The 56762-nt window shown below is 45.4% G+C and carries 59 protein-coding genes, 1 other RNA gene, 2 pseudogenes and 1 riboswitch (2 of these 63 cut by a window edge); of the genes and pseudogenes, 29 read left to right on the forward strand and 33 right to left on the reverse strand.

Annotated elements, in window-relative coordinates:
* The 4 genes from AC58PQ_RS06720 to AC58PQ_RS06735 form a co-directional block, all read left to right on the forward strand.
* On the forward strand, positions 1–99 hold the 3' end of the coding sequence (locus AC58PQ_RS06720; protein WP_497241179.1) for a polysaccharide deacetylase family protein. It extends 894 nt beyond the left edge of the window; the window shows 99 of its 993 coding nt (coding positions 895–993); its start codon lies off the left edge, out of view; it ends in the stop codon at positions 97–99.
* Positions 100–210: 111 nt separating this feature from the next.
* Positions 211–1020 carry a glutamate racemase gene (racE, locus tag AC58PQ_RS06725; RefSeq protein ID WP_497241180.1) on the forward strand — a complete coding sequence of 270 codons (810 nt, stop codon included), beginning with the start codon at positions 211–213 and terminating at the stop codon, positions 1018–1020.
* A gap of 127 nt (positions 1021–1147) precedes the next feature.
* Positions 1148–2023, forward strand: coding sequence for a M14 family metallopeptidase (locus AC58PQ_RS06730; RefSeq protein ID WP_497241181.1), 876 nt, complete (start codon positions 1148–1150; stop codon positions 2021–2023).
* Positions 2024–2184: 161 nt separating this feature from the next.
* A complete protein-coding gene (locus AC58PQ_RS06735; RefSeq protein ID WP_497241182.1) occupies positions 2185–2397 on the forward strand; it encodes a hypothetical protein in 213 nt (70 codons plus the stop codon).
* 585 nt (positions 2398–2982) lie between these two features.
* Here AC58PQ_RS06735 and AC58PQ_RS06740 read toward each other — a convergent pair.
* Positions 2983–3150 carry a hypothetical protein gene (locus tag AC58PQ_RS06740; protein WP_497241183.1) on the reverse strand — a complete coding sequence of 56 codons (168 nt, stop codon included), beginning with the start codon at positions 3148–3150 and terminating at the stop codon, positions 2983–2985.
* A gap of 263 nt (positions 3151–3413) precedes the next feature.
* Positions 3414–5657, reverse strand: a complete 2244-nt coding sequence (locus tag AC58PQ_RS06745; RefSeq protein WP_497241184.1) for an FAD-dependent oxidoreductase — start codon at positions 5655–5657, stop codon at positions 3414–3416.
* 263 nt (positions 5658–5920) lie between these two features.
* Here AC58PQ_RS06745 and AC58PQ_RS06750 point away from each other — a divergent pair, with 263 nt between their 5' ends.
* Entirely contained in the window at positions 5921–6094 is a 174-nt protein-coding gene (locus tag AC58PQ_RS06750; protein ID WP_497241185.1) for a hypothetical protein, read from the forward strand.
* Positions 6095–6226: 132 nt separating this feature from the next.
* Here the strand turns inward: AC58PQ_RS06750 and ytvI are convergent, their stop codons facing one another.
* From ytvI to AC58PQ_RS06765, 3 genes are read right to left on the reverse strand one after another with little or no spacing between them, the layout of a single operon-like run.
* Complete coding sequence (gene ytvI / locus AC58PQ_RS06755; protein WP_497241186.1) at positions 6227–7339, reverse strand: sporulation integral membrane protein YtvI; 1113 nt, start codon at positions 7337–7339, stop codon at positions 6227–6229.
* Between the two features lie 19 nt (positions 7340–7358).
* On the reverse strand, positions 7359–8105 hold the full coding sequence (gene map, locus AC58PQ_RS06760; RefSeq protein WP_497241187.1) for a type I methionyl aminopeptidase: 747 nt from the start codon (positions 8103–8105) through the stop codon (positions 7359–7361).
* Between the two features lie 37 nt (positions 8106–8142).
* Positions 8143–8502, reverse strand: a complete 360-nt coding sequence (locus AC58PQ_RS06765; protein ID WP_497241188.1) for a winged helix-turn-helix transcriptional regulator — start codon at positions 8500–8502, stop codon at positions 8143–8145.
* Positions 8503–8716: 214 nt separating this feature from the next.
* On the opposite strand from AC58PQ_RS06765, the gene AC58PQ_RS06770 reads away from it, so the two are divergent.
* Both AC58PQ_RS06770 and AC58PQ_RS06775 read left to right on the forward strand, forming a co-directional pair.
* Positions 8717–9019, forward strand: a complete 303-nt coding sequence (locus AC58PQ_RS06770) for an iron-sulfur cluster assembly accessory protein (RefSeq protein WP_497241189.1) — start codon at positions 8717–8719, stop codon at positions 9017–9019.
* A complete protein-coding gene (locus AC58PQ_RS06775; RefSeq protein WP_028556521.1) occupies positions 9019–9240 on the forward strand; it encodes a YuzB family protein in 222 nt (73 codons plus the stop codon). Before AC58PQ_RS06770 ends, AC58PQ_RS06775 begins: the two co-directional genes overlap by 1 nt.
* 56 nt (positions 9241–9296) lie before the next feature.
* Here the strand turns inward: AC58PQ_RS06775 and AC58PQ_RS06780 are convergent, their stop codons facing one another.
* Positions 9297–9791: a glutathione peroxidase gene (locus AC58PQ_RS06780; protein ID WP_497241190.1), complete on the reverse strand. Its 495-nt coding sequence runs from the start codon at positions 9789–9791 to the stop codon at positions 9297–9299.
* 70 nt (positions 9792–9861) lie between these two features.
* A complete protein-coding gene (locus AC58PQ_RS06785; protein WP_497241191.1) occupies positions 9862–10752 on the reverse strand; it encodes a TIGR01777 family oxidoreductase in 891 nt (296 codons plus the stop codon).
* Between the two features lie 192 nt (positions 10753–10944).
* Between AC58PQ_RS06785 and AC58PQ_RS06790 the strand changes: the two genes are divergently transcribed.
* From AC58PQ_RS06790 to AC58PQ_RS06805, 4 genes are all read left to right on the forward strand, one after another.
* Positions 10945–12168, forward strand: coding sequence for an MDR family MFS transporter (locus AC58PQ_RS06790; RefSeq protein ID WP_497241192.1), 1224 nt, complete (start codon positions 10945–10947; stop codon positions 12166–12168).
* A 119-nt stretch (positions 12169–12287) separates the two neighbouring features.
* Positions 12288–12381: riboswitch (cyclic di-GMP riboswitch) on the forward strand.
* A gap of 118 nt (positions 12382–12499) precedes the next feature.
* Entirely contained in the window at positions 12500–12805 is a 306-nt protein-coding gene (locus tag AC58PQ_RS06795) for a hypothetical protein (protein WP_497241193.1), read from the forward strand.
* A 39-nt stretch (positions 12806–12844) separates the two neighbouring features.
* Positions 12845–13210, forward strand: a complete 366-nt coding sequence (gene gloA2 / locus AC58PQ_RS06800) for an SMU1112c/YaeR family gloxylase I-like metalloprotein (RefSeq protein WP_497241194.1) — start codon at positions 12845–12847, stop codon at positions 13208–13210.
* The gene (locus AC58PQ_RS06805; protein WP_497241195.1) at positions 13200–13331 is read left to right on the forward strand and encodes a hypothetical protein; all 132 of its coding nucleotides are present in this window, start codon (positions 13200–13202) and stop codon (positions 13329–13331) included. Before gloA2 ends, AC58PQ_RS06805 begins: the two co-directional genes overlap by 11 nt.
* Positions 13332–13455: 124 nt before the next feature.
* On the opposite strand, the gene AC58PQ_RS06810 is transcribed toward AC58PQ_RS06805, so the two are convergent.
* The 4 genes from AC58PQ_RS06810 to AC58PQ_RS06825 all read right to left on the reverse strand — a co-directional run bounded on the left by AC58PQ_RS06810 (position 13456) and on the right by AC58PQ_RS06825 (position 18437).
* A complete protein-coding gene (locus tag AC58PQ_RS06810) occupies positions 13456–14559 on the reverse strand; it encodes a Ger(x)C family spore germination protein (protein ID WP_497241196.1) in 1104 nt (367 codons plus the stop codon).
* Complete coding sequence (locus AC58PQ_RS06815) at positions 14556–15656, reverse strand: GerAB/ArcD/ProY family transporter (protein WP_497241197.1); 1101 nt, start codon at positions 15654–15656, stop codon at positions 14556–14558. The genes AC58PQ_RS06810 and AC58PQ_RS06815 overlap by 4 nt, the downstream gene beginning before the upstream one ends.
* A complete protein-coding gene (locus AC58PQ_RS06820) occupies positions 15653–17092 on the reverse strand; it encodes a spore germination protein (RefSeq protein WP_497241198.1) in 1440 nt (479 codons plus the stop codon). Before AC58PQ_RS06820 ends, AC58PQ_RS06815 begins: the two co-directional genes overlap by 4 nt.
* 196 nt (positions 17093–17288) lie before the next feature.
* Complete coding sequence (locus AC58PQ_RS06825; protein WP_497241199.1) at positions 17289–18437, reverse strand: THUMP domain-containing class I SAM-dependent RNA methyltransferase; 1149 nt, start codon at positions 18435–18437, stop codon at positions 17289–17291.
* 136 nt (positions 18438–18573) lie between these two features.
* Here AC58PQ_RS06825 and AC58PQ_RS06830 point away from each other — a divergent pair, with 136 nt between their 5' ends.
* Positions 18574–19209, forward strand: coding sequence for an O-methyltransferase (locus AC58PQ_RS06830; RefSeq protein WP_497241200.1), 636 nt, complete (start codon positions 18574–18576; stop codon positions 19207–19209).
* 73 nt (positions 19210–19282) lie between these two features.
* Here AC58PQ_RS06830 and AC58PQ_RS06835 read toward each other — a convergent pair whose 3' ends face one another.
* Together AC58PQ_RS06835 and AC58PQ_RS06840 are read right to left on the reverse strand one after the other, a co-directional pair.
* Positions 19283–19501 (reverse strand): hypothetical protein, encoded by a 219-nt coding sequence (locus AC58PQ_RS06835; RefSeq protein WP_497241201.1) that lies wholly within the window; start codon positions 19499–19501, stop codon positions 19283–19285.
* 157 nt (positions 19502–19658) lie between these two features.
* Positions 19659–20600: a metallophosphoesterase family protein gene (locus AC58PQ_RS06840; protein ID WP_497241202.1), complete on the reverse strand. Its 942-nt coding sequence runs from the start codon at positions 20598–20600 to the stop codon at positions 19659–19661.
* A gap of 231 nt (positions 20601–20831) precedes the next feature.
* Between AC58PQ_RS06840 and AC58PQ_RS06845 the strand changes: the two genes are divergently transcribed.
* Both AC58PQ_RS06845 and AC58PQ_RS06850 read left to right on the forward strand, forming a co-directional pair.
* Positions 20832–22100 carry a CapA family protein gene (locus tag AC58PQ_RS06845; protein ID WP_497241203.1) on the forward strand — a complete coding sequence of 423 codons (1269 nt, stop codon included), beginning with the start codon at positions 20832–20834 and terminating at the stop codon, positions 22098–22100.
* 18 nt (positions 22101–22118) lie between these two features.
* Positions 22119–22745 (forward strand): fumarylacetoacetate hydrolase family protein, encoded by a 627-nt coding sequence (locus AC58PQ_RS06850; protein WP_497241204.1) that lies wholly within the window; start codon positions 22119–22121, stop codon positions 22743–22745.
* 62 nt (positions 22746–22807) lie between these two features.
* On the opposite strand, the gene AC58PQ_RS06855 is transcribed toward AC58PQ_RS06850, so the two are convergent.
* Complete coding sequence (locus tag AC58PQ_RS06855) at positions 22808–24001, reverse strand: HD domain-containing phosphohydrolase (protein ID WP_497241205.1); 1194 nt, start codon at positions 23999–24001, stop codon at positions 22808–22810.
* Between the two features lie 113 nt (positions 24002–24114).
* On the opposite strand from AC58PQ_RS06855, the gene AC58PQ_RS06860 reads away from it, so the two are divergent.
* Positions 24115–24924 (forward strand): DUF92 domain-containing protein, encoded by an 810-nt coding sequence (locus AC58PQ_RS06860; RefSeq protein ID WP_497241206.1) that lies wholly within the window; start codon positions 24115–24117, stop codon positions 24922–24924.
* 20 nt (positions 24925–24944) lie between these two features.
* On the opposite strand, the gene AC58PQ_RS06865 is transcribed toward AC58PQ_RS06860, so the two are convergent.
* From AC58PQ_RS06865 to AC58PQ_RS06885, 5 genes and pseudogenes are all read right to left on the reverse strand, one after another.
* Entirely contained in the window at positions 24945–25250 is a 306-nt protein-coding gene (locus AC58PQ_RS06865; RefSeq protein WP_497241207.1) for a LapA family protein, read from the reverse strand.
* Positions 25251–25367: 117 nt separating this feature from the next.
* Positions 25368–27158 (reverse strand): oligoendopeptidase F, encoded by a 1791-nt coding sequence (gene pepF / locus AC58PQ_RS06870; RefSeq protein ID WP_497241208.1) that lies wholly within the window; start codon positions 27156–27158, stop codon positions 25368–25370.
* Positions 27159–27442: 284 nt separating this feature from the next.
* Complete coding sequence (locus tag AC58PQ_RS06875; RefSeq protein ID WP_497241209.1) at positions 27443–27625, reverse strand: hypothetical protein; 183 nt, start codon at positions 27623–27625, stop codon at positions 27443–27445.
* A gap of 307 nt (positions 27626–27932) precedes the next feature.
* Positions 27933–28574 (reverse strand): annotated as a pseudogene (locus AC58PQ_RS06880) (TerC family protein); the annotation flags it as partial.
* Positions 28575–28833: 259 nt separating this feature from the next.
* A complete protein-coding gene (locus AC58PQ_RS06885; protein ID WP_497241210.1) occupies positions 28834–29079 on the reverse strand; it encodes a hypothetical protein in 246 nt (81 codons plus the stop codon).
* Positions 29080–29264: 185 nt separating this feature from the next.
* On the opposite strand from AC58PQ_RS06885, the gene AC58PQ_RS06890 reads away from it, so the two are divergent.
* Together AC58PQ_RS06890 and AC58PQ_RS06895 are read left to right on the forward strand one after the other, a co-directional pair.
* Complete coding sequence (locus tag AC58PQ_RS06890; protein ID WP_497241211.1) at positions 29265–29969, forward strand: class I SAM-dependent methyltransferase; 705 nt, start codon at positions 29265–29267, stop codon at positions 29967–29969.
* A 139-nt stretch (positions 29970–30108) separates the two neighbouring features.
* A complete protein-coding gene (locus AC58PQ_RS06895; RefSeq protein WP_028556542.1) occupies positions 30109–30306 on the forward strand; it encodes a cold shock domain-containing protein in 198 nt (65 codons plus the stop codon).
* A 90-nt stretch (positions 30307–30396) separates the two neighbouring features.
* On the opposite strand, the gene AC58PQ_RS06900 is transcribed toward AC58PQ_RS06895, so the two are convergent.
* On the reverse strand, positions 30397–31017 hold the full coding sequence (locus AC58PQ_RS06900) for a TetR/AcrR family transcriptional regulator (protein WP_497241212.1): 621 nt from the start codon (positions 31015–31017) through the stop codon (positions 30397–30399).
* 137 nt (positions 31018–31154) lie between these two features.
* Between AC58PQ_RS06900 and AC58PQ_RS06905 the strand changes: the two genes are divergently transcribed.
* Positions 31155–33380: an MMPL family transporter gene (locus AC58PQ_RS06905; RefSeq protein ID WP_497241213.1), complete on the forward strand. Its 2226-nt coding sequence runs from the start codon at positions 31155–31157 to the stop codon at positions 33378–33380.
* A 374-nt stretch (positions 33381–33754) separates the two neighbouring features.
* On the opposite strand, the gene AC58PQ_RS06910 is transcribed toward AC58PQ_RS06905, so the two are convergent.
* The 3 genes from AC58PQ_RS06910 to AC58PQ_RS06920 form a co-directional block, all read right to left on the reverse strand.
* A complete protein-coding gene (locus AC58PQ_RS06910) occupies positions 33755–34402 on the reverse strand; it encodes a nitroreductase family protein (protein ID WP_497241214.1) in 648 nt (215 codons plus the stop codon).
* A 261-nt stretch (positions 34403–34663) separates the two neighbouring features.
* Positions 34664–35842: an MFS transporter gene (locus tag AC58PQ_RS06915; protein ID WP_497241215.1), complete on the reverse strand. Its 1179-nt coding sequence runs from the start codon at positions 35840–35842 to the stop codon at positions 34664–34666.
* 20 nt (positions 35843–35862) lie between these two features.
* The gene (locus AC58PQ_RS06920; protein WP_497241216.1) at positions 35863–37197 is read right to left on the reverse strand and encodes a multi antimicrobial extrusion protein MatE; all 1335 of its coding nucleotides are present in this window, start codon (positions 37195–37197) and stop codon (positions 35863–35865) included.
* A 171-nt stretch (positions 37198–37368) separates the two neighbouring features.
* Between AC58PQ_RS06920 and AC58PQ_RS06925 the strand changes: the two genes are divergently transcribed.
* The 5 genes and pseudogenes from AC58PQ_RS06925 (at position 37369) to serS (ending at position 42012) form a co-directional block, all read left to right on the forward strand.
* Positions 37369–37683, forward strand: coding sequence for a hypothetical protein (locus tag AC58PQ_RS06925; protein WP_497241217.1), 315 nt, complete (start codon positions 37369–37371; stop codon positions 37681–37683).
* Positions 37684–37711: 28 nt separating this feature from the next.
* Positions 37712–38344: a hypothetical protein gene (locus tag AC58PQ_RS06930; protein WP_497241218.1), complete on the forward strand. Its 633-nt coding sequence runs from the start codon at positions 37712–37714 to the stop codon at positions 38342–38344.
* A gap of 49 nt (positions 38345–38393) precedes the next feature.
* The gene (locus AC58PQ_RS06935; RefSeq protein WP_497241304.1) at positions 38394–39419 is read left to right on the forward strand and encodes a tetraprenyl-beta-curcumene synthase family protein; all 1026 of its coding nucleotides are present in this window, start codon (positions 38394–38396) and stop codon (positions 39417–39419) included.
* Between the two features lie 36 nt (positions 39420–39455).
* Positions 39456–40424 carry a 6-phosphofructokinase gene (gene pfkA / locus AC58PQ_RS06940; RefSeq protein ID WP_497241219.1) on the forward strand — a complete coding sequence of 323 codons (969 nt, stop codon included), beginning with the start codon at positions 39456–39458 and terminating at the stop codon, positions 40422–40424.
* Between the two features lie 305 nt (positions 40425–40729).
* Positions 40730–42012: pseudogene (serS, locus tag AC58PQ_RS06945) on the forward strand (serine--tRNA ligase).
* Between the two features lie 53 nt (positions 42013–42065).
* Here the strand turns inward: serS and AC58PQ_RS06950 are convergent.
* The 7 genes from AC58PQ_RS06950 to AC58PQ_RS06980 all read right to left on the reverse strand — a co-directional run bounded on the left by AC58PQ_RS06950 (position 42066) and on the right by AC58PQ_RS06980 (position 47463).
* Positions 42066–43022: a D-2-hydroxyacid dehydrogenase gene (locus tag AC58PQ_RS06950; protein WP_497241220.1), complete on the reverse strand. Its 957-nt coding sequence runs from the start codon at positions 43020–43022 to the stop codon at positions 42066–42068.
* 122 nt (positions 43023–43144) lie between these two features.
* Entirely contained in the window at positions 43145–44338 is a 1194-nt protein-coding gene (locus AC58PQ_RS06955; protein WP_497241221.1) for a putative glycoside hydrolase, read from the reverse strand.
* Between the two features lie 186 nt (positions 44339–44524).
* Complete coding sequence (locus tag AC58PQ_RS06960) at positions 44525–44758, reverse strand: Sec-independent protein translocase subunit TatA/TatB (RefSeq protein WP_497241222.1); 234 nt, start codon at positions 44756–44758, stop codon at positions 44525–44527.
* Between the two features lie 123 nt (positions 44759–44881).
* Positions 44882–45076, reverse strand: coding sequence for a hypothetical protein (locus tag AC58PQ_RS06965; RefSeq protein ID WP_028556555.1), 195 nt, complete (start codon positions 45074–45076; stop codon positions 44882–44884).
* Positions 45077–45206: 130 nt separating this feature from the next.
* Positions 45207–46028 (reverse strand): YitT family protein, encoded by an 822-nt coding sequence (locus AC58PQ_RS06970; RefSeq protein WP_477592168.1) that lies wholly within the window; start codon positions 46026–46028, stop codon positions 45207–45209.
* Positions 46029–46174: 146 nt separating this feature from the next.
* The gene (locus AC58PQ_RS06975) at positions 46175–46864 is read right to left on the reverse strand and encodes a DUF4247 domain-containing protein (RefSeq protein ID WP_497241223.1); all 690 of its coding nucleotides are present in this window, start codon (positions 46862–46864) and stop codon (positions 46175–46177) included.
* Positions 46865–46926: 62 nt separating this feature from the next.
* Complete coding sequence (locus AC58PQ_RS06980) at positions 46927–47463, reverse strand: DUF4178 domain-containing protein (protein WP_497241224.1); 537 nt, start codon at positions 47461–47463, stop codon at positions 46927–46929.
* A 286-nt stretch (positions 47464–47749) separates the two neighbouring features.
* On the opposite strand from AC58PQ_RS06980, the gene cshA reads away from it, so the two are divergent.
* From cshA to ssrS, 3 genes are all read left to right on the forward strand, one after another.
* The gene (cshA, locus tag AC58PQ_RS06985; RefSeq protein ID WP_497241225.1) at positions 47750–49375 is read left to right on the forward strand and encodes a degradosome RNA helicase CshA; all 1626 of its coding nucleotides are present in this window, start codon (positions 47750–47752) and stop codon (positions 49373–49375) included.
* A 359-nt stretch (positions 49376–49734) separates the two neighbouring features.
* Entirely contained in the window at positions 49735–50559 is an 825-nt protein-coding gene (locus tag AC58PQ_RS06990) for a YesL family protein (protein WP_497241226.1), read from the forward strand.
* Between the two features lie 49 nt (positions 50560–50608).
* A non-coding RNA gene (gene ssrS / locus AC58PQ_RS06995) (6S RNA) lies at positions 50609–50790 on the forward strand.
* A gap of 45 nt (positions 50791–50835) precedes the next feature.
* Here the strand turns inward: ssrS and xylB are convergent.
* A complete protein-coding gene (gene xylB, locus AC58PQ_RS07000) occupies positions 50836–52407 on the reverse strand; it encodes a xylulokinase (protein ID WP_497241227.1) in 1572 nt (523 codons plus the stop codon).
* A 283-nt stretch (positions 52408–52690) separates the two neighbouring features.
* Between xylB and AC58PQ_RS07005 the strand changes: the two genes are divergently transcribed.
* Together AC58PQ_RS07005 and AC58PQ_RS07010 are read left to right on the forward strand one after the other, a co-directional pair.
* Entirely contained in the window at positions 52691–54037 is a 1347-nt protein-coding gene (locus AC58PQ_RS07005) for an Nramp family divalent metal transporter (protein WP_497241228.1), read from the forward strand.
* A 146-nt stretch (positions 54038–54183) separates the two neighbouring features.
* Entirely contained in the window at positions 54184–54573 is a 390-nt protein-coding gene (locus tag AC58PQ_RS07010; protein WP_477592161.1) for a DUF1499 domain-containing protein, read from the forward strand.
* Between the two features lie 48 nt (positions 54574–54621).
* On the opposite strand, the gene tpx is transcribed toward AC58PQ_RS07010, so the two are convergent.
* Positions 54622–55140 (reverse strand): thiol peroxidase, encoded by a 519-nt coding sequence (gene tpx, locus AC58PQ_RS07015; protein ID WP_497241229.1) that lies wholly within the window; start codon positions 55138–55140, stop codon positions 54622–54624.
* A gap of 158 nt (positions 55141–55298) precedes the next feature.
* On the opposite strand from tpx, the gene gltC reads away from it, so the two are divergent.
* Positions 55299–56183: a glutamate biosynthesis transcriptional regulator GltC gene (gltC, locus tag AC58PQ_RS07020; RefSeq protein ID WP_497241230.1), complete on the forward strand. Its 885-nt coding sequence runs from the start codon at positions 55299–55301 to the stop codon at positions 56181–56183.
* Between the two features lie 168 nt (positions 56184–56351).
* On the opposite strand, the gene AC58PQ_RS07025 is transcribed toward gltC, so the two are convergent.
* On the reverse strand, positions 56352–56762 hold the 3' portion of the coding sequence (locus AC58PQ_RS07025; RefSeq protein WP_497241231.1) for a zinc metallopeptidase. Its footprint extends 279 nt past the window's final position; the window shows 411 of its 690 coding nt (coding positions 280–690); its start codon lies beyond the right edge, outside the window; its stop codon occupies positions 56352–56354.

The raw sequence follows: 56762 nt of genomic DNA on the forward strand, positions 1-56762 counted from the left end.
TCTATTGAGAACATGCAGGCGCTTGATCGGATTTGTAAAGAAATCAAAAAGAGAGGCTATGAATTCGGCGTTATGACGGAGCTTCAGCCTACAAAGTAAAGAAGATTTGCTCTAAATCTGTGTAGTACTCTTGGTACCTTTAAGCTTGTCCTCACATATCCTAACCATGTGGTTTATGAATTCATCAACCGGCAAAGGAAGCGGATATGTGTGCAGCAAGCGATAGCCGTACTGGACTCCGGAGTCGGAGGATTAACTGTTGTAAAAGAAGTGATGAGACAGCTGCCGCATGAAAAAGTCATCTATTTTGGAGATACGGCCAGGAGTCCATACGGACCCCGACCTGCGAATGAAGTTCGTCATTTTACTCGTCAAATCGTTGATTACTTACTTCAGTTTAATCCCAAAATGATTGTGATTGCTTGTAATACGGCGACTGCTGTCGCGATTGAAGACATTCGTGCGCGTGTCTCGATTCCTGTTATAGGTGTGATTTCACCGGGGGCTAGAGCCGCAATCAAAATGACGCGAAGCGGTGTAGTCGGTGTCATAGGCACGGATGGAACGATACGCAGTCAAGCATATGAAACAGCATTAAAGCAGATTTCGCCGGACATCCGTGTCTATAGTGAGGCTTGTCCGTTACTGGCTCCATTTGTTGAAAGAGGGCTCTTTAGCAGCGATCGTGCGTATTCTGTCGTGGAAGATTCATTGAGACCCTTGAAAGGGAAGCCGATCGATTGCTTAATCTTGGGTTGTACCCATTATCCTTTTCTTATGGAATCCATTTCTCGGGTTATGGGTCCGGACGTTGCTTTGATCTCTTCGGCCGAAGAGACCGCTAGAGATATAAGCACGATCCTGTATCAGAGGGGAATGCAAACGAATTCCCAAGTAATGCCGATCCATCAGTTTTTCTGCAGTGGCACGCCTACTGTTTTCCGGCAGATTGCGGAGAACTGGCTCAAAGAATATATTGCCTTTATTCCTGTAGTGTGGCAGGTACCTACTATTAATTAAGCGATGCAAATAGACCCTTAAGGGTCTATTTTTATTTAAGGGGCTGTAACTGAGATACCGCATGATTCCTGCAACCTAGGCATAAGCATAGCCATACGAAAGTAGTAAATGGCTGTGAGGTGGTCGTGTGTTAGGTTATGGTTATGAGACATTGGGTAACGAGTTGAATCGTTTAGGCAAAATATATCCCTTTTTGCAAATCGCGTGTATCGGCGAAAGTGTGATGGGAAGGGACATACATGCGCTGCGAATCGGTCATGGTTCAAAGGAAATCCATTTCAATGCGGCGATGCATGCGAATGAATGGATAACCTCTCCGCTGCTCATGCAATTTGTTGAAGATTTAGCTTGTTCCTATGCAAGAGGGACGGCTTGGCAGGGGCGTAATGTAAGGCGTATTTTGTCAGAATACTCACTATGGGTCGTGCCCATGGTCAATCCAGATGGCGTCGAGCTTGTCTTACACGGACTGCCTGAGGAACATCCGCATCGTGAAGCGTTAGTGGCATGGAATGGCGGTTCCTTATCTTTTTTGAATTGGAAGGCGAATATTCGAGGCGTGGATCTTAATGATCAATTCCCGGCACACTGGGAAGAAGAGAAGCTGAGAAGAGAACATGAGGGACCTGGCGAGCGTGATTATGGCGGAGAAGCTCCGTTATCTGAACCAGAAGCTGCGGCGTTAGCTCATTTTACCGAGAACCATGCTTTCGAGCTCGTCGTTGCGCTACATACACAAGGCAGAGAGATCTATTGGAATTATCGAGACTATGAACCTGCAGAGTCCGAAGCACTTGCTGAGCGATTGGCCTTAGCCAGTGATTACGAGGCCGTGAAGCTTTCCGGCAGTGATGCGGGGTACAAGGATTGGTTCATTCAACAATTTCGGCGACCAGGCTTTACTGTCGAGGTTGGTTTAGGTGTAAATCCACTGCCTGTAGAAACATTTGCTTCACTTTATGAGGAAATCGTTCCTATTCTTTTGACAGCCTTGGAATTGTGAGAGTGAGGAGTAGGGAAAGCATAAGCGTATAACGAAAGGTGCATTGAAACAAGAACATGAGGGGCCGTAGACAAGTTACGTCAACTTGCGTGTGCTCGCCACGAACCGATTAGCCCAGACTTCATATACTGAAGTAAGGAAGCTGTTGGGGAGGCGTGAATATGGCACCACCTAAAGGTAAAGGCAAGGTTGTTAAGAAGAAAAAGGAACTTTCATCCCGTGCTCAATACACGATGAGGATGGTTGAATCAGCCACGTGCTCGGTGTGCAAAACGCCTTGCGCAAGGGGAATGCGCTATGTGGAAATGATGTCGCAGCCTGGGGCTGTCGGCAGAGGTGTTCCGTGTATATTGACACGGAGGAAAATCAACTAAAGATGGTCCGCCCCTTGTTGTGGGGGCGGATTTTTTGTGCTTGCGCACCTTTAAGGCACTTAAAGAGCCGCCTGAGCGTTCTCGCGCAGCTGTAACGCCACAAAAAGGCGTTACAGTCCCAAGTAGCGGCCATAGGAGGCTAAAGCGCAGCCTGTAAGGCCCGAAAAGGGCATTAAAGAGCCGCCTGAGCGTTCTCGCGCAGCTGTAACGCCCCAAAAAGGCGTTACAATCCCAGGCAGCGGCCCTGGGAGGCTAAAGCGCAGCCTGTAAGGCCCGAAAAGGGCATTAAAGAGCCGCCTGAGCGTTCTCGCGCAGCTGTAACGCCCCAAAAAGGCTACAATCCCAGGCAGCGGCCCTAGGAGGCTAAAGCGCAGCCTGTAAGGCCCGAAAAGGGCCTTACAGAGCCGGCGTCTCGACTTCGCGCAGCTGTAACGCCCCAAAAAGGCGTTACAGTCCCTCTCTAAGCCCTGACAGGAGCAACTCGCCTGCCGTACTATATCCGCATCTCACCGCGAGATCCCACCTAATCACCACAATAAATAAAAAGCCCCGCGATCTGCCTCACGGGGCCAATATCTGTATGAATTAATGGTGGGGTGTGAGCAACTTATCTGCTAAGGATTGTTTAAGCTTCTTGATTGCATCGGTTTCCAATTTTTGGTTTTGAGTGAACTTCGCGCCAGTTAGTGCAAGCGCTTCCTTGACCGTCATTTCAACACGAATAATTTCTTCGCCATGCGGAATTTGTAACATTTTCATCACTCCTATGTCAGCTTTTAAAAGCGAAAACATTGATTCTACGCACTTTTAATATAACACATCATGTCAGGTTAAGCAAGAGCAATTTGGGCCTATTTTTCAAATAATTGGGAATGCTTGTCCATGCGAATTGACATCTCCACCACCTACTAAAGCCAGTACCCAACATTGTTCACTACCTATAATCATGTGCAAAAAGAACCGATATCAACCACATTTCACGTGGCCATATCGATTCTTCTCTTTGCCGCACTATTTTAACGATAACAACGCAATTCCACGATTTCGGCATGCGGAGAGCCATTCGTAGACGCAACAACGACACGCAGACGGCTAGTTGATACGGGGCTGTCAAACACATGAACTTGATGCCGTTTATGATTGCCCAGCACCTCAGCAACCGTTGACCACGCTTCTCCAACCCACACTTGCAGCATGTAATCTCTAACTAATTCAGGAATGATTTCGAATTCGGTGCGATGGTGATGCAAATTAATTAAATCCTCGTTGACGTCATCATTGAACGTCACATGCACTTGCCCAATGCTTTGAGCCTTAGACCAGCTAGCCTCTAGCCATTCATCCGTACTAAGTCCCGCGGACGACCATAGATGCGGACTGCCATAAGGCCGCTTATATCCGTCTGCTGCTTTCTCAGCCGCATAGGCGGAAGTAGGCGAAAGGAGTCGGAAGCAGATCGGCTTCCGAATAAAGCCCCTCTGAGTCCAATCAATCACCGGCTGATGATGATGCATATCCCCGAAGTCTGCAGTATCCCCAGCAGTGGCATTATACTTGAAGAATAGCACGCCAGATTGCGGACGATCCGACACATGAACGGAGAGTGCCGGGTTGCTTTTAAGAATGATGAAAGCGTTCTGTGCATATGCGGGCTCCCATTTCAGCGAAGCCGTGACCCATTGCTCATCCCCTGCGCCTACAGGTACCACGACTTTCGTTACGAGCGTATGCGGGACGTAATTCTGAGGCTTGCCTGTGTGCCACAACTCGACAGTAAGCTCTGTCGCAGCGCTGGCATCTACTAACACCTCTATGCCGTCAATAAACGGATCTACAGGCACGAGAAGCGCTACATGCGTCTCCAACGGATAAACTCCCGCCGATTGCTCCAATGCAAGCTCTGACAGCGTGCTGGAGGCTGTCAGAGTCGCGCTGCGCACGAGGTCGGCCTCGTCGGTATTCGCCACGCCGAGAATCGACGCATCCTGCCGCAGCAGCGTCTGCTGCAGCTCGCTCAAGTGCTGGCTGTGCAGCTCACGCGGTGAAATGCCCTTCGCTGCGCAAAGCGCTGCGCCAGTACCCGCGGCTTCGCCAATGACCGCACATGTCGCCATGACACGTGTTGTACCGAAAGCAACGTGGGACGCGCTGATATTGCGTCCACCCATGAGCATATTCGACACGTTGGTCGAATAGAGAGAGCGGAACGGAATATGGTAGGAACCATCCATATGCATATGCTTGGAGCCACTGGCAGTCGAATACATGCCTTGAGGCGGATGCAAGTCAATCGACCAGCCGCCGAAAGCGACGCGGTCCTCGAACAGCTCCTGTGCAATCACATCATTTTGATTCAGCACGTAATCCCCAACGAAACGGCGATATTCCCTTTTCCCTGGTATCGATCCAATCCATTCCAGTGTTAAATTGGCGCTGTCAAATTTCCCTGAGTTTTTGATATAGTCCCAAATGCCATAGATAACCGAGGAGAGCTCATCCCGAATTCGCTCATTATCATGGACCGTGTCATGCTCACCGCCCCATTCAATCCACCAGTAAGCGCATCCATTATCGCCGCTGCGAATGACTCGCTTCATAGGAATGGAGGTTTGTGTAATATCTTTAGCAAAGCTTGGCGCTATATATTTGACCGGACGGCCAGCATCCTTGGTATAGAAGAGCAGCGTGCTTCCGAGCGTGATATCATCCGGTACGAGCGGCGCCCATTCTTCATTAAATTCGTCTTGTGCTTCGCGACCGATACGGAACTTAGCACCTGCAAGGAAGCCAACTAAGCCATCACCCGTGCAATCAAGGAAAATACGACTCTCAAAACGAATCCTCCGTTCAGAGCCCATCATCCAACCTGTGACCGCTTGAATGGTACGGTTATTTTCATCACCTGAAGCATCGACCTCATGTACATCGGTGTTCAGGAACAACGTAATATTCGGCTCGGCCTTCACCTTCTCAAGCACAACCAAATCCCAGATATAGGGGTTGCCGTCGATATTTCGATATTGATTCTCTACGAAAAGTTCACCCATGATACCGGTTTCTCGCGCATTGCGATGGACACCATGCGAGGTAGCACCGCACACCCATACACGTATTTCACTGCTTGCATTTCCGCCAAGAACAGGGCGGTTTTGGACCAGAGAGACCGTCTGACCTAATCGTGCTGCAGCAACAGCTGCACAAATGCCTGCCAAGCCTCCGCCAACGACGGTGATATCGGATGTAACGATTTCATGCCTCATTTATGAGCACCTCACTAGTAATAATATCTCTACCATGCATTTTAAATGAGTTCATATCCATTTAACATGCAGTGAGTTACAATGAGCATATACTTTATTTCATTCCATGGAGCGTGGAAGAATGACCTATCGCGATCCCGCCTTGAAGCTTTTATTCCATGTGATTGGCACCAGAAAGAAGAATGCTGAATGATCTCTTTCGAATAGTTCATATGGACAGGAATATCCAACAGAGACAGCCAGCGAACATAATGGATGAGAAAATGGACCAAGCGAGGAGCTTCCTCACCGAGCATGCTTTTGAAACTCATCTTTCGATGTTGGATTTGGCCATTTCACTAAGACTTACGCCAGTTCAGTTGACCCGCAGGTTTCGGAGAGCCTTGGCTCAAACACCAACGCCTCCCAATGCGGGTATGAAAATGGCTTTTATTTGAGCCGTGTGTTCACGCAAAAAAATCGGCATGGCGCCTTCCATTTATCGGAGCATGCACCGAGTTTAGTCCTGTCTGTACAGTAAAAAGCCCCCAGTTCTTCAATTGAAGACTGGGGGCTCTTTGCATGAAATGCTAATCGCCGGTATACGGCAGCTTTCCTTCTGAATATTCGTTCTCAGGCTTTCGAATCCAGCGTTGTAAATATCCTTGCGTATGTAAGGCTTTGATCAGAATGATCAGAACTGGCGAGAGGATGACCCCTGCCACACCAAAGAGAGATAGCGATACAATCATGAATGCTAAGGTAGTGAACGCCGATACACCCAAGGATTCACCCGTGATTTTGGGCTCCATAATTTGCCTAACAAGAATAACGACAAGGAGCAATGCGCTAAGCCAAATCGCTAATGTTGTATTGCCGACGATGAATAGGTAGATAATCCACGGAATGAATAAGGTGGAAACACCTAGCAAAGGAAGTACATCGAAGAAAGCAGACAAAAGTGCGATAGAGAATGCGTTATTCACATTAAGCACTAGCAAGGCAATAAAAACAACGATGAAGGTCAAGGTAATGAGCTTGGCTTGCGCTTTTACGTAAGACACAAGCCCCTTCACGACATTCTCTTTAAGGAAAAAGAAAGCAGATTTGAAGGTGTTTGGTGTTTGCTCACTTGCTAGACGTTTCCAAGATTCAATTTCGATGCTTAAGAAGTATGCGAGAATGATGCCGACGATGAAATTGAACATGAACGTGGAGAAGGAGGTCAGGGAAGCGACCAAACCGGATAAAAAGGCAACAAGGAAAGTAGAAGCTTTTCCAGCAAATTGACCCGCATAATCTTTGGCTTTGCCAGTCACATCGTCAGGCATGGCTTGGAAGCGATCATTTAATTCCGCAATCCGATGAATGACCTGGTCATTAAAAACCGCTGCATAGTCATCGATTTTATCGACAAGACTCATGATCTGGCTGGTAAAAATGACAACTGCCCCGGCCAATGCGCCTAGGATGATCAAGACGAAAACCAAGGTGGAAATTGCGGAAGCCAATGATTTGCTCATGCCTTTGCGATTCAAGAAGCGAGCCAGAGGCTCAATCATCATGAAAATAATCAAAGCCAGAAAGATTGGCGTGGCGATTGCGTACAAATAACTGAATAACAGCATGAATAAATAGACGGTTAATGCGATGAGCCCTATGTCAAATACCGTTCGCCAATATTTCTTGTAAAAAGAAAGCATCCCTGTTCCTCCAGATCGGTTATTGTTCAGTTAGAATAATCGGTCCATTGCTTGTAATCGCAATCGTATGCTCGTATTGTGCAGATAAGCTGCCGTCATACGTTCTAGCTGTCCAACCATCTTGGTCGACCTTGGAATGATATTTACCCACATTCAGCATCGGTTCAATCGTGAACACCATGCCTTCCTTAATGCGCGGCCCTTTGCCAGCAGGTCCATAATGAGGCACTTGCGGCTCTTCGTGCATGTCGGAGCCAATCCCATGCCCGATGAAATCTCTGACTACGGAGAAGCCTTGCGACTCGGCATACACTTGAATGGCATGAGAGACATCCCCGATGCGGTTGCCGATTACTGCTTTTTCAATGCCTTTATAAAGTGATTCCTTCGTTACTTGAAGCAGCTTTTCAGCGACAGGAGAAATGTTGCCAACTGCGTAAGACCAAGCGGAGTCAGCTAACCAGCCATCGATGCGAACGACCATGTCAATGGTTACAATATCACCATCATTCAGAGGCTCTTTTTTCGGGAAGCCGTGACAAATGACGTCATTCACCGATGCACAGGTTGCATAAGGATAGCCATGATAGCCTTTTTGCTCAGGAGTTGCACCATGTTTAGCAAGAAAGCCTTCTACGAATTGATCGATTTCCCACGAAGTAATGCCTGGGCGAATCAGCTTCGCAATTTCTTTATGACAATCGGCAAGGATGCGGCCTGCTTTCCCCATCGCTTCAATTTGTTCTTTTGTTTTGATCGTAATCATCAAGATCCTCTCCTCTACAAGTATCCTTAAATTGTCATTATGTCCATTTTGCTGACCAAAGCTTCATCTCTTTAATAATTTGATGCAGATCCTGACCTTTTGGTGTCAACGTATACTCGACCGTTACAGGAACTGTTGGGAACGCCATGCGCTCCAAAACCCCATGTTCTTCAAGATGGCGCAAAATATCCGTGAGGGATTTTGGGCTGATGCCCGTAATTTGACGCTGGAGCTCTCCGAAACGCTTCGTTCCACAGAACAATTCACGAAGGACAAGAAATGCCCATTTACCGCCAATGACTTCCAGTGTTCGTTCGATTGAACATTCGATTTCTTTGGGATTTTTGGGAACATAGTTGCTGAGTGGAGCTACTTTTTCATTTTCAAGCGTTGACATGAGATCGCTTCCTTTCATCAAAGTCATAAAGGATACTTACTTAAAGGTAAGTAAGTTAACATTTTGTAATAAGGGAGTATTAGTCACACTACTATGTATTTTAAAGTTCCTTATGGAATTTGGCAATAGAAGGGCAGAATAGGACAAGGTTGATTTCGTGCCGTAGATTCTTTACAATAGAATTAAAATTTATTGTTTCAGGAGATGTGTACATATGAAAGTCAAAATTTCTCGTAATGCAGCAAAGGTACTTCAATTGGAGCTTAATAAAGAAGAAAACAAAAATTTGTTGGTTCGTGTGCAAGTGACGCATAAGCATGGTGATCATGCTCACTATGGTTTGGGTCTTGATGATAAATCAGCCAATGATATCGTGGTCAACACGGATAAAGGAATTGATGTTTTGTTGGATCAAACGGAGCCGCTTCTAGACGGTATTCGAATTGACTACTTCTACACACCAGAAGAAGGCTTCATGATTACTAACCCAAGCAAGGGGAACCACGGAGACCACTAATGCGGAATGATATACGCATTTGTGATAAATGCAAACACATGAAGGTGAAATCGGCACTTGCCAAAATAAGTGCCATTGCACCGGACACGGAAGTCAAAGTTGCGTGCAAGTCGTATTGCGGTCCATGTTCGCGGTTCGCATTTATCTTTATTAATGGCCGATACATTACGGGCGCAACGGAAGACGAAGCTATTGAAAAAGCGAAGAAATATGTGAAATGAATAAAAAGCATCCGTCCGAATTAGTAGGACAGGATGCTTTTTCATTTACGCTGAACTTAAGAATGAACGGGTGATTTTTCCAACAGTTTTTGAATTTGTCGTTCAATTTTGCGAGGTGTCGTCGTTGGAGAGAAACGTTTGATCACATTCCCGTTGCCATCCACTAGAAATTTGGTGAAATTCCATTTGATGCCGGACCCGAATAGGCCAGATGCCTTACTCTTCAAATAACGATACAACGGATGGGCATCCGCGCCATTCACATCGACCTTGGCGAATAACGGGAAATTAACGCCGAAATTAAGTTGGCATGCTTGTTCAACCTGTTTATTATCGCCAGGTTCCTGATCTCTGAATTGATTGCAGGGAAAGCCTAGGACACTAAAACCTTGATCTTTGTAGGTGTCGTGTAGTTCTTGAAGCCCTTTGAACTGTGGAGCTAATCCGCATTGTGTCGCGGTATTTACAATGAGTAGGACCTGATTTTTGTATTCACCAAGTGATTTCTCTTCACCGCGAATGTTCTTTACTTGAAATTGATGAACGCTCATAGGGGCACAACCTTCCGTCACTAGTATTTCGCGCAATTTAATTGTACACAATTTTAATGAGGATGAAAAGCTATTTTTTCAACAGATTGTCAAGAGCGCCTGCTAGTAAAGGAAAACGCCACACAAATCCATGCTGCTGCAGGACACGAGGTATCACCTTCTGACCTTCCAGAAGCAGAACAGAAAGTTCTCCAAAAATCAGCTTCATCATGAAAGCGGGAACTGGAAATAGATTTGGTCTTCGCAGAGCTTTCGCAATCGCGCGTCCCAAATCTTGATTAGTAACGGGATTTGGAGCCGTGGCATTCACGGGACCGATTATCGCGTCATTTTGCACACAGAAATCGATCAATCTCACCATGTCATCAATATGTATCCACGAATGCCATTGCCTGCCGCTGCCAACGGTGCCGCCTACGCCAAGCTTATAGGGGAGTGCCATCTTGGGAAATGCACCTTCTTTATTATCCAACACAAGTCCAACTCGAACCTTCACGACCCGTGTACCTTGGATAAGATCAGCAGCTGCCTCCCACTGTTTGACTACGTCAGCTAAGAAGTCTGTATTTCGATAAGGACTGTTCTCGTCAAAGGTGTCCGTCTCGGAGATGCCGTAATAAGACATACCAGAAGCATTCACAACAACCTTAGGCTTAGGATCTAACTTCGCAACAAGCTTGGCTACACGCTCCGCTGCCTGCAAGCGGGATTGAACAATCCGCGTCTTGGCCGCGGCTGTCCAACGCTGACTAACGGATTCACCAGCCAAATTCACAATGGCATCAAGTCCTTCAAGGAGTTCAGCATTGTTCTCCAACTCGTCCCATGTTAATGTTCGGATACCATGAACCTGCTTCGAGGAAGAGCGTGATATATTAATGAGTTCATGACCTTGTCCCAACCAGAACGAAATTAATCGTTTTCCAATAAACCCGCTGCCGCCTGTGATCGCTATTTTCATCTCAAGCACCTCCATATCGCCATTATAAAACCTCCACCCAATAAATACCATCTGAGAGAAGGCGTATATGAAAAGGTAAAGTTCCTAGTTCGAAAATACGACACAATCCACCCATTTCATGTATAATTGGAATTCGGCGTCTATTAATTAACCGTAGGGCAATTCTGTTGTCAGCGAGAGGAGTCATCGTATATGAATCGTATCCGTCATTTTTTTCAATCCTATCATCCAATCGTACATACGCTTATCTTAGGAACAGTCATGGCTCGGGCTGCGTCTTCTATGAGTTTACCGTTTCTCGCGATCTATTTGGCTAAGCACTCAACTATGAGTCCTGGACTTATTGGTATCGTAATTGGCATGGGTGCTTTGGCAGGCACATTCGGCGGGTTTGTTGGCGGCACGTTGTCAGACCGATTCGGACGGCGCGTGATTATGCTCGCGGCTCTCTTCGGATGGGGATTCGTATTCCTTGGCTTCGGAGTTGTCAAATTACCGGTCTTATTTATGCTGCTGGGTATGCTAAATGGACTTTGTCGTTCTTTCTATGAGCCTGTGTCTCAAGCCTTAATGGCCGATTTAACAGAGCCGTCCAAACGGTTACAGGTATTTTCACTCCGGTATATGGCGATTAACGTTGGTGTGGCTGTAGGCCCTTTGCTGGGGGCGTTCTTTGCGACATTGAATGGATCCTTGCCATTCCTGCTCACAGGTATCATCTATTTAATCTACGGTGTGACGCTTTACGCACTGCTCATTAAGTTCGGCATTAAGAAAATCGAAGGTGAGAAGAAAGCACTCGTTACTTTTAGTTCGGCATTAAGCGTCATTCGTAAGGATGTCACCTTCCGATTGTACATTATCGGCGGAATTATCGGAGCCATCGGATATTCGCAGGTTATGGTCACATTATCACAGTACCTTCAAAGGGATTTTGCTGATGGGGTCAAAATGTTTGCGATTCTCATGAGCGCCAATGCCATTGTCGTCATTGCGATGCAGATACCGCTGGGGAAATGGGCTGAAAAGTATTCACCTTTAACCGCCATCGTTGTTGGAAACTTGATGTTCGCTTTAGGCGATATCGGATTTGCCTTTTCGCATTCGCTCACATGGCTCATTATATCGATGGGAATTTTCACTTTTGGTGAAATTCTGAATTATCCTGCCGCGAACATGTTGATTGATAAGCTTGCCCCGGAACAAATGCGTGGAACGTATTATGGCGCTCAAACGCTAACGAACATCGGACATTTTATGGGGCCATGGATTGGCGGATTTTTATTGGTATCTTATGGTGGTAGTACGCTGTTTCTCGTGATTGCTATGTTATCCTTGGTGGGTTCCATTTTCTATTGGAGAGGCACAATACGTCAAAAAACGGTGAAAATATCGTCGAAAATGCAAACATTTTGATGAATTTCGTAAAATTAGTTCCTATGAACTATTCGAATTCAAATCGCCATCCCTTATCCTTGAGAGTATAGGATGTATCGTTTCATTCACGGCTTCAACTAAAAAGATTCTGCACGCCATCTCGACAAAGGCAAAGCTGGCGAAAGCCAGTGACGCAAAGCTACAGGGGCCTTACTTCTCCTGCAAAGGACAAGCAGCCAGCCAGCCGCCGAACGATTGGGAATTCACATCAGAACCCCTCTAGTCGGTTCACTACGGTGGGTTTTTTTCTCTGTCATAGCGAAACAAAAAAACAAATCTCAACAATTTGCACAAAGGAGACCCTAGCGGCATGAAATCGAACAATCAATTGCAAGAGGAACAGAAAGCAACCTCGTTATGCGGTAACCATGTTGCACGTTTGGTGCCATCCACGGATGGACCTAAGCTCATGATAAACCGAGAAGAATATGCATTAAAGGAAGCCTGTTGGGATGTCGAAATGTTCCACGGAAGAAATAATAGCATTCTCATTTTCTACTGGAAAGGTGAAGTAAAGCTTTCTGTGAAAATGCCACCGATGGCTCAGATCGAAGGCTTTTTAACAAGACTATTTCAATGTTTATCATCCAAATTAAGAGCGGTTCAGCCTATCTAGGTGAATCGTTCTTTTTTGTTGTTGTTCGAGATTTTCTAATTGTCACTAGGTCGTTATGAGCGCTCGAAGCATTTTTATGTTCATTTACTTGGACTCACGGTCATTCATGAAACCTATCGCGCCGAAAGAGACTCGTATAAATTGGATTTGCGTATTGGGCATACGGAGCAAGAAATAGAATTGTTCTCGTTTCCGAATCCACCTTTACGTGTGAATCAACCAGAGGCGCGGGGCTTACGACATTTGGCCTTCGTTGTTGCTGATATGGATCAAAGTGTTCAAGAGCTGGAAAGTAAGGGAATCGCGGTTGAACCTGTGCGAGTGGATCCAATCACAGGGAATCGCTACACGTTTTTTGCTGATCCTGATGGGTTGCCGTTGGAGTTGGTGGAATATGTGGAATAATGGACGTAACCAGAAGACCGAAGAGGAACCCAAGTTAGCGATGCCCAAAGGGTGCCTCTGGAGCGTTCTACTGTCTATCCCCTTGTGGGCGCTGCTGATTGATGTCATTTGGAAACAATAAATCCCTCAAAGTGCTCGGTCTGTCTGCTGCTGAATAGCAAAGAGATGAGTGGCATTTGTGAGGGATTTTGTTTGTTTAGGTGAGCTATACGTAGCTAAATACGGTACGTAGTGGTACTTCAGTGTTAGTCCAATACGCCGGAGTTAAGAATTCGAATTTTAACGTCTGGCTTAATCGTGATCTTCGGATACTGCTCGCGCCACCAGTCCTTGCCTTTAAACTGCTTCGGATGATAGGCAGCAAACTCATGCCCAAGCTGCAAGATATCGCAATTGCTCTTTTGCAAGGTTGCAATCACGTTAGATATCCTCGCAGTTAGATCAACTGTAATTTCCTTCTCCAACTCTATAAGCATAGGTTTCGTGTGTTTTTTTAATTCAAGCCCAGCCTCGATCAATTTAAGATCTAGTTGTAACGAGATGTTAATTTGGCTAAGACCGTCGTGATTAGAGATAATCTGGAAATCTCGTTTGGCATGCTTGATCACAGTCATATAATTTTTTTCACCAATTTTACCAGAGAGCGACTCGGAATTGCCTAGAACGCCATACATTAGAACGGTCAGCTGGGTATCTTCAGGATTCAGGTTGACGCCTGTATACGTCCCGTCTTTAAACAAACCGGTACCTGCAAGACGAGCACCGTTCCCATAAGGTTCGAATCGGTTAAGTGCGAAGTCGTTCATGAATCGTTCTCCCCCGAGTATATATTCGAGTAATTGGTTTGAAGGGATTTTTCCTCTTTTTATCTCACCATCCAATAAGCCAACTAAAAAATCCGCTGGAGTCAGATCTTCTTTAAGTTTTTTCGTAGCCAGCAGCTTGGAAAGATCGCCGTCATACATCGCTAGATAGCCATATAACGGATTGGCTCTAAATTGACCAGTAATATTCAGATAGTTCAGCGGCTGATCTTTGGCAAATCGGGTGCTGATTAGAAACAACCTGGTCTCCAATACATGAAGAGCTCCAGGCATTTCCTTGTTTGTATTATTTACGGCGTCATAGAGGTTTTCGCCTTTTGACGCAAGGTATAAATTATTCGAGGTGCCTCCGCCTTGAGAAACATTCTTAAGCGAGGAAATAACAAAGCTTACCTTGAGCTGTTTGCCGTCACCATCGTAATCGAGCCCGATAATGTCGGCAAATAGCATCTCCTTTAGTTGAAGCTGATCCCAGCATCCTGTTAGCAGCAGGCAAATGATTAGTGCTGTAATTACTCTCTTCATATCTCGCTCCTCCCAGTGCCTCGTAGTCCAGAAATCAAGAGCAGAACGACTGGTAGAACGACGATCAATATGATAGAAATGACGTCCTGAATCGAGCCATACCGCAAAATGGATAAACGCTCCTCTACAAAGAAACTTCCAATGAAACAAACACATACAATTGCCCATACCCAAACATGCTGCTTGCCCAGACCTTGACTGCGTATATGCAGCAATGCTTTAACAGCCATAAAGAAATAGACATAGATCGTTGCCGATACTATGCATGCGTAGAAGATTAGGAACAAGGTATCAATACTCTGTAAGATGTCAATCTTATAGTTCTTTAGAATAAAAATGATTGGCTCTGGAATAACGGAGAGCTGTTCCAAGCTGAACTTCATAGAGCAGATCAGGCAGACCACAACATAGAATATGGTCGTGCTGCCGTTCGCCAGCAACATTGTAAAAAGCAGCTTCTTTTTGCTTGAGGTCTGCACGTACGGGTAGGCATAAAGGAGCAGATCATAGCCTACATAAGCGCTAAATGCAAAATATACTCCCTTCAAAACCGGTAACCAGCCGTCAGGCAAAACTGGCAACAAATTTTTGATGTCAAGTCCATAGACTCCGCTTATAACGATAAGCAAAAAACTAATGTAGGCGAATAACATAAAGGTTTGCGATACATGAGCTAGCTGCTTTAGTGATGACGTTGCCGCATAGCCGCACACGACAAGAAGCATAAGAGTGATTATCGATTTAGGCGTGTCCACAAACAGCCATCTTCTTAATAGGTCGGCATAAAGCAATGTCAACAGGAGCCCTGAAAGGCCGTAATAGCATGCATATACCATATTGATGCAAGATCCAATCGGTTTGCCGAGAATAAGCGGGATATAGGCAAAGAAGTTACGCGCCGGATATCGGCTGCCTAGCCACCAAATCAGCACGATGCCTACTTCTGCGACCAGTCCGCTTAGCAATACCGCGATCCAAGTATCATGACCGGCTTTTCCAACCAATGCATGGGGGAGGGATATGACTTCGGTTCCGAGTTGGGCCATGATCACGAGCGAGATCAGCTGTCTTCCAGTGATAGTTTCTTCCTTCCTCAACGCTTCCAACTCCTTGGATTCCGTATCCTTGTTCGATTGCTTGGCGCCGTATCTCCCGGCCGCTTGGTCAGGCACCAAAGCGGAGCACGAAACAGCGTATCCTTCATATCACTTAAGGAGAAGGGCGGTGTATAGTATGGGAGTCCCATCGTAGTCATTTGGCATAAGTGTATACAAAGCATCATGAAGAAGAAGGTAAGGCCAAACAAGCCGAATAACGCGGAAAGTAGGAGCGCAGGATAGCTTAACAGGCGAACCGCGGTGCTCATCTCGTACGATGGCAGGACGAAGGAGGCCAATCCCGTTAAAGCGGCTACGATAACCATGGTATTGGACACCAAATTGGCTTGGACGACCACCGTCCCGATGACAATACCGCCAACTACGCCAATTGTTTGGGCGACGGGACTAGACAGCCGAATCGTAGCTTCTCTTAAAACTTCAAGCATGAGCATCATCGCAAGCGCCTCTAAGACCGGAGGAAAAGTAACGTATTTTAGTGAGCTCTGCAACGTATTAACGAAATTAATCGGCAGCAGGTTTGGATTAAAGGAACTGACCCCCACATACAGGGCAGGCGCGGCAAGCGTTATTAAAAAGCTGCAGATTCGTAATAGCCGAAAGAAAGTGCCTATCAGCCAACTGACTTGGTAATCATCAGGACTTTGGAAAAAAGACCAGAATGTTACTGGCAGGATGAGCATGTCTGGTGAACCTGCTGTTCCAATGACGACTTTCCCTTCCATTAGATAGGCACGAGCGCGGTCAGGTCGTTCTGAAATGAGCAATTGTGGAAACAGGCTGAATTTCTTCTCCTGAATCAGCTCAGTGATAAATCCCGGTGCCTCGACGTAATCAATGTCAATGCTCGTGAGTCTTCTTTCCACCTCCGAAATTATTGCCGTATTCGCAATCGACTTGATGTACATGACAGCCACCTTCGTCCGCGAGAGCCGCCCAATCGTATACGTTTTTATAACGAACTCCGTTGAGTTGATTATCTTTCGCATCAGATTAAGATTGGTATCCAAATTTTCAATGAACGCGTCGTGCGAACCGCGTAAAACCCGCTCATTGGTCGGAATATTGATGGAGCGTTCTTTCTTTAAATCCACCCCGAGTAGGTAAAGCCTGCTATTCCCGTCTTGATACAGAACGATTTTCCCGTACAAAATGGCCTGAACCGCGTCCTCCAGTTGCTCGGTTTCCGCATAGTCTAGAATCGTCACAGCATCGCGGATTGCGTCCTGCGGACGGAGTAGCATCGGCTTTAGAATAAAATCTTGAACGAGAGAGGGATCGATCAATGTGTCGAAATAAAACAGTCTATATGCCGTTCCCCCAATGAGCAACTGTTTGGATTGAAAGTCGCTTTGTTCGGAGAAAAGCTGGTTGAAATATTGTTCTATCTCTTCAATGGATTGACTTGTTTTCACATGAGTTCCCTCCTTACGTAACCTATTCCTTACTTTTACCCAAGAATTCCAAAAATATGTAAAGGTAATGGGGGAGGGAGAACGAAGTTCCAGATAAAGAGTCTTAAGACTGGGTTAATTAAATGACTTCGTGAAATAAAAAAATCCCCTCAGCAGATTTGTGATCTGCTAGGGGGATTTTTAGTTATAATGACCATTATCTATCTTGTCTTCGCGGCGGCAACGGACCAAGGTATTGGAACAAATTACATTCGATCCGTCCGTTGAACAGCTTACGCTTCTTGTCGGCACGACGGTTCATATAATGCTCGAGCTGGGTGCTCGGGCTTAGGATGAACAGACTCCACGACGGCATCGGCCGTGTTAATGCACCGAGCTCGCGCAGCGCCAGCTCGACATCCGGTGCTTCACCAAGTCGCTCGCCGTACGGCGGGTTGGTGATCAAGCAGCCATAGTCGCCGCGCGGCCGCGCTTTGGCGATCGGCTCGACCTTCAGCTGGAACTGCTTCGTCAGTCCAGCTGCCTTAGCGGCCGCCTCTGCCACTTCGATGGCAGCAGGGTCGATATCGCTGCCGACGATGTGCAGCGGCACGTTGTCTTTCACCGCGTCGAAGGCTTCGTCGCGGGCCTTGTCCCACAGCTTGCGGGGAATGTTCCCCCAAGCTTCACTAGGGAAGCTGCGCCGCAGGCCTGGCGCGATGTTCCAGCCGATCATCGCAGCTTCGATCGGGATGGTCCCCGACCCGCAGAACGGGTCGTAGAGCGGTCGATCTACGTTCCATCGGCTCAGTAGGATCAGTGCTGCCGCCATAGTTTCCTTTAGCGGCGCTTCGGTCACGAGCTTACGGTAGCCGCGTTTGTGCAGGCTGGGACCGGTTGTGTCGATCGTAAGTGTCGCGATATCGTTCAGGAGCGCGACTTCGATCACGTAGCGTGCCCCGTTTTCGGGGAACCACTCGGTGCCGTATCGTTGCTTCAGCTTCTCAACGACAGCTTTCTTGGCGATCCCTTGGCAAGCGGGAACGCTGGATAACTGTGACTTATGGGAACGCCCCTCAACAGGGAATTCGGCATCGTTCGGGATCCAGTCTGGCCAAGCGAGAGCTTTGGTGCCTTCGAATAGTTCATCGAAGGTTGTTGCTTTGAATTGCCCCATCAGCACGAGGACGCGATCTGCCGTACGCAACCAAAGATTGGTGCGACAGATGGCCAATTCGTCACCAAAGAAACGGACACGTCCATTCTCGACGGTCAATTCCTCATAGCCGAGATCACGGATTTCACGGGCAACGATAGCCTCAAGTCCCATTGGGCAAGTGGCGATTAGTTCAATTTTTTGTGGCATAGGTATAGTCCTTCCATCCGGGTTGTACAACGCTCAGAAAACTCATACAATTAACAAGTATAGGACAAATAGGTTACACTTACAAACAGGGATTACAAAGTACATACGATTTTTAAGAATTTAGGAGGACAAATACATGGAAACGATCACAGCGGAAAACTATATGGAAGGTTTATATGAAGAAGATGCCGTACTCACACGGGTGAAGGAAGTCATTGTGGCCAAGAATATGCCCGAGATCTCCATCGCGCCAGGTTATGGCAGATTGTTAACCATGATGGTCACCATGATTGGCGCGAAGCGGGTTTTGGAGATTGGCGCGTTAGGCGGATACAGCGGAATTTGCTTGGCGAGAGGGTTAAAAGAGGGCGGCAAGCTCATTTCTCTGGAGCTGAAACAAGATTTCGCAGATGTGGCGAAGCAGAACGTGACCGACGCCGGTCTTGGTGAATTCGTTGAGTATCGTATTGGCGAAGCGATAGATCACTTGAACGAACTGTTGGAGCAGGGAGAGCGCTTCGATTTCTTCTTCATTGATGCGGATAAGGTGAATTATCCGAACTATTTGGAGCTGGCGATCAAGCTGGCGAATCCGGGTGCGATCATAGCTGGTGACAATACGTTGATGCGTGGTAAAGTCGTCGATGAGCAGCAAACTAAGGCTTCAGTTCAAGCTATGCGATTATTTAATCAGCGGATCGCAACGGATGCAAGGTTGGAAAGCACGATTCTCCCAGCGTATGATGGGTTGGCATTGGCACGTGTGAAATAGTGCATGTGATAGAAAGCGCGATTGACACAAAAGAGCGATGGGCTGATAGGCAGCACATCGCTCTTTGTTCATATTAGGATGCTTTTTCCTTCGTATGTAAATCTGAATCGATCTTTTTCGTTTCTTGAATTTGTGGTGAAATCTGTGTGATTGGAACCTGCGGCTGTTTGCTGGGGGCAAGGTGGGTCGTTTGTTGTTTCTTGAAGCTCATTGTATTAAGGCCAGTCCAATAGATAAACAAACACTCAGAACAAACGATGATCAGTATGATTTTACGCCAGTTTAGCTTCATCCAGATAATCCTCACTTTCCATCTTACACCTATATTAGCATGAAGTGGAATTAATTCCCATAAGTTTTTTTATCCAATGGTAAAATCATTCCAAATTCACTTCGCCTAGCGTATATGTGGAAAACCTAGAGAAAGCCTCCTGATGTCTAGCAACAGCTCAATCACTCAAATCCCCCAAATGCACCAACCCTGTCGTAATCTCCAATTCATACCGTCGACTATCCGGCATCTGAACCTCATACGCCATCTGAACAGCTCGCTTGATATCATAGGGTACGCGCACGAATTGGAGCCCAAACCCTGCTTGAACCATGGGATCAGTCTCACCCTCGATTATGCAGTAACACGCCTGAGGTATCCCGTCATAGGGAATGCCGACACTTCCCACATTAAACAGCAACAACCCGCTGCGGCCACCATCACTTGCACTCAGCACAGAATCGTCGTTGTGCGACAATCCGTTCCGCTTCCCATCACTTGTACTTATCACAGAATCCTCGTCTAGCAGCAGCGCTTCCAGCCCCTCGTCATTTGCACGCTTCTCAGAATTGCTGCTCTCCAACCGCCCGCCAACACTTGCACCCTTCTCGGAAGGATCGCTCAGCGTCAACATATAGGGGATATGAATATCCCCATATCCGACAATATCCGGCTCATTCCTATCTGCGGGGAAACCGGTTATCTCCGTATTTTCAAACATTGCTAGCCGCTCTTTCTTGGCAGCTTCCCGCTTCAAGCGATGAAAGACGCTCTGAGCTGACGCGTGGAACAATCGAATATGCTTCCCGCTGAGCACAACATCGATCGAGAAGGGAAGCTGCTTCAAATAGGCTAGACGCTCATCACCGAGCGCTTGCTGCTGCCACAAGCCAGCTGGCAGCACCTGAGGAAGCGTAATGCCTAAATCCCAGTTGCCTTGCACGACGGCTTCACAGGTCATCTTAATGAGGTCAACTACTTCGGCCGAACTAGGGCCTTTACCCACAAGATCGCCTAAACAGAAAATACGAGTGATGCTTCTGCATGTAATATCCTTAAGTACTGCTTCTAATGCAGGTAAGTTTCCATGAATATCAGAAATAATAGCGATTCTTTCCACGGCGATGATTCCTTTCTTTTTAAATATAGAACTTATATGTTTCACGCAGTAAGTCTGCTACTATTTCTAGATAAACGCTTCCGTCCAAGAAGGACGGTGTAGTCGTTTATTTCGCCAACCAATGCTTCAGTTATACCATACAGCACACAATCTGAAAATGTGAGACGCTTCCTATTACCCAACGATGTCGACATCTGTTATAATTTGTAGGGGGAAAGGGGAATGTTTTAATTGGAATCCAGACAAGATCGTCACGGTAAATCGAAAAAAGATTCAAACCCGAGCAAAAAGTCTTCACTTAAAGTGTTAGGTGTCTTCACAGTTGCAGCGGTTGCTTGTTTTGCCATTGGAATCGGGGCTTCCATTTGGACATCCAATTCTAATAATGGGGAAGAAGATGGAGTTGCTTCAACGCCAATGGCGATTATTTCGCCTAAACCAACGACAGCCATTCCGAATGGCAATTCGACTGCGCAGGTTAGCCCCAAAGCTTCTGCCGTCGTTACCACGACACCCAAGCCAACAGCAAATGCAACAGTGGTTAAGCCAGAGGGAACAGGCGCACAAGTGAAATTAACTTTTGTGGGTGATGTGATTATGGCCTCCAAGGTGGAAGATATTTTAAAGCAAAAAGGCTTTGACTACCCGTATACAAATGTGAAAGATTTCTTAACCAAAGCTGATTTTACAATTGCAAATTTGGAATCTCCGATAACGACTAGAGGAAGCGTTCAGAGAAAAGAATATGTGTATCGTTCTTCGCCTGAGGCGTTACCGCCACTTAAGCAAGCAGGCGTTGACATTGTTAACTTAGCCAATAACCATGTGATGGATTATGGGACAGAAGGCTTGTTAGATACGATGAAGGCGCTGGACCAAGAAGGCATTAAGCGAGTGGGAGCCGGCAAGGATAACGTAGAAGCCTATCAACCTGTGTTGGTGGAAAAAGATGGCGTGAAAATTGCTGTTTTTGGTTTCAGCCGTGTCGTGCCACAATCTTCTTGGAAAGCTGCACCTGGGCATCCTGGGGTTGCAGAAACGTACAGTTACAAGCTGCCAGTTGAGGCGATTGAGAAAGCCAAAGCATCCGCTGATCTCGTCGTTGTTGTGGCTCACTGGGGCGTAGAACGCGATGACAATCCGGATAAAAATCAAAAAGAGCTCGCGCACCGTTACATTGATGCAGGTGCTGATCTAGTTATCGGAGGACATCCGCATGTCCTGCAAGGCTTTGAACAGTACAAAGGTAAATGGATTGCGTACAGCTTAGGCAACTTTATCTTTACGACGAATGAAACCCCGAAAACGTGGGAAACTGTTATTTTGGAAGCAGCCTGTACAAAGGACAAGTCCTGCAATATTCACCTTGTACCGATACTGACCAAAGCAGCCCTGCCGACTCCGATGAATGAGGTAGATGGGGCCAAGCTCTTTCAACGATTAAGCCAGATTTCCATTGGGGCTGGGGTGGATGCTCAAGGAAATGTGAGTAAGAAATAATAGAGGAGTTCATCTAACATGACAGCTACGATCCGAAATATATATTGCGTTGGACGCAACTACCGCGCACATGCCGCAGAACTAGGGAACGACGTTCCTGATCAGCCGATGATTTTTACCAAACCTACACATGCGTTAGCACATATAGATGGTGGCGCTCTGTCTCTTCCTAGTGATCAAGGCGAGATTCACTATGAAACCGAACTTGTCTTACATATCGCGAAGCCTTATACGGAAGGTATTCAAGTCGATGAGATCGTGGATCAATACGCATTGGGGATTGATTTTACACTCCGCGATGTACAGAATGTGATTAAGAAAAAGGGGCAACCTTGGCTGCCTGCCAAAGGTTTCCTGAAGTCGGCGCCGATCACGGCTTTCCGTCCATTCCCAGGGGCGTCGGAATTAAAGAAGTCGAATTTCCAGCTTCGTAAGAACGGACAGGTTGTTCAAGATGGCAACATCTCCCTTATGATCTTCGATCTTCAAACCATTATCGATTTTATTGCGAAGCACTATGGTTTAGGACCTGGCGATATCATCTACACAGGGACGCCTGAAGGCGTTGGTCCCGTCAAAGACGGCGATCGTTTAGAGCTTATCTGGGGCGAAGAGCAATTCGGAGCTTTTGCTATTAGCTTATAAAAAAAAAGGGCAGTCTCCAAGGTCACATCGACCTGAGAGAACTGCCCTTTTTCCTAGAGACACTATGTAAGATCTTCATTGGGATTGGCTAAGGCTGCATCCGAGTATTGCTCTCTTACACGAAGAATGGCAGGTAATTGTTTGAAAAAGGCATCAACCACATCAGGGTCGAAATGCTCTCCGCGTTCTTCTTGAAATAATTGAAGGATCCGATCGAGCTCCCAGGCCTTTTTGTAGACGCGTTCACTGCCAAGCGCATCGAAGACATCGGCAATGGCCGTTATGCGCCCATAAATATGGATGTCATCCCCCTTAATACCGCGGGGGTAACCACGACCGTTCCATTTTTCATGATGTTCATAAGCAACGACTGCAGCTGTTTTGAGAATGTGCCGTGTTGAATTCCGGAGCAGGTTGTACCCGATCAGCGTATGATTTTGCATGAGCTTGAACTCTTCATCCGTCAGCTTCCCAGGCTTGTTGAGAATAGCATCGGGGATAGCTACCTTGCCGATATCATGCATCGGCGACGCGATTTTTAATAACTCAGCTTCGTCGTTACTCATGCCTAGCTCGAGCGCAAGCAAATACGAATACTCGGCAACACGCTTCACATGATTTCCAGTTTCTTTGGAGCGACTTTCGCCAATTTCGCCCATCCGGAAAATAATTTCCTTCTGCGTTTCTTCAATCTCGATGGTAAGGAGAGCAGATTCCAGTGATTTACCTGCATAGGAGGAAGCCAAGGTTAAATATTCCATGTCCTTATCGGAAAATTGCTCGCTATCTGTTAACTTATTAATCGCTTGATAAGCCCCCATGATCTCGCCTTGACTATTTTTGAAGGGAATCACCATTAAGGCTTTCGTCCGATAACCGGTTTGTTGATCCGTCCGGATGGCGCCATTCTGCAGATAAGATTTGTATTCCTCATTGGTATAAGCATCATGAATGAAAACAGCTTGATCATTGGTCACCGCATAGCCGACAAGGCCAGCAGAGCTTGGAATTCGAATTTCATCGAGACCATGAGCTACTTTGGACCAAAGCTCATTCTTTTGTGTATCGAGCAGCCAGACGGTACAACGGTCGGAGACAATCATCTCACGGCCCATATCCGCCATCAGCATAAGTACATGATTAAGATGACGTTCGTTCGCAATCTTGGAAGCATAGTCGAAAATGACACGCAGCATTTCCTCGGGCTCCAGATCACTTTTGAAACGGGAATTGGTAGTGAATTGATCTTGCTCCATGTCAGCCTCCTATCGCTTATCACATTCATAGTATCATAGAATTGGTTGTTTATGGGTAAGAATCCTGCAGAAATGCCCGAATATTGTCGAATAGAAAGGGGAGAATCCTGTTTATGCCGTGGATTTATGGATTCGCAGGAAGCGTGGTTATAGCAGGCGCAGCCTATTGGAAGAGATCCTTATCTTTATCTGGGATGATTGCAGCAGTTCTGCTAGGAACGACGATGTATGCACTGGGGAGCATAGCATGGTTCGGCACACTTATTGCCTTCTTCATCTCATCTAGCCTGCTATCAAAGTTCAAGCAACAGCGTAAAGCTGCAGCAGAAAGTGATTATGCAAAGGGGGGGAGACGTGATGCAGGTCAAGTCGCTGCTAATGGGGGCCTTGGTTTACTTCTATGTATCGGAAATGCCATCTGGCCAAATCCTATCTGGTGGTTGCTCTATTTGGGCGTTATGGCAACAGTCAATGCGGATACGTGGGCAACGGAAATTGGTGGGTTGAGCAAGTCAAATCCGAGGTCTATCGTGAGTGGGAAGCGGGTTGCGGCAGGAACTTCAGGTGGAATTACGGGCCTGGGATTGATAGCTTCTTTGCTTGGTGGGGCGTTTATTGGTCTTGTTGGAGGTATTTACCAGCTTGGGGAGTCACATGAGGCGAACAGCTCTATTGTTATTCTGGTCTTGCTAGGTGCAATTGCTGGATTAGGAGGATCTCTCGTCGATTCCTGGCTAGGGGCGACGCTTCAAGTTATGTTTCGTTGTGAGATTTGCGGTAAAACGATCGAGAAGCAGGAACATTGTAATCAGAAAGCTAGGCAAATCCGAGGTCTCCGAGGGATGAGTAATGATGTAGTGAACGCAGGTTCGTCATTCATCGGAGGGGTAATTTGCCTCACTTTAAGCACCTTACTTCTCTGAGCTTGTTTTTTTCAATTCGTCTATACACTTGGCTCGCTATGTACTTGGTTGGATTCAGATGATGATGCGGCTGACGGATGTAGCGCTTCATGAAGCTGCTTCTCTAGTTGTTTCACTTTACGTTGCAGCTTGTACTGACGAACTATGCCGAAGAGACCAACAATCAGTCCGCCTAATAAGGTTGATGTTAAAATGACAAGAATGAGAGGCGTGGATGTCGTCGTGAACATGAAGTTCACTTGTACCGGCTCCACATTGACGACAGCAAAAACCGCGGTAATTAGAGCAAATACTAAAGCGCTGATGAGAATCCATTGCATCTTCATAATAGCCATCATCCTTTCTTTTTTAAGAAAAAGGTTGAAAGCCTCTGCTTTCAACCTTTTTTGCTTGCTATCCGCCCTCAGTAAGCAGCCGAGCGGCGGTCTAAATCACTGAATCGCTTACTTCGTGAGCTCTTCCATTTGATCCAGCAACGAACTGAATACGCTCATTGCTTGCTTAATTGGCTCAGGCGTTGACATATCTACGCCGGCTTTCTTAAGAATGTTCAGCGAGTAGTCGCTGCCGCCGCTTTTGAGGAAGCCGAGGTAACGGTCAACCGCTGGCTGACCTTCATCCAAAATCTGCTTCGCAAAGGAAGTAGCCGCAGAGAAGCCTGTCGCATATTTATAGACATAGAAGCTGTTATAGAAGTGAGGAATACGTGCCCATTCCATCTCGATATCTTGATCTACAACCATGTCATTGCCATGGTAGAGCTTATTCAAGCCATAGTAGATTTCGCTGAACTCTTGAGGTGTCAGAGATTCGCCTTCTTCTGCTTTATCATGCGTGATCATTTCGAATTCCGCGAACATCGTTTGACGGAATACCGTTGTCCGGAACTGATCAGCGTAATACGTAAGCAGGTACATTTTTTCCTTCGGATCCGTTACACGTTTCAGAAGGTAATCCATGAGAAGGGCTTCGTTCAGCGTAGAAGCAACTTCGGCTAAGAAAATCGTGTATTGCGCATAACGATACTCTTGGTTCTCATCTGACAAATAGGAATGAATCGCGTGACCCATCTCATGCGTCAACGTAAACATGCTATTCAAATTGTCTTTATGGTTCAATAATACGTACGGATGCGTGCCGTAAGCACCCCAGCTGTAAGCGCCGTTACGTTTGTTTTTGTTCTCATACACATCGATCCAGTGGTTGTCGAAGCCGTCTTGAAGAATTTTCAAGTAATTTTCGCCTAGCGGAGCCAAGCTTTTCTTGATTTCTTCTTTTGCTTGCTGGTAGGTAATATCCATTTTGAACTCTTCAACGAGCGGTGCAAATAGGTCATACATATGTAACTCATCGACCTTGAGCAGCTTTTTACGGAGTTTAAGATACCGCTGTAGCTGTGGCAAGGATTCGTGAATGGTGGAAATTAAGTTCGTATACACTTCTTTCTTGATATTGTCACCGAACAGCGATGATTCAAGAACAGAAGGGTAATGACGTGCTTTTGCATAGAAAATGTTTTTGTTGATGTTCGCGCTTAGTGTAGCGCCAATCGTGTTGCGATTGTTGCGATACGTTTCATAAACGGCTTTGAACGCATTTTTTCGAACTTCAGGATCCCGGCTTTCTAAGAACTGAATGTAGCTGCCGTGAGTAAGCTCGACTTCCTCACCTTTTTCGTTCTTCACCTTCGGGAACTTCAAATCGGCATTGTTCAGCATGCCGAAAATGGTGCTAGGCGCTCCAGCCATCGTACCCGCTTGAGCAAGAAGTGCTTCTTGTTCTTTAGATAACGTATGTGGCTTCTGACGAATCATTTCTTCGAGTGTATCTTTATAAAATGATAAGGAAGGATCACTCACAAGCTGCTGAAGCTTCTCGTCCGATAGGCTTAGAATTTCAGGAGAAATAAAGGAAGCCGCTTCGCCGACCTCGACACTAAGCTTTTTGGCTTTTTCGGATAAGGCCTGATAAATAGGTTCTGCTGTATCTTCATGATGCTTCATGTTGGAATAGACATATAATCTTTCCATTTTCACAGAGAGTTCATCTTCCAACTGGAAAATTTGCTTTACGGAAGCTGCATCGTTAAGTTTTCCTTGGAAGGCACTGACTTTGCTAAGCGAGCTTTTCACAAATTGATATTCCTGATCCCAAGCCTTCTGATCCGCGAATAAATCCTCCAACTGCCAACGGTGCTCGGCTGGTACTTGCTTGCGATCCAATAATTGAGTCATCGGAGCCCTCCTGTCCTTGTTTTGAAATTGGGGTAAGCTGGTATCCTTTGCGTGTAAATCAGCTATAGGGAACGAGCTTAGAAGAATTCCCATTGCAGCCGTTACATATAGAAGGCGCATTGCGGTCACGCTCCCGGCATATTCCCATGAGGAATGTTCTAGTTGAAATCCCATAACATGGTTTTCACCTAGTATGACCGATTGCGTGGGCAATTATGATTTGATTATACAAAACAAACGACTCTGTCGTCCATGATGGACGAGCGCGCTAGCCTTAACGAAATTTAAGTACCTGCTTGGAAGAAGCTAAGCAAGATCAGGACGAAGGATATGGAGACCATAACAATCGCCAATAGAGCAAGATAGCGTTTCATTTGTGCCGGAAGGCTGTCTTTTTTCATAATCAATATGATCGCCAGGCAAAAGGATACAATTACAAATGTGAGTATAGATCCAGAATCGGTCATGAGAAATCATCCTTTTTCCTATAGAATATGTCACTTGTTTCAATGTACATGATACTAATTTTCGCTGTCTCGCGTCAAAATTCCTTTTTTACTGGCTTCGAAAGAGGTTTTCTCACCCTGCATGCTGCATCGTTTCATTGGTTGTATCATCATCTTCCTCTTTGACGAGAATGAACTTGCCGCGCGAATCCATTTTGACCGTAAAGCGATCTTCAGGCGATATCTGTGCTTCTTCACTAAGCTCCTTAGGAAGTGTTAATTGTCCGCTATCCCCGACACTAACCTGATAGCCAATCATTTTCGACCATTTGCCTGCACCAAGCACAAGGACGATGAGTAGTCCAATGAATAACCATTTCCCTAGAAGATTGGATTCGAAGAAGGGGGCAAGGAACTTTTCACCCGTAATCATTTTACCTGCGGTAAGTGCAAGTACACCTGCACCGATATAAATAATCGAAGGATACTTCTCGATCCACTTAATGAATAATGTGCTACCCCAGACTACAATAGGAACACTGACTAACAGACCGATGATCACGAGCAGGAAATTCCCATGTGCCGCGCCAGCGACTGCGATGACATTATCTAAACCCATGACCGCATCAGCGATAATGATGGTTCGAATTGCGGCCCACATGCTGTCCTTCACTTGCATATTCTCATGATTTTTCTTCTCGCTCAGTAGCTTATACGAAATCCATAACAGTAAGATACCGCCGATAAGCAGCAGTCCAGGAATTTTGAGCAACGTAACAACTATGAGCGTGGCCAGTGCACGTATAATAATCGCACCAACCGTGCCCCAGAGAATAACTTTCTTCTGTGTTTCTTTTTTTAAGTTGCGTGCAGCCATCCCAATGACGATGGCGTTATCACCAGCAAGCACCAAATCAATCAGAATAATGCTAAGCAGAGAGACGAAAAAGCCCGTTGATAACCAATCCATACGCGAACACACTCCTTCAAGGTTTTTTGAATGTAAAAAGAGCCCAGCACCGATGACCGGTGAAGGCTCTAATTCATCAAAAAAGACCTTCACCAATATACATGGCAAAGGTCTTGCTAACAACGTTGTCGTTGCCAATAAAGCCGGGATCTGATGAGGATCCGAATTGACGACTTTACTGTATCAGCTACTCCCCTTTGGAGTGTTACTATGAGATTATACGTTATTATATGCGATGCGTTTCAAAATAGTCCTAATTTTATACGTTTCTAAAAGCATCCATAATGGCTTGTAATTCTTCTTCCGTGCCATCGAACTTATCTTTGGCAAATCGCTCACTAGCCCAGTGAAGCATAGCAGGTCGTCCAATAAATGTGTGGCATTCTTCGCCCCATTGATCAGATATTTCGGTTAGGACGATTTTGGTACCTTGAACCTCAACATTGAGCATGTTCCATTTATCTTTTTTATAAATCGTATGTCTTTTAAAAGGTTGGTGCGACATGTCTTTTCCTCGTTTCTGTAATAAGCTTATAGATGAAAACAATCGTATCATAAAATGCGATTTTTTCCAAACAAGCTGATCTTTTTTCGTTATTTTCTTGTTGCACCGGTGAAGCGCTCGTGATAGAATTCTCCTAATCCTTTCCAGAGGGAAGGGGTTGCGAGCTGAGTTGAGGAGAGATGAGAATGGAAAAGAAGCGTGTTTATGAGCAAGTAGGGGTTGCAATGACCTCGAGATCGTATGTCGAGTACGAGAAAATGTTTATGTTGCAGACTACGAATTTGATTGGACAGCGAGTTTTGGATGTTGCCGGTGGTGCATCTTCGTTTACGACTGAAGCACGGCAGCTTGGTATTGATGTAGAAGCGGTTGATCCTTTGTATGAGAAGTCACCAAGTGCAATCGAGGAACACGGTCTGCAAGAGATTGAGCTTGTTGCAGCGAAGATGGCGAAATTAACGGATGTCTACGACTGGACGTTTTATGGTTCCGTAGAGAAGCATAAGGCAGGGCGCATTCATGCGCTTCAGAGGTTTATCGAAGATTTCTCTAGCGCAGAGGGAGCAGCGAGGTATCATACAGCTTCTTTACCTTCGCTTCCGTTCGAATCGGAGTGCTTTGACCTCGTGATGTGCAGTCATTTTCTTTTTCTGTATGAAGAACAGTTCGACTATGCGTTTCACTTGGCTGCGATCAGAGAATTGCTTCGTGTTTGCAAGCTTGGCGGCGAGGTGCGATTGTACCCGCTGATGAGTTTCCGCACTGTAGAATATTCACGTCTCACTGAACTAACCAGCGAATTGGAGAAGGACGGATTTACGGTTCAAAAGAGAGAAGCTAGTCTACCTTTTTTACCAAATTCTCACCAATTTTTAAGCATAAAAAAGTAGCTCTCTGCATAGTGGAAAACCTTGGTACATCAACAAATTTCAGCATGTCCGCCTCGTAATTTCCGTTGATTTTTGACCTCGCAAATGGTATAATTTCCTTATTCGTCATAGATGGCGATATTTTTAGGAGGTTGTTCATTTGAAGGGTACAGTGAAATGGTTTAATGCAGAAAAAGGGTACGGTTTTATTTCTGTTGATGGAGGCGACGATGTATTCGTTCACTTCTCCGCAATTCAGGGCGAAGGATTCAAAACATTAGAAGAAGGCCAATCCGTTGAGTTTGATATTACTCAAGGTAACCGTGGTCCTCAAGCAGCTAACGTCACCAAATTATAAGAAAACGGGACTCCCTACTTATAAATAGTGTCATAGCACAAGCAATAAAGACAGTTCTCGGGTTAACCGGGGCTGTCTTTTTTGTTGTATTCATTTCGGCGGGTATAAGCCGTGCCACAAAATGTCGATAATTTGAGTTGCGGCTGCACCCTCATTAGGAAACATCTTATCCCCGTTTCCGTCTCGCGCATGGCCCATCATGAGGAGTGAGGTGTAGGCACGGGCGATCACACGAGGATCAACGGGACCGATTTCACCGGAGTCAATCGATTTGCAGAATTCATTTTCCAATACATCCAAGATGCCCTGCTCGGATTTACGCATGGCCTTCATTTGCTCCTCGGAAAGCGTGGCTTCCATCTTTCGCATGAAGGAATGAAGGTCGAAATCGATCGCTTTCAGATGTCCTTCTGTAATACCGAGCAACCTTTGACGAAGCGGCGCGGGCTCGCTTAATCGCTTGATGGTTACTTGTCTTACGTTATCCATCAATTGAACCATGGAGGCTGTAAGCAGGTCGGATTTGGATGGGAAATAATAATAGACCGATGCCTTCGTTACTTGGCATTCTTTGGCGATATCGTCCATGGAGACAGACTCGAAGCCGCGAGTTAAGAATAAGGGAATGGCAGTCGTTAAAATTTTCTGATTAAGTGGCATTTCACCCTGTGAGACCCGGGGTCTGCCAAGTGGTTTTGATTTTTTTTTCATAAGTGTCACTCCTGAGACGAATCTAAATGAGAATAATCGAAATAAAACTTGATTAATTAACTATGTAGTATATATAATTAATTCCATTGCAAGGATAATTATATCACGATTTCATTTTTTGGGAGAGAGGCTACGTTATGCATGAAAATCCGTTTTTCAGTAAAATTGGCAGCATTGTTGCAGGTCGCCGCAGCAAATGGGTGACATTGGCCATTTGGATTTTACTTACAGGCATTTTATCTGTCTTTCTACCTAACGTCAATTCACAAGAAAATAATGCTGCACAGCAGCTGCCAACCGATGTTTGGTCGCTTGAAGCAGCAGCGTTGATGAAGGAGCAGTTTCCAAGCAATGAAGGCGTTCCTGCACTCGTCGTTTGGTATCGCGGGACAGGATTGACGGATCTAGATTTAGCAGCTATTCAAAAGGTCGCCAAGCAGCTAACTGATACGCCGTTAGCCGCACAGAAGGGATTGCCTCCGCTGCATCAAATGCCAGTGCCAGCGCTTAAAGGCATGGTATCCAAAGACGGTCAACTTCTAGTAATGCCAATTTCATTCAACGAAGGTACAGAAACGGAAGTCCTTCAGGAAGACATGAAGAAGCTGGAAGAGGTAACGGTTCATACAATGGGTAGTGACCCTTTTGAGGCTAAAGTAGAAGATGATGGTCTGCATGCGCGAATTACGGGGCCTGTGGGCATTCAAACAGATGCAACAGCCCTGTTCAAAGGAGCGGACTTTACACTTTTGTTGGCAACAGTGCTTATCGTACTACTTCTTCTCATTTTACTGTATCGCTCGCCAATTCTGGCTCTAATTCCACTTGTAGGCGTTGGATTTGCTTATGGGATCATTTCGCCTATTCTTGGCTTCCTGGCCAAACATGGTTGGATCACAGTAGACGCACAGTCGATTTCGATTATGACAGTACTGCTGTTCGGTGCAGGAACGGATTATTGTCTCTTCTTCGTTGCCCGTTTCCGTCAAGCCCTATTGGTTGATAGAGACAAATATAAAGCACTTCGCGTGTCATTCGGTGGCTCAACCGGTGCGATCGGGATGAGTGGACTCACGGTTATTGTTTCCTTACTGGGCTTGTTATTCGCCCACTATGGCTCGAATCATCGGTTTGCAATTCCGTTTAGTGTAGCGATCTTCATTATGGCAATTGCCAGCTTGACGCTTGTTCCAGCACTGCTTGCCATCATTGGACGCGTATCATTCTTCCCGTTCATTCCTTTGACGGCAGAGATGCGAGCGGAGAAAGAGGCGCGCAAAGGGAAACGCATTCGTGATCAAAAGCCTGTTGGGGCCATGAATGCTGCTCTTGGACGTGTGGTAACTGAAAAACCAAAAAGTGTGCTTATCATCTCTTTAATCGTTCTTATCACGCTTGCTGCATTTGCTCCACAGATCAAGTTTACGTATAACATCTTGGAATCGTTCCCTTCCACAATGCCGTCACGAGAAGGCTTTACCTTGTTATCCGAGCATGTTTCACCGGGCTCACTGGCTCCTGTTAAGGTGGTTGTCAATACGGAAGGTAAGAACGTAGATGTCCAAGGCGCGCTTGCCAAGTTATCTTTTGTAGAATCAGTGAGTAAACCAGAAGATAGCAAGAAAGATGCTAATTATAAGGCATTTGAATTGATTTTTAAGCAAGATCCCTACGATTTAGAGGTAATCAATCAGATTCCTGAAATTCGGAGCACCTCAGAGCAGAAGCTGGTAGAGGCGGGTATAGCTGCACCGCAGGTGTGGGTTGGTGGTGAAACCGCCACGCAATATGATACCAAAACCATCGTTGAGCGCGATACCAAGATTGTCATTCCCGTTGTTATCACCGTGATAGCGATACTCTTACTTGTATATCTCCGTTCTATTGTGGCAACCGTCTATCTGATTGCAACAGTGTTGCTCTCGTATTACTCTGCGTTAGGGGCAGGTTGGCTCATATTGCACTACTTCATGGATACTGCGGCGATTCAAGGCTTAATTCCGCTGTATGCATTCGTCTTCCTCGTTGCGTTAGGAGAGGATTATAATATTTTCATGATTTCTAGCATTTGGCAGGCAAGGGATCGGTTGAAACTGAAGGATGCCATTCGATTGGGCGTAAGTTCAACGAGCAGCGTTATCACCTCAGCAGGATTAATTTTAGCAGGCACCTTTGCTGTTCTTGCCTCACTGCCTATTCAAGTGCTTGTGCAGTTCGGTGTCATCTGTGCCGTAGGTGTGATCTTAGATACGTTCATTGTAAGGCCGTTCCTCGTACCATCGATTACCATGCTGCTTGGGGATGCCGTGTTCTGGCCAAGTAAAGTGAAACGAGGGCCAACAGAAGCTTTATCCGACAATTAATTCTAGGTAAAACATAAAAGAGGACTCCTACAAGCCATGTGTTTGGCTAAGGCCCTCTTTTTTGCAATTTTTTCTCTTGATGGTGTGAATACACGCTGAGGTTTGAAAAATGCAGAAAGTGCATCCTTTTTTATCGAAGTAACCTCTCAATCTGGAATTGATGCGAAAGTGCAACTATTTTTGACGGGACTCCCCATTTTGGCACATCGCCGGTCCTAAAGGATGCACTTTCGCACTAATTTATGTATGTTTAGCCGATTTCGCTGAAAATAAGTGTTCTTTCGCATTTTTGACCATTTACGCGTTACACATGGCGTATTTACTTGCAACAAATAAAGGAGCTAAGCGCAACACACCACCTAGCTCCTTACTTTTTAGTCGATGATCTGAAGAATCTCATCCACTTCTTTGCGTGCCATTTTACCAGGTCGATCCTTCGGATAGCCAAGGGAGATCACCATGTTAATTTGATATTCAGCTGGAATTTCAAGGTAAGCCCGGATTTGATCCTGTGCAAGCAGCACAGGGCCCGTCATAGGGCACGTCGCTAGACCTCTTGCATGTGCGGCAAGCATCAGGTTCTGTGAAGCAAGACATGAGCTCTTGATGCCTTCTTCCGCCCATACATGATCATCGACTAATTGAATCGGGTCGAAAATGCGATCACGAAACTTGGATTCATACGGTGTCGCTAAGCAAATGATGAGTACGGGCGCATCCGAGAAAGCCGTCGCATAAGGGCCGAAGGATCTCACGAGCATGCGTGCTTCTCTGGATAACCCCTTCTCCTCTGCAGCAGCGGCACGCAGGTGCAGCTGATCCCATGTCAATTGCTCAATATGCTTGATCTTATCTGTATTTCGAATGGCGATAAATTTCCACGTTTGTGAATTCGTATCACTCGGAGCATAGCGAGCACAGTCAATTATTTCACGAATATCTTCAATTGCGACTGCTTGTTCGGTAAAGTTACGAATGCTGCGTCGTTCAAGGACGATCGCTTTGAAATCTTCATAATTCATAGTAAATGGGTACCTACCTTTGCTGCTCATATTATTCTGTGTTCTTTACCACAATAGAAAGACGTTTTCGGTTCCCGAAAACGTCTTTTCTATTTGGCGATAAAACCATCCTCTGAACGCGGTCGCTCATCATTGAATTGCCTCGATAGAGGTTTTCTCATTACTTGGTACTAAGACTATATCCGTATTATAGGGGAGATGGGCTAGGAGTACAACTGCCGCGACAACTAATCTGCTCAAGTGGGAAGACCTTCCCATGTATCATCGACTAGGAAGGGCGTCCTCATTCTTCTGAAAAAGATAAGTGCATAGAAATCCGATGGCTGACGTTGTCGATAAGCACGCGGCAATGAGATAGACGGTACTGCCGCCAGCTTCATTATAAATCCAGCCGCCTGCCGTACCACTAATCAACCCAGCAATACTAGACCAAGCTACCGCAAATATCGCTTGACCTGAGGAACGATACTCATCCGGAATAATCTGGCTTAAATAGCGATTCGCTGTAAATAAGAATACACCGAAAGTTAGACTGTGCAGTAGCTGAATACCAATCACCCAAGTTGGATCTTGGATAAAGCTCATCATGATGAAGCGGAATGCATAGATAACACCGGCAAAGGCAAGTAACGGCAGCTCTTTAAAGCGATGGCCATGCTTACTTAAATAGAAAAATACGGGAATCTCGCTTAAAGCCGATGTCATCCAAGCATAACCAATCAATGAATCTGAAGCGCCTAGCTGACGCATATAGAGAGCTAAGAAACCGTCATTGAACCGATGTGAAACTGACATGATAATCACGAGTATAAGAAACCAGATGAATTTCTTAGAGCGGATAATATTGACCATGCCACCGAAGGCCATCTTCTTGCCGCCTTGACGCGTATCTTTCAGCAGCAGGAGAATGATTAACGTACAGCCTATCGTGATAAAAAGCAGGACAGGTGTTAGCCCTGTACCATATGCTCGTAATAACAAGCCGAAGCCGCCAGCAGCTAAAGCAAAGCCGATAGAGCCATAAACACGGAAGGATGCGTAGCTTTTTCCGCTGGATCGAATATGCAGCATGACTTGGCTGTCATTCAAGGAGTTAACAGGCTGCTGGAAGAAGAAAAACGCCGCCAAGCAGACGTAGAGCAGGGAGAACCAGCCTGCCGTGAAAACCAAGATGGCTGTTACAAGCTGACCAAGGATCAGAATGATCATGATCTTCTTTACTGTTTGATAGCGATCGCTTAGGAAACCCCACAGCAGGTTGGTTGCAATACCGATCAACGGCCCAATGGCATATAGCAAGCCGATTTGGATTTTGGAGTATCCTTTATAATCGAAATAAAGTGGGAAAAAGGTAACAACAATCCCCATCGTCATAAAAAAGGAAAGAGTAAACATTTTAAGCAATCGATCGTTCGTATCAACCGGATTTGATTTGGACAAGCGTAATCATCACCATTTCATTACATATTTTCTTGAGGTTGGCTAGGTTGCTGAACATCGGCTGTTCGGTTGAGCACGTAAATGACGACAAGCAGCTCTGCCAGCATGCCCACCGATTGTGCAAGCGCGCCAATCATCCCATTCCAGCCTGGAACAGTTGCAATGGCAACGAATAAAGTTAATATCGTAATAGTAGCATTCGCAGATTGGGAGAAAACCATGATTTTTGTTTGGCCGCGCAGCATAATAATGCCATTCATATAATCAAGCCATGGGAATACAATCGTCATAATCATGAAAATACGCATGGCACTCAAACTGGCTTGTCTCAATTCGGCATTTACACCCATTACGTGTGTCATAAACCAGGGTCCAATCGGTGTATAGGCCAGTATGGCAATGAGTGCTCCTGGAATGAAGCTAAGCAGGAGAATGAATTTTTTAACACGCACAGCATCTTTGCGATAAAAGTTAAGGACAATTTGATGTATGTACGAGAAAAAACTCATCACTAGCTGCGTTAAGGATCCAGCAATCGCAAAGGATGCGATGGCTAGATGGATATGTGTTGTTTTGCCTAATATCGCATTAATGGACGGTCCGATAATTACAGCAATAACAGACGAATATAATAGCGGTTTATAAAAGCTGAAAATTTGCTGCTTTGTCTCAATCGGATGATTGGGCGCTTTCTCTGGAATGACTCGCTTTAGCAAGCTTGTACCTTCCCAAATGGCAACTGTGGCTTCGATGATCATCCCGACAAGGAAGATAATGGCACCTACTTTTCCGCTAGAGACATTATCCGTTGTAATGAAATATAAAGATAAGAGGTACATCGCGATAATCCGGATACACATACCAATGGTTAACCATTTGGTCCGCAGATTGAATATGATAATCCCATGAAATAAACAACGCAGGCCAGAGAAGATGCTAACGTACATGAGAATGCGATATACACTTAGTGTTGCAGCTAGCATTTCGCGCTCTACGCCGAAAAAATAAAGAAACACCCATTCGCCAACCGGTGTGTAGCAAAGTATAAGGCCAAGCAGAATAATACAGGCAAATACATAAGAGCTCACAACGCCCATGGCACGGAACGAAACCCGATCCCTGACGAGTGCAGAGCAGGCTTGTCGTAGCAATACAACGGGTCTTTCAGTCAGTCCTAGAAGACTTAGGGGGATGGCATAGCTGGCAATGACGAGCTCGGGATTATCAGCTCTAGCCAAAGTGCTATTAATAATAACATGTGAGAGGGTTACAAGCGTTGCAGAAAGTCCGAGGGGGAGGAAAAAGGAGATGAGCTGTTTCCATGTGATGTTTTCTTTTAATGTCTTAGCTTTCATCCAAATCGCACTCCTTCGCGTTTTGCAAAACATTTCTTAAGTATATCAGAAAATGAAATCAGGATGACATACAATTTTAACTGGAAACCCAAGGTTTGAAGTGATACATTTAAAGGTAGAATGTTTCTTGAACATGACAGATTGTTTTGCCTGCAAGGAGGTATATAGGAAATGAATAGTTATTTTCAGTATGATGAGAGGCTAGGTATCGAGATCCCCGTTTTGGAATTGGAATGGGACATGTATGAGGCTTCTGTTCGCATAAATCTGTTATTACAGTGGGAGCAAATACGAGGCGTTATCCCGGATCGCATTATGAAACTGGAAGCACAAATCATTGAAAAGCAAAATAAGCTCGATAAGGAAGACGATTTTGTAACCTCCTGCCGTTTGAACTCTGATATTGCTGACTTGGCTTCAATCATAAATGATCTTCATCTCTGGTTCCGTACTAATCAGGATTTAGAATCAAAAACCCACCATTAATGGTTGTCAATGAAGGGAGAATGACTGCATGCATAGCAATAAGGATGGGAATAACTGGGTTGAAACGATTGCAAAACCACTTCTGGAGCATCTCCCTGCGCTTTATCCGATTGAAGAGTGGGATGCCGCAATGGATACACGCATTGAAGCACTTTCTGCTACATGGATTACCGAAGGAAGCCCTGAGCAGCTGCCCTATGGTCTAGCCATTAAAGCAGGTCTCTTTCTCCTCAATGAAAGTCTAGATAAATCGCACGATATTTCGCAAGAAATTACGAATGCAACGGGAAGCTACTGGCATGCTCTCATGCATCGAATGGAAGGCGACTATAGTAATGCGAAATATTGGTTTAACGATGTTGGCCATCATCCTATTTTTTCTAATTTGATCCAAAGTGTAAGAGATAATTTATCGGTTAAGGACTTCATGGAATTGGAAAATGAAGCCCTTCGTCATAAGCTTGAAGTACTTGTAACATCGCCCGTTTGGAATCCATACGTATTTATTGATGTAATTGAAATACAGGTTTCGCTTGTACAGAACCCCACAGTTGATAGTTGGTTACGTCACATACAGCGATCTGAAATGCAATTATTACTTCAATTCTGCTATGAACAAAGTTGTGGAGGAAGTTTACTTGAAGCAATTGGACAGAAGTAGGATAAGGATTAGGAGCCATGCAAAGGTTCCGCAAGGACCCATTCGGTTGATGATCAGTGTGTATCGCTATATTTTGCCAGATGTCAATGAACAACTGACCCGCTGGAAGAGTAAAGCAGCGAATATTCCCGATGAAGAGCTTCGTATTCAAGCGTTAGCAAGCATTGCTACGAAGCAATTCCATTGTCAAGGAGGAGCTGTATATGCAGCTGCTCATTTATCGATGCGTCATGTGCTCATCCCACTTATCGTTGCTTTCCAATCCATAAGCGACTATTTAGATAATTTATGTGATCGCAGTACGTCGCTAGATCCTTTGGATTTTCGGCAATTGCATCAGTCGATGCTAGATGCCGTTGATCCTGTGACGCCACAGCATGATTACTATGCGTACAGAAATGAGAAAGAAGATGGCGGCTATTTAACAGATCTTGTTGGGCAATGTCAGACTTCGATTAGCCAGATGCCATCGTATTTGAAAGTGGCTGATCAGGTAAAAGAATTCGTTGGTTTATACTGTGATTTGCAGGTGTACAAGCATATTCGTAAGGATCTGCGCGAGCCTCAGCTGCATCAATGGTGGGATAACCATCATCATAAGTATCGACAGATTGATTGGAATGAGTTTGCTGCCGCGACGGGTTCAACTTTAGGCATGTTTATGTTGTTCTTGGCTGCGTGTGATCCAGTTCTGACGGACAAGCAGGTGGATTCCATTCGGGAAGCTTATTTCCCTTATGTTTGTGGACTCCATATCTTGCTTGATTATTTAATTGATCAGGAAGAAGATATTGAAGGCGGAGACCTGAACTTCTGTACCTACTATGATTCAATGGATACAACGGTAGAGCGTATTGCTTTCATTGTCCAAGAGGCGCGAAGTAAAATTTTGTTCTTGGAACATCCGCGATTTCATCGTATGATAATCGAAGGTTTGCTTGCTCTCTATTTATCTGACCCCAAGGTCAACAGTCAACACCAGGTGAAGAAAATTTCAAAGCGTCTGATGAAAAATAGTCCGTTAACCAGGCTCTTTTTCTGGATAAATAGCATGTATATCCGTACGACATCATGAATGTCATTCACAAGAATTATGAAGGAGGAAATTAAAATGTCAGCAGTAAAGTCAATTGCCGTTTTAACTAGTGGAGGAGATTCTCAGGGCATGAATGCAGCCGTTCGAGCAGTTGTTCGAAGTGCATTATTCCATGGGCTTGAAGTGTATGCTGTTCAACGTGGATATCAAGGTCTCATCAACGATGATATCCGTAAAATGGACTTGCGTAGTGTAGGTGACATCATTCAACGCGGAGGAACGATTCTTCAAACGGCTCGTTGTAAAGAATTTATGACGCCTGAAGGACAACAAATCGGCGCTGATAACTTGCGCAGACGTGGAATTGACGGCCTTGTTGTCATTGGTGGGGATGGTTCCTATCAAGGGGCGAACAAGCTTAGTAAGTTGGGTATCAAAACGATGGGTCTGCCAGGCACGATTGACAATGACATCCCGTTCACTGACTTTACCATTGGATTTGATACAGCGGTTAGCATCGTAGTGGATGCGATTAACAAACTGCGTGATACGATGACATCACATGAGCGTTCATCTGTTGTCGAGGTTATGGGTCGTCATTGTGGTGAAATCGCCCTGTATGCTGGACTAGCTAGCGGTGCTGAAACGATTATTGTTCCAGAAGTAGATGTGGATGTCACTGAGGTGGCTAATCGGATGAAGGAGAACTTCAACCATGGCAAGCGTCACAGTATTATCCTAGTGGCAGAAGGTGCAGGAACTGGCGAAGGTATTGCCAAGAAGATCACGGAAACGAACGGTATAGAGCCTCGTGTTACAGTTCTTGGTCATATTCAACGCGGTGGTGCACCTACGCACAATGACCGTATTTTGGCAAGCCGTCTAGGTGATTTCGCTGTTCGTAAACTTATGGAAGGCGATTCTTCCAAAGCTTGCGGTATCATCAAAGGTGAACTCGTGGCAACGGATATCGATCTAGTTGTGAACACGAAACGTACCTTTAACATGGAGCTTTACGAATTGGCAAGTCGTTTGTCGCAATAAGCCTATTTTCGTGAATGTGTCTTGATCTTCATTGTGATTTCGGCTATAATTGCCAACAATATATACATCGACATCATGTCTATGAAGAGCATCCAACTCGGAGACACTGATGACGATCGGAAGGCATGGAAAGGTCTTCCTTAAATAAACCGGCACCGCCCGTTATCGGTGAACCAAGCGGATGAATGACAGATCATGTCATCATCAAGTTGGGTGGCACCGCGAGCAGAACGCTCCTCGTCCCAATCGGACAGAGGGCGTTCTTTGTCTTTTTCACACATTCGAAGAGGAAGCGGTGACGGGAAATGCTGGATATCAAATGGATTCGAGGCAACCAAGAGCAAGTGAAAGCAGCAACAGTTCAAAAAGGGGTAAAATGCCACGTAGATGAATTGCTCGTAGTCGATGAGAAGAAGAGAGAGCTCCAGGGGCACGTTGATGAGCTCCGTGCAGATCGCAATCGTGCTTCGGAGCAGATTGCACTGCTGATGAAGCAACAGATGGCTGCGGAAGCTGAAAGCTTGAAGGAGAAAGTGCGAGGTTGGAATCAGAGACTAGCTGTTCTAGAAGCAGAATTAACAGAATACGAACTACGATTTGATACGTTAATTCGGGAAATACCAAATTTACTTTCGCCCGACACGCCTTTCGCGGTAAGAGTGATGCAGAGAATGTTGAGCTGAGAGTTGTAGGTGAAAAGACAACTTTTGACTTCGAGATGCGAGATCACCTGCAGCTTGGGGAAGCATTAGATATGATCGATGTTGCTCGGGGTGTCAAGGTTGCTGGCAGCCGGAACTATTATCTCAAGGGGATGGGGCTTTATCTGCACAGAGCTGTTCAACAGCTTGCAATCGACCTCCTAACAGATCGTGGGTTTACCGTGATGGATGTGCCGCTCATGGTGAGGGAGGAAACACTGCTGAATGCGGCATTCTTTCCAGCTGGCAAAGATCAGACCTACGAGCTTCCTGATGATAACACTTGGTTAGTTGGAACTTCGGAAGGGCCCTTGATTTCGTACTACGCTGGGGAGATCGTTGATCTATCGGAGGGTCCCATTCAGCTAGCGGCAGTGTCGAATTGCTTCCGCAAGGAAGCGGGTTCGGCGGGGCGGGATGTTAGAGGCTTATATCGCGTCCATCAATTCGCGAAAGTTGAGCAAGTGATCCTTTGCGAGAATAATGCGGATGAAGCAGATCGCATGCTCATGCAGATCACACAAAATGCCGAAGATTTACTTGCACACCTAGAGCTGCCCTATCGCGTTGTAGCGGTGTGTTCGGGGGACATGGGAGCCAAAAACTACAAACAATTCGATATAGAAACATGGATGCCTAGCCGCGGAGCATACGGCGAAACGCATTCGTCGTCGAGCTTACTGGACTTTCAAGCAAGACGGAGCAATTTGCGCTATCGGGATAAAGAGGGTGTGTTGCGCTATTGCTACACCTTGAACAATACGGCTGTTGCATCGCCACGGATCCTTATTCCATTACTCGAAAATCATCAACAGGCGGATGGTTCGATTTATATACCTCCTGCGCTAAGACCGTATATGCGAGGGGTGGAAGCAATTAGTGTTTAAAAAAGCACCTTATCCTAAGTATTGTAGTAGGATAAGGTGCTTTTTTGTGAGGTTTAATAACCTTCCGCTAAGTCCACAACATTGATCATCTCGCCGCCGTCCAGCATCACGCGTAAATTGTGATAGAAGATGGTGGATATGCGATCTGTATAATGTTCGGAAGACCCTGCGATATGCGGAGTAAGAATGACATTGCTCATGCCCCAAAGTGGAGACGATGAGGGTAGTGGCTCTTGGGCGAAAACGTCCAGGGCTGCACCAGCAAGCTTACCTTCCTGCAAGACTTGAATCAATCCTTCTTCATCGAGGACATCACCGCGAGCTAAATTAATGAAAAAAGCACTCGGCTTCATATGCGCTAAATGCTCCCTACGTAAGAATCCTCGAGTTTTCATCGTGCTCGGAAGCAGGACGATGATGAAATCGCTATGTGACAGCAGATGCTGGAGGCCATCCTCCCCATGAACGGTTTCGTCGAAAGCGGCTTGCGGCGTCCCTGATCGATTCAGTCCAATTACTGTCATATCAAATGCCTTTGCTTTACGCGCGACGGCTTCGCCGATTGCACCAGCTCCGATTATGCCAACCGTCTTGCCGTGGAGCTCTCCAAAACGGATTTGATTGTCCCAGACATGTTGTAGCTGGTTACCATGAAGCAGGTTTGCTTTACGCACCCATTGCAGCATGAGACTTAGGGCGAATTCACTCATTTGAATGGTGTGAACACCACGGGCATTCGTTACGATGACTTGGCGCTGTGAAAGCTCATCTAAAGGCAGCTTATCAACGCCTGCTGATATCGTTTGTACCCATTTCAGATTCGTTGCCCGTGAGAGAAGATCAGGGTGCAAGCGACCTGCGGTAAGTAGAACATCGGCACTCGGTATCAGCTCAGCCGCTTCTTTCGAGGAGGTAAACCAATGGAAATGACAGCGTTCCTTTAAGTCATGGGGCATTTGCTCATGCATCGAAGTTAAATCCATGCCCGTCATAGCGACAATATTTAACATGTCATCACATCCTTTTGATTATCGAAATGAATACCTACAATGATAAATGAAAAGGAAACCGAATGTAAACTCGGGCCCTACATGAAAATACCCCGAGAGCGTAATTCGCTCTCAGGGTAATGTTAATAGTTTACATTGGCCGTATAGTTATTGTTGGCATTCCATAATAGATACTCGTTCACGCCGTTGTCTTTCAGAGCGCGAATTTGCTCATCTAATTCATGCTTGCCGTATTTAATATATCCAGGCACCCAAGATGCTGTGAAATCCTGTATCCAAGGACGAATAACCGGCTTCCAGCCCTTCTTATCAATGGCTTCCAACTTCTTATTCGTATCCTTGGAAGCTCCATTGATTGTAGCGTACGGTGCAGCATCAGGCACCTTGGAACCAAACCAGCCTGTGCTGTAATGGCTTGGATAAATCATCGGAGCAATAACATCGACATTCTGTGAGATTTTCTCGAAATCTTGACCAATCCCTTCGGCAGCAGGGACAGAAGCCGCATAGCCGAATATATCCACAGAAACGCGCACGCCCAGAGGTGATAATTGTTCTCTGGCATATTTCACGAATGAAGAGACCGCATCAATCCGTGAACGCTCATCTTTGGTATATTTGAGAATATCTGCTCTTTTCTCGAAGCCTTCAGGGAAACGGACATAATCAAATTGAATTTCTTTAAAGCCTGCTTTGACAGCTTCCTTGGCAACGGCAATATTGTAGTCCCAAACTTCTTTGCTATATGGATTGACGAAGCTATCTGGTGGGTTCTTACCGTTCCCCCACACGGTGCCATCTGGATTGATGAAAGATAATTCCGGTTTCTTCTTGGCAAGAATGGTGTCTTTGAAGACGACAATACGTGCAATTGGATAAATGTTATGCTCTTGCAGCGTTGTCATCAGGCCGGGCATATTGCCAATGATTTTCTGAGTGGTTTCCATCGCATCAAGCTCGGCATTCCCGGTTTCCCAAGTGATGTAGCCCCAGTCATCTTTCACATCAATAACCATCGCGTTCAAATCGGTATCATCAAGCAGCTTTACAAGCGTATTAAGTCGTGAGCCACCTGCACTATGAGCAGTTGCGTAGATCCCTTTCACAACAGGGGCATCCTTCTGTGGATCTATCTTGTTGACAGGTGCGAGTGGATCCGTCTCTTCCGTAGGCGTAGCAGGTGTTACAGGTTGAACGATTGCTACAGCGTTCTTCGCATCGAGCGAAGCCTGTACAAGCTGTTCAAAGCTTGCCTCGGGGTTTGCGGCTGTAACATTACCCCAAATGAGGGCAAGTGAAGCGAGTAATATTTCCATGATGAATAAGTCCACTCCAATCCTTGTTTCTAGCTTTCATTATAAGGCAAGTGGGAAACTACGCACAGAGGAAATTTGTAGGCTTTTGTTGAACCTTGTATGAACATTTTGACGCATGTGGAGTAAGCCATTGGTATGGTGGAAAATCAAAAACACCCAGAAGCTTGGGCCTCCGGGTGTTTAGACTTACTTATTAACTTGTCCTGAGTCACTTTTCGATACTTCAGGGTTAACTTCTTTCCGTGCGATAGCGGGTTGATCATCGGTAGATGAGTTGTTGCCGTTCCCATTTGTTGCATCTTTGAACTCACGGAACATTTTGCCAAAACCTCGACCAAGCTCAGGTAGTTTATTAGGCCCAAACAAAAGCAGGGCAACGATCGCAATTAGAATGATGTGCCAAGGAGATAAAGCTCCCATTCCAGACACCTCCAGTAAAATTTAAGTTATCTTTAGTATATCATGGACTTATCATAACCCATATAGCCTATTTATTACAATTTTAATAAAATTGTCACGGATGTGATGCAAAAAAAGACACCCTCAATGGTACAGGGTGTCTTTATGATGTTCCGAAATGCTGAATTGAATAATTTCCATGACATCTTCCGCTGCGAGTGCCTCTATACCGAACCGTAGGACGATCTCGGATTCCAACTCATAGCTGGTTAAAGAGGGATACAACTCGGGCGTTAATTTCATTACAATCCTGGATAATTTGACTGTCTCCACAAGCATCACCCTTCCAATCAGAAGATTAGAATAAGAACTACGCCTGAACCTACCATCGATGAAAACCAGAACTATATGAAATTACATTCATTATAACACAATTCAAACTGGAATAAAGGGGCAAATGGCTGATTTCTCATTTGGGCTTTCGAAATTCCCCTACAACACCAACTGTTTCCACAATATTCACGAACGCTTTCGGGTCAATCTCTTTAATAATTCGCTTTAATTCTACGAGCTCATAGCGCGTCGTAACCGTCATAAGCATATCATGCTGCTGTTTCGTATATGCACCCTCCGTTTTAATTAAGGTGACACCGCGGGGGATCATAAGCAGTTTATTAATGATGGCGTCCTTTTGTTTGGTTACAATGAACGCGGTTACTTTAATATGGCGGATATGTATCATGTCTACAGTTTTCCCGCTAATGAAAATAGCTAACATTGAAAATAACGCGAGGTCCCAATTATCTTTAAAATAGCCTAGTGCGACGATAACGATGCCGTTCATCGAAGAAAGGATAGTTCCAAGAGGGAAGTCGTATTTCCGGGTTAAGATCAGGCCGACAATGTCAAATCCGCCGCTGGAGCCGCCGATGCGAAGCGTGATACCGCTGCCGATACCGATAAGAACGCCGCCAAAAACAGCACCTAACATGGGATCTTGGGCAACGAAGTTCGTGGGAATAATTTGCATCATCCAAGTTGTTAAGACAACAGATACAACACTAATCATGATGAAACGTTTACCAATCGAAACGAGTCCCCAAATCATTAATGGCATGTTAAACAATAAGTAAAGAAATCCGATATTGTAATCTGTAAAATAACCAATAATCATTGCAATTCCGGAAACTCCGCCGCTAAGCAGCTGATGGGGAATGAGAAACATATTGAAGCCGACTGCGACAAGCAGTGCGCCAACTAGAATGATTAGAACATCTAGCGCCTTTTTCAAAACAAATCACCTCTAAAATAGTATGCAGCATATTGCAAGTATAATTCATTCTTATTAAACTGCAATCATTATTTAACCATTGGGCAAATAAAAAACGCGAATAAAAAAACTGTGTCCAAGATAGGACAACAGCTTTAGGAAAGGTATTATCGGCGCTTGAAGGAGCCCGTTTTTTTGGTCGTGCTTGGCTTGCTTGTTGTTGGCTTTGTTACTTTATTTGGTGTGGAACCATCATTCTTACGAGCAGTGGAAGAACTTCCGGAGCTCGGATTTGCTGCGCCACTCGTAAATCCGCCCGTTCGATCAGACGTAGTTGGCTTCGTCTCCTTGGAGGAACCTGCAGCGGGTTTAGTCGTTGTTCCTGTTCCGGCTTTGTAAGTCGGTGTTTTCGTGTAGCCGCGATAATCATAGGAACCTTTTTTGCTATACCAGCCTCCACCAAATAAGGATTGAAGCAAGGTGGCTGTCAAGTAGCCTTGTAAGAACGAGGAATCATAATGGCTCTTGGCATACTCGATACTATCTAGTTGAACTAATGTATTGTTATTATCGGCTGGATCCTTCTGGATATTGATAACCTTGTCCTTATAAACAAGGAACATTTGATCCTCAGATTCCTTACTCTTCTCTTTGGGGGTTTCTTTGGCAGCTAGTTCACTCGCGACAGTTGGCACGTTCTTGCCTTCAACCGAGTAAACCTTGGACATATTGCTTCCCTTGCCATCAACGCTAACTAACGGATATTCGTCTTTGATATAACGTCCGGCATCAGCGCCACATGCGGTTAGAAGAGCGATAATTAATAAGAAAGAAAGCCATGAAGTCCATCTCTTCATTTTCTAGTAGTCCTCCTTTCAGGGTACATCCGAAGCCTGTTTCAATGATAACATAGGTTCGTCTAAGGCGTCGATTTCAAAAATTTAATTTGGTTGCCAGGTGTGCGTTCACCCTCTAGGGCAATGAATTTACCATCCTGCCATTGAAGGAAAAAGAAGCGCTGATTCGGTCCGAAGTAACGCCAGAAGATGATATCATCTCCACTGCGGAAATCCGTGTTGCCATCTGTTCGCGAGACATCGTTACGATGGAACTCTAATTCGAAAGTAGCATCTCCATCTAACTCCAATCGTGTAGGTACATCATTTGGATCATCTAATGCTCCTTCAATAAAGCTGCATAAGAAGCAGTCATAGGTTCTGCCTTTTTCCACAATCAAACACTGAATATTTTTGCCGCTTTGTAGATAATAAGCATAGCGATGTGGCGCAAAGCCGCGGTCAAAATAAGTGACTTTACCGGAGATCACATATTCCTCTAAGTCTACATTAACAATATCACCAACGCGTGAATCTTCAAGCGGATTGCCGGTCGATGCGGTTGTGGGTACTTGCTTTTGACTGCGAAGAATGTTGCTGACACGTTTGAAAATGGACATAAGAAACTCTCCTCTGTACGATTCCGTTTTATTGTTCTCCCCATTAATACGAGTTACTTATTCAATCGGTTTCGTTCGATTCGTTAAAAGAAGCCACTGGCAATGTATGTATCACTTGTGCTATAATATTTTAGATGTTCTTAAGGGCGGCCAGTTGGATCATGGAAGATGACGAATCGAAAGTGTATTCCACCAAGAAACTATAGAGACGGATAGGAAGTCGTACTTAAGGGTAAAAAAGATACAAGGCATTAGCCTGCCCTGTACAAAAGGAGATTGAATTTATTTGAAAACATTTCAGGAGTTTGGTTTAGACGCATCGGTACTACGTGCGATTACGGAAATGGGCTTTGAAGAGTCCACACCAATTCAAGAGAAAACAATACCATTGGCCATGGATGGCCGTGATTTGATCGGGCAAGCACAGACAGGAACAGGTAAAACAGCAGCGTTCGGTATTCCTTTGGTTAACAAGATCGATGTAAAAGAAGAACGTATTTCAGCGTTAATTATGTGTCCAACACGGGAACTTGCCATTCAGGTTGCGGAAGAGATTGAAAAACTCGGCCGTTTCAAAGGCATTCGTTCTTTGCCAATTTACGGTGGACAGGATATCGTGAAACAAATTCGCGCTTTGAAGAAGAAGCCGCAAATCATTATCGGTACGCCGGGTCGTCTACTTGACCATATTAACCGTAAAACAATCAAGCTTGATGATGTTAAAACGGTTATTTTGGATGAAGCGGATGAAATGCTTGACATGGGCTTCATGGATGATATCCAATCCATTCTTAAACTAGTTCCAGCTGAGCGTCACACGATGTTGTTCTCTGCAACTATGCCGACGAACATTCAGAAATTGGCTCAACAATTCCTAACGAATCCAGAACACGTTTCGGTCATCCCGAAACAAGTTAGTGCTCCTTTGATCGAGCAAGCTTACATTGAATTGCATGAGAAACAAAAGTTTGAAGCTCTAAGCCGTTTGATCGACATGGAAGCACCGGATCTAGCTATTATCTTCGGTCGCACAAAGCGTCGGGTAGATGAGTTGGCAGAAGCGCTTCAAAAAAGAGGATATGCTGCTGAGGGTCTTCACGGTGACTTGTCCCAAAATCAACGTGATAACGTAATGAGAAAATTCCGTGACGGCAGTATCGATGTACTTGTTGCAACTGACGTTGCTGCACGTGGACTAGATGTATCTGGTGTTACACACGTTATTAACTTTGACCTTCCGCAAGATCCAGAAAGCTACGTTCACCGTATCGGCCGTACTGGCCGTGCAGGTAAAGAAGGTACAGCTTGGACTTTCGTTACGCCAAGAGAAATCGATCACCTTCACTTTATCGAGAAGGTTACGCGTCATAAAATCAACAAAAAACCTTTACCAAGCGTAGCAGAAGCTGTTGAAGGTAAACAAAAAATGACAGCTGAGCGTATTTTGGATATGCTTCAAAAAGAAGAGCATTCCGAATTTAAAGGCCTAGCTATTCAATTGCTTGAGCAATACGATTCCGTAAACTTGCTTGCAGCAGCGATGAAGCTTCTTACAGGTGATAAGAAAGATTTGAATATTGAATTAACACCAGAAGATCCGATTCGTGCAAGAAAGAAAAAATTCGACGTTCGCAGCTCAGGTAGACGTGTTGGCGGTGGATACGGTTCAGGATCAGGTTCAAGTGATCGTCGTCAAGGTGGCGGTGGATACGGCGGATCAGGTTCAGGATCAGGTAATTCCTCCAACGGTGGCTCACGTTACCCGCGTAAGGATAGCAGAGATTATGGTTCAAACAGAGAAGGCGGAAGCAGCTCATCTTCGAGAACTCGTGAGTACGGAAGCAATAACTCCGGAAACCGTGATCGTTCCAGAGCGCCGCGCAAAAGTGAAGATACAATTGTAAGCAAATAGAATATATAATAAAAAGGCGGAGATCATTAGGATCTCCGCCTTTTCCCACTGTTTATATAGATTAGAGTACGAAAGAACTAGTGATGATAACTAACAAGATAAATAGCACCAAAATTGCACCTGCGGATGTTCCAACTGGATGAGACATAGTATCAACCTCCTGAATAAAGATATGGGGGTGGTGCGACTAGACAATATTATATTATGTAAAAGTACCTATAACGACTAGACGTCTACCTATATGATGAAAAATAGGCTATAATTAAGGTTATATACAAATAAGACAGGCTTATCGCCATGTCAGAGCAAACAAACAACGTAGAAAGTTTCCGGATGGAAACGCTAAGGAGGAAGCAGTTTTGGAGTTTAAGGGAGTTATGGGAGGACTGTACAGAATATCGGAGTGGATTATGCGGCTTTCCGTTATTAATTTGCTTTGGATGCTTTGCTCTATTCCGGTATTCTTTTTCCTCTTTATGGGGTTGGTAAGTCAAACGCCGGACGCGCTGAAAGCAACGCTGCCGATTCTTGCGGTTTTGGCACCGTTTACTTTATTTCCCGCGACAACGGCTATGTTCGCAGTAGCTAGGAAATGGGTAACCGGAGAAGAAGATGTTCCTTTGTTAAAAACATTTTTCCGCGGATACAAAGAAAACTACTTGCAAAGCATGTTAGGCGGTATATTCTTTGTTTTAATCTTCGTGATTATTGCTGTGAACTATTTCTTTTACTTGAAGCAAGGTAGCTCTTTGAAGGTACTAGCCGTTCTGTTTATTGCCTTCACGGTTATCATGATCATTGCTTTGTTTAATTTTTTCTCAATTATCGTACACTTGCACATGAAAATTTTTCAAATTGTCAAAAATTCAATTTTGATTACAATTGGTAATCCAATCAACTCCATTGTTCTACTTATTTGTAATGGTGTTATTGTTTATATTTGTTTAACGAAGTTCAATTTCTTCTTAGTCGTGTTCTTCATGGGAGCCATTGTTGCAACTTTCTCGTTCTGGCAGTTTAACAGAAGCTTTACGAAGATTCAAACGAAACAACAGGAAATGGAAGAGAAGGAACTGCAGAGACTTGCAGAAGCGGCTGAAAAGGACGAAGATGAGCTTCTAGAAACCAATTCTCCGGTCATCAGTTTGCATAAAAAAAATGAGAATGACAAGAATAAAGACTAATCCTGCCAGTTGATAATCAGCGAGGTTGGATCTATAATAAGAAAACAGAAGAAATCTGCGATGCTCGTAACGGTTTTAAGTTGTTTTAAACCAATGACTGTTTCTAGGGAGACCTATATTGAAGTGTGGCTGACATGCCCTCGAAAGGGGACCTCAAATACACCTCTGCGGACACCCACCTGCGAGAGCGGGTTTGAAGCACCAAAACCGGACGGCATAGGCGGGTTTCTTCGAATAAAAAAAGGTTGAACAGGTGTAAGCCTGCTCAACCTTTTTTTATTTATTCGATAGCTCCGCAAGATCCGTTAACTGATGGAATGTGCTTTGCAGTGTAGGGTAGAGGCTGCGATACACGTTATAATAGGCTTCATATTTCTGCTGATTCTGGGCGTTAGGTTCTACACGATCCGTAACGTGAATCCATTCTTCGCACAGTTTGGTAATATCGACTTGAAGGACACCAGAAGCGGCCATGATCGCTGCTCCATAAGCAGGACCGTCGGTTGAATTGACCGTAACAACTGGAATTCCGAAAATGTCAGCAATCATTTGACGCCAGAATAGGCTTCTCGCGCCTCCGCCATTAACACGAAGCTCAGTCACTTCAATGCCGGATTCACGAATCAATTCCATAGAATCGCGAAGACCGAAGGTGATGCCCTCGAGAACAGCACGGGTTAAATGTGCTTTGCCGTGTCTAAGGTTGAGCCCGATGAAAGCGCCGCGTGCCTTTGGATCGGGATGTGGCGTCCGCTCACCAGATAAGTAAGGAAGGAACAGTAAGCCTTCGCTTCCTAGCGGAGCCGTAGCTGCTTCAGCTGTTAGAATCTCGTACACATCTTTGCCTTCTTGCTGCGCACGAGCAAGCTCTTCGCTGGCAAAGTGATTGCGCCACCACTGGAACGAGCCGCCAGCCGCGAGCATGACACCCATGCGGTGCCACTTGCCTGGCACGCCATGACAGAAAGAATGAAGCCGGTATGCTTCATCCACCTGGTAGGAGTCGTCGTGGACGAAGACGACGCCGGAAGTGCCGAGCGCCACCGAGGCGATGCCTTGGCGAACGACGCCAACCCCAACGGCGCCGCAGGCCTGATCGCCGCCACCGACAACGATCGGCGTGCCTGGGGCTAGGCCGGTCAGCGCTGCTGCCTCAGGCAGCAGGTGCCCGGCGATGTCGCCAGACTCATAGAGCGGCGGCAGCCACTCGAGCGGTATCTCTAACCGCTCCGCGACGGTTTGGGACCAACTGCGATGGGCTACATCGAGCAGCAGCGTGCCGCTGGCGTCGGCCATGTCCATGCCGAACGCCCCCGTCAGGCGCAGCCTGACGTAATCCTTCGGTAGCAGGAGATGCCGAACGCGGGAGTAGTTCTCCGGCTCATGCTGCCGGAGCCAGAGGAGCTTGGGCGCGGTGAAGCCGGTCAGCGCCTTATTGCCCGTGAGGCGGCCGAGCTCGGCTTCGCCGACGGTCGCCTCGATGTAGGCGCACTGCTCAGCGGTGCGCTGGTCGCACCAGAGCAGCGCAGGCCGGATGACCTGCTGCGCCTCATCAAGGAAGACCGAGCCGTGCATCTGGCCGGAGAAGCCAACGCCTGCTACGGCATCGCCAGCTACGCTAGTACTGGCCAAGAGCCCTTGAATGCCCGCGATGGTGGCGTTCCACCAATCTTCAGGATGCTGCTCGGCCCAACCTGGATGCGGTTGTTGCAGCGGATATGGGACGGAATGTGAGCCAATAACTGTACCGGCTTCATCGACTAGAATGCATTTAATTGCAGATGTGCCTAAATCCAAACCCATAAAATAAGACATGAGGATCACCCTTTTATAATGAAGTATGGTCATTGCTTCGATATTCTTTGTTTGTTTACTGAATATACAAAGATAACTTAATCAATGTATTCGCCCATAGCATCAAATATCCTTCTTTTTCTCTGATTTTTTTGCATTGAATTTTTGGTGAGAATGAGTTGCCTGAGAAAACTTGTCTCAAAAATTGCCTCAGGGAAAAACAATTTCATAGGAACATAAATGTTTACCAGTAGCATAAGATGGGCATATGTAGTATACTACATATAAAAGTTTCCCTAGAACAACATTATTGGTCTTGTGAAAGAAGGGGTAGACAATGGAAGTTGCAATGAAACAACCGGATCAGGAACCGAACGGATGGCGGAAAGATTCATCCATGCCGAGTTTACCTGAAGTTCATCATAGTATGAAAGTACCTAAAAAAGCAGGCTTTTTCCGTAAGCTTCTAGCCTTCGTGGGACCTGGATATCTCGTAGCTGTTGGGTATATGGATCCAGGAAACTGGGCTACGGATTTGGCAGGTGGTTCACAATTCGGATATACACTGCTTTCAGTTATCTTAATTTCTAATTTAATGGCCATTCTATTGCAGGCTTTATCCGGTCGTCTAGGTATCGTGACGGGTAGAGATTTAGCGCAGGCGTGCCGTGATCATTATAGTAAGCCGGTTTCTTATGCGCTTTGGTTTTTATGCGAGCTTGCTATAGCTGCATGTGACTTAGCTGAGGTTATTGGGGCCGCGATTGCCTTGCAATTACTTTTTGGTTTACCGCTCATCTATGGCGTCATTCTAACATCGCTTGATGTTCTCTTGGTGCTTATGCTCCAGAAGCGGGGCTTCCGTTACATTGAAGCAATGGTCATTAGTTTAATCGTACTTATTATGGTGTGTTTCATCATGGAGCTTATTTTCTCTCAACCTGAATTCGCTGCGGTAGCTGCAGGCTTTATTCCAACAACTGAAATTGTAACGAATCCAGCTATGTTATATATTGCCCTTGGTATTCTAGGTGCAACCGTGATGCCGCATAATTTATATTTGCATTCATCCATTGTTCAAACGCGTCAAATTGAACCAACGATCGAAGGGAAACGCGAAGCGATTAAATTCTCGACAATCGATTCAACCGTTGCCTTAATGCTCGCATTATTCGTTAACGCAGCGATTCTCATTCTATCAGCGGCGGCCTTTCATTCAGCTGGGAAAGAAGTTGCGGAAATTCAAGATGCGTATCATCTCCTCGGACCAATGCTAGGCACGGGAGCGGCGAGTATATTATTTGCAGTTGCGCTCTTAGCATCCGGTCAGAACTCGACACTAACAGGAACACTTGCCGGTCAGATCGTCATGGAAGGCTTCCTGAACATCCGATTGACGCCTTGGCTGCGTCGATTGATTACACGTTTAATTGCGATCATTCCCGCGGTTATCGTGATTGGTATTTATGGGGAAAGCGGAGCGACGGATTTGCTTATTCTCAGCCAAGTTATTTTATCCTTGCAGCTATCTTTTGCAGTGATCCCGCTTGTTACTTTCACATCGGATCGTAAAAAGATGGGTGAGCTGGTTATTCCAAAGTGGATGGCGATTTTGAGTTGGTTTGTAGCCATTTTAATCGCGGGATTAAACGCATATCTGCTGTATAGTACATTTTTTGGATAAAATTGTATAAGATCATTATAATCGGGGGAGCTGTCCTCCGATTTTTCATTTACCTCTTTTTCTAAAGGCTAATCAATGGTATTATAGAGAATAGTGTTGAAATGGCAAGTGGTCTACATGCACTTCATTGAAGGGGGAAAGGGCTTTTGCTAAAGAGAACTTTAATCGGATTAGTACGTAGTCATGAAACGACAGGGGAAAAAGCCAGAGATCCTTTACTCAAAACTAGATATTTTAAGCTGCCGAAAGAGCAGGTTTGGGAAGAGGTAACGGCTGTATTGAAGAAAACGCCTGGGTACAAGCTACTTCACGAGGTTCCGAATGTGGGAGAAATCCTTGCTGAGCGTAGAACCGTGACTGGGAGAACCCAAGACGTAACATTGACATTGTTTGCCATCAATCCTGTGAAAACGGCTGTTGATATTTATTCAGCTTCACGTGGGTCCATGGGGGATCTTGGTTCCAATTATCGTACAATTCTAGATATTTATAAACAATTAGACCGTAAGCTTGCTTCATATAAAATCGATGGATAACAAAAACAGCAGGGAAGCTTGGCCTCCTTGCTGTTTTATTTGTGTGGATTAAACTAATTTTTTAACAGCTTCTACAGCTGCTTCGTAGTTCGGGTGAGCTGTCATTTCGCCAAGGTACTCAACGTATTGAACCGTGTCATTAGCGTCGATAACGAAGATAGCACGCATATCTAATTGAAGTTCTTTGATCAATACGCCATAAGCTTCACCAAAGGATTTGGTCTTGTAATCAGACAATGTGATCACTTTGTCGATACCTGCAGCGCCACACCAGCGAGCTTGTGCGAACGGAAGATCAACAGAGATTGTAAGAACAGCAACATTCTCACCAAGGCTAGCTGCTTCTTCATTGAAACGACGCGTTTGTGCATCACAAACGCCTGTATCCAAGGAAGGAACTACGGAGATCAATTTCACTTTACCTGCATAATCAGCAAGTGTAACTTGTGTTACTAGATCTTTGTTTACTGTGAAATTAGGGGCTTTGTCACCCACTTTGATTTCGGGTCCTACCAATGTGATAGGATTGCTTTTCAGGGTAGCTACACCAGTACGTTCTTGTGCCATTGAATGTTTTCCTCCTTTATTATCCATGCTAAATAACAACTCACTTATTATAAGCTTTTTGCTGATAAGTTGTCCAATGGTTGCTGTAGGGCTATAATCGGAGTCAAAGAACGGATTTCGTTTCGTCATCATGTAGTTAAGTCGGGGGATTTACTCACGTGGAATTAAGACAATTGCAATATTTTGTGAAAGTAGCAAGGAAACAACATGTGACCCAAGCAGCGGAAGAGATGCACGTGGCACAGTCTGCGGTAAGTAGACAAATCCATTTGCTCGAAGAAGAGCTGGGGGTTGATTTATTTGTGCAAAAGGGGCGGAATTTACATTTAACCTCTGTTGGGCATTTATTTCTTAGCCGAGTTGAAGGCATTCTAACGGACTTGGAGCGCGCGGTGGGTGAAATCCACGAATTTCTCGATCCAGAAGCAGGCGAAATTCGTATTGGATTCCCGCATAGCTTAGTCATCAATTTACTTCCTGCGGTTGTTGCAGCTTTTAAGAAAAATCATCCGAATGTGAAGTTTAGATTGCGTCAAGGTACATACACCTCATTGATTCGTGATGTTTCGAGAGGGGAGATCGACCTCGCCTTTATTTCACCCTTTCCAGAATCACATGAGCATGTGACGGGGGAGATTCTATTAACGGAAGAGCTGTTCGCCATTATTCCTTCCAATCATATTCTGGCAGACTATACATCGATTCGACTCGAGCAGTTAAAGAATGAGCCCTTTGTTATGTTTAGTGAAGAGTACACGCTTCGAACAATCGTGATGGAGGCTTGTCACAAGGCAGGTTTCGTGCCGAAAATTGAGTTCGAGGGTGAAGAGACGGACACGATTCGAGGTCTTGTTGCCGCGGGTATGGGAGTCAGCTTGCTTCCGTCAATGGCTTTATTGGAAGGTGGTCAAATGCAACCGGTCAAGATTCGTGTTACGGATCCTCAGGTTACAAGGACGGTTGGGTTAATTTGTCGCAAGGGTGTGAAGCTGCCACTGGTGGCTGAAGTGTTTCGACGATTCCTAAATGAATATTTCAAATGAGAAAACCTCTATCGATGCCACTCGAAGATGAGCGACCGCGTTTAGAGGTGGGTTTTATCGCCAAATAGAAAGATGTTTTCGGTTACCGAAAACTTATACTCTCTATTGTGGTAGTAAAAGCTCTCCCAACAAGTGCCTAAGCAACTTGAAATGGGAGAGCTTTTATTGTTAATCGTTGTTATTACGGCCATTGAAAATCATGATGTATTTCAGAAGCTCAAGCACTGAGATCAACGCAGCAGCAACATAGGTTAACGCGGCAGCATTCAAAACTTTAGCCACACCACGTTCTTCTTCATTTGAGATGAAGCCATGTGCCACCATTTCATTGCGAGCTCTGGTACTTGCGTTAAATTCAACGGGTAACGTAACTAATTGAAAAGCTACGGCTACGGCAAAGAAAATAATGCCGATTTCAAGTAGCCAAGGGATACTTTGAAAAATGAAACCCGCTAGGATCAGGATTGGAGCCACGCCGGAAGTGAAATTAACAACAGGGAACATTTTGTGTCTAGCAACAAGCATTGGATAGTGAACTTGATGTTGGATAGCATGACCGACTTCATGACAGGCAACAGA

It is taken from the genome of Paenibacillus sp. J22P143 (assembly GCF_059692035.1).

Coding starts and splice junctions, on each gene's coding strand:
- AC58PQ_RS06960 (WP_497241222.1), bottom strand. CDS start 44,758: ATGGGAGCTTTATCTCCTTGGCACATCATTCTAATTGCGATCGTTGCC.
- pfkA (WP_497241219.1), top strand. CDS start 39,456: ATGTCAGCAGTAAAGTCAATTGCCGTTTTAACTAGTGGAGGAGATTCT.
- AC58PQ_RS06785 (WP_497241191.1), bottom strand. CDS start 10,752: ATGAAAATAGCGATCACAGGCGGCAGCGGGTTTATTGGAAAACGATTA.
- AC58PQ_RS06745 (WP_497241184.1), bottom strand. CDS start 5,657: ATGAGGCATGAAATCGTTACATCCGATATCACCGTCGTTGGCGGAGGC.
- AC58PQ_RS06795 (WP_497241193.1), top strand. CDS start 12,500: ATGAAATCGAACAATCAATTGCAAGAGGAACAGAAAGCAACCTCGTTA.
- AC58PQ_RS06935 (WP_497241304.1), top strand. CDS start 38,394: ATGATCAGTGTGTATCGCTATATTTTGCCAGATGTCAATGAACAACTG.
- AC58PQ_RS07005 (WP_497241228.1), top strand. CDS start 52,691: ATGGAAGTTGCAATGAAACAACCGGATCAGGAACCGAACGGATGGCGG.
- AC58PQ_RS06930 (WP_497241218.1), top strand. CDS start 37,712: ATGCATAGCAATAAGGATGGGAATAACTGGGTTGAAACGATTGCAAAA.
- AC58PQ_RS06750 (WP_497241185.1), top strand. CDS start 5,921: ATGGACCAAGCGAGGAGCTTCCTCACCGAGCATGCTTTTGAAACTCAT.
- AC58PQ_RS06875 (WP_497241209.1), bottom strand. CDS start 27,625: ATGACCGATTCTGGATCTATACTCACATTTGTAATTGTATCCTTTTGC.
- AC58PQ_RS06925 (WP_497241217.1), top strand. CDS start 37,369: ATGAATAGTTATTTTCAGTATGATGAGAGGCTAGGTATCGAGATCCCC.
- AC58PQ_RS06965 (WP_028556555.1), bottom strand. CDS start 45,076: ATGCTTGTGGAGACAGTCAAATTATCCAGGATTGTAATGAAATTAACG.
- AC58PQ_RS06770 (WP_497241189.1), top strand. CDS start 8,717: ATGAAAGTCAAAATTTCTCGTAATGCAGCAAAGGTACTTCAATTGGAG.
- ytvI (WP_497241186.1), bottom strand. CDS start 7,339: ATGCTTTCTTTTTACAAGAAATATTGGCGAACGGTATTTGACATAGGG.
- AC58PQ_RS06740 (WP_497241183.1), bottom strand. CDS start 3,150: ATGTTACAAATTCCGCATGGCGAAGAAATTATTCGTGTTGAAATGACG.
- AC58PQ_RS06910 (WP_497241214.1), bottom strand. CDS start 34,402: ATGAATTATGAAGATTTCAAAGCGATCGTCCTTGAACGACGCAGCATT.
- AC58PQ_RS06825 (WP_497241199.1), bottom strand. CDS start 18,437: ATGCCACAAAAAATTGAACTAATCGCCACTTGCCCAATGGGACTTGAG.
- AC58PQ_RS06765 (WP_497241188.1), bottom strand. CDS start 8,502: ATGTCAACGCTTGAAAATGAAAAAGTAGCTCCACTCAGCAACTATGTT.
- AC58PQ_RS06735 (WP_497241182.1), top strand. CDS start 2,185: ATGGCACCACCTAAAGGTAAAGGCAAGGTTGTTAAGAAGAAAAAGGAA.
- AC58PQ_RS06850 (WP_497241204.1), top strand. CDS start 22,119: ATGACAGCTACGATCCGAAATATATATTGCGTTGGACGCAACTACCGC.
- AC58PQ_RS06805 (WP_497241195.1), top strand. CDS start 13,200: ATGTGGAATAATGGACGTAACCAGAAGACCGAAGAGGAACCCAAGTTA.
- AC58PQ_RS06890 (WP_497241211.1), top strand. CDS start 29,265: ATGGAAAAGAAGCGTGTTTATGAGCAAGTAGGGGTTGCAATGACCTCG.
- AC58PQ_RS06780 (WP_497241190.1), bottom strand. CDS start 9,791: ATGAGCGTTCATCAATTTCAAGTAAAGAACATTCGCGGTGAAGAGAAA.
- tpx (WP_497241229.1), bottom strand. CDS start 55,140: ATGGCACAAGAACGTACTGGTGTAGCTACCCTGAAAAGCAATCCTATC.
- AC58PQ_RS06855 (WP_497241205.1), bottom strand. CDS start 24,001: ATGGAGCAAGATCAATTCACTACCAATTCCCGTTTCAAAAGTGATCTG.
- AC58PQ_RS06790 (WP_497241192.1), top strand. CDS start 10,945: ATGAATCGTATCCGTCATTTTTTTCAATCCTATCATCCAATCGTACAT.
- AC58PQ_RS06975 (WP_497241223.1), bottom strand. CDS start 46,864: ATGAAGAGATGGACTTCATGGCTTTCTTTCTTATTAATTATCGCTCTT.
- AC58PQ_RS06905 (WP_497241213.1), top strand. CDS start 31,155: ATGCATGAAAATCCGTTTTTCAGTAAAATTGGCAGCATTGTTGCAGGT.
- AC58PQ_RS06865 (WP_497241207.1), bottom strand. CDS start 25,250: ATGAAGATGCAATGGATTCTCATCAGCGCTTTAGTATTTGCTCTAATT.
- AC58PQ_RS06955 (WP_497241221.1), bottom strand. CDS start 44,338: ATGGAAATATTACTCGCTTCACTTGCCCTCATTTGGGGTAATGTTACA.
- AC58PQ_RS06860 (WP_497241206.1), top strand. CDS start 24,115: ATGCCGTGGATTTATGGATTCGCAGGAAGCGTGGTTATAGCAGGCGCA.
- AC58PQ_RS06830 (WP_497241200.1), top strand. CDS start 18,574: ATGGAAACGATCACAGCGGAAAACTATATGGAAGGTTTATATGAAGAA.
- AC58PQ_RS06775 (WP_028556521.1), top strand. CDS start 9,019: ATGCGGAATGATATACGCATTTGTGATAAATGCAAACACATGAAGGTG.
- AC58PQ_RS06885 (WP_497241210.1), bottom strand. CDS start 29,079: ATGTCGCACCAACCTTTTAAAAGACATACGATTTATAAAAAAGATAAA.
- pepF (WP_497241208.1), bottom strand. CDS start 27,158: ATGACTCAATTATTGGATCGCAAGCAAGTACCAGCCGAGCACCGTTGG.
- AC58PQ_RS06810 (WP_497241196.1), bottom strand. CDS start 14,559: ATGAAGAGAGTAATTACAGCACTAATCATTTGCCTGCTGCTAACAGGA.
- map (WP_497241187.1), bottom strand. CDS start 8,105: ATGATTACGATCAAAACAAAAGAACAAATTGAAGCGATGGGGAAAGCA.
- AC58PQ_RS06950 (WP_497241220.1), bottom strand. CDS start 43,022: ATGTTAAATATTGTCGCTATGACGGGCATGGATTTAACTTCGATGCAT.
- AC58PQ_RS06835 (WP_497241201.1), bottom strand. CDS start 19,501: ATGAAGCTAAACTGGCGTAAAATCATACTGATCATCGTTTGTTCTGAG.
- AC58PQ_RS06980 (WP_497241224.1), bottom strand. CDS start 47,463: ATGTCCATTTTCAAACGTGTCAGCAACATTCTTCGCAGTCAAAAGCAA.
- xylB (WP_497241227.1), bottom strand. CDS start 52,407: ATGACCATACTTCATTATAAAAGGGTGATCCTCATGTCTTATTTTATG.
- AC58PQ_RS06900 (WP_497241212.1), bottom strand. CDS start 31,017: ATGAAAAAAAAATCAAAACCACTTGGCAGACCCCGGGTCTCACAGGGT.
- AC58PQ_RS06920 (WP_497241216.1), bottom strand. CDS start 37,197: ATGAAAGCTAAGACATTAAAAGAAAACATCACATGGAAACAGCTCATC.